This window comes from Candidatus Dedyshia acidiphila (assembly GCF_051025295.1).
Lineage (GTDB): Bacteria > Acidobacteriota > Terriglobia > Terriglobales > Acidobacteriaceae > KBS-83.
Window position 1 is genome coordinate 1 of sequence record NZ_JBMGJV010000033.1, and the last position, 49,916, is coordinate 49,916.

The following is a 49,916-nucleotide window of genomic DNA, read 5'->3' on the forward strand; positions in this document are numbered from 1 at the left end:
TTTTTTTCGTCTTCTTGATGTCGACGGTGCGTGCGACCGCGTCGACGGCGATAACTTCTCCGATCTTCTCGCCGCGCTGGCAAATCGTGTCGCCAGCACATACATCCATTTCCTGCTTATCGAACGAATAGCGATCCGTCGGAATCTTGCGAATCACGCTCACGCGCTTGGCGAAGGTCAGACCGGCAATCGCCGATCGTTCATCGAAGAGGTCCTCATCGGTAAGATCCTTCATTCGGAAGAATTCCCACCACTCGGCTTTCACCTCACGCCGATGCCAGTCCAGGAGGTCGGCGAGGAGCCATGACGCTGCTTGTTCCGTGCTTCTTAGAGCAGGGTCGACGGGTATGTTCTTCTTCAAGGCCGAGGCAAGCGCAGCGCTTCGCCGCTGACGATCACTGACAGCCGGAGTAGCGGCGCCGTCCGTCGCCACAGGACGGGCAATAACATGCCCGGCATTCTCCAACTGCATCCGTTCACGTTCCAGCCAGTCCCGCAATGATTGGGTCGAGAAGCAGTCATCGGCGTTATAAGCGACGATCGCGTCCTTGACCGCATCACTGACCTGCGTGCCGCGTGCTGACTCAAGGTTATGCTGCAAGGTCCGCATGGCTCGTCCCGCTTCGTCCAAGGAAATCTTGCGAGCAAAGCCGTGAAACACTTCCAGTGCTTTGAGGGAATATTGCTCAACACTGGCGCGAACCGACCGTTTGGTGATCGTATGTAGGTCAATAAATACCTTCGCCCGCAGCATCCGGTCTATGTCGTCTTCGCGTATCCCATAGCGCCCCATAAGTCTCTTCAGCGCGGATGGTTCGTAGGGCGCAAAATGATACACGTGCATTCCCGGATGCTCAGCCCACCTCGCCATCACCAAATCCACGAACCAGACGAATGCGTCCCTCTCCTGCTCGGCGGTCAGACCCCAGCGACATTCATAGCTTCTGTCAGGCAAAGCGACGCCGAACAGATACTCCCTGCCGTTCAGGCCGACGAACGGATCTCCTTCGAGGTCGAAAAACACGTCTCCGGCAGAGTGTTCTGGCAGGAGAGAGAGGCCATGCTCATCGGTCATCGCAAGAACTTCGTGTACCGGGCTGCCTGATTCGCGCCCGGCAACCTGCACACGCGCCTGCTCGCGCACACGTACATAGCTCTCGCGCGATCCGTAGACAGGGCGATGCGGAATCGGGAGCGGGTAGGCGGCTAGGGCTGCGACTGTCGTTGTCTCCCATATGCCGAGCTGCTTACGCTGTAGTTTGTTGATGCCAGCGACGAGCGAGAGATGATCGTCGCCGCGGCGTTCCCTATCGCATTCCTGATGCCACCGGCAGATGTCACAGTGCGGCATGGGTTCAGGATAGGTCGCGGGTCCTACTCCGTTCGCGCCGATGACCGCCTCAAGCCGGAACTTCACGTAACGGTAGTAGGCCGCGTAATCCAAGGTCCTGTAGCGTTCCGGCTCGAAGGTCTCGCCGGGCGGAACGACATACATTGCATCAGGGAGCGCAGCCTGAGCCGCTCCGACAAGGTCGGAGTACAGCGACAACTGCAGGATCGTTGCAGCTTTTGTCTCGTGTGCCAGCTTGCAGTCGAAAACTTCATACGACCAGTCGCCGAGCCCAGACGGCTTGGCTGTCTTTCGCAAGACATCGACGCGCCCGAACCAATCCTTGTCACCAAAAGCGGCCTGAACGATGACATCGACGCCCGCCTGCATCGCAAGCAGCGTTTCAGCGACCAGCTTGTCGTCATTGCCGAATGCCCTGAAGCTGACAGCAGCAAGCCGTGTCGACTTCAGGTGCTCTACATATGCTTCTTCATGCGCGACGCCTCGCTCCTGCAGGATCTGAGCGTCCGGCGAATTCCATGCCGGAGCTGTCTTGATGCCAGTCGCCACATCGATATCAAGCGCTGTCAGGTGGCGGCACGATAGGGAATTGCTCAGATCGCTCGCGGAAAGCCGAATGCCCGTCGAACTTTTCTTCATGGCGAGACTCTTAAGGATTCATGATTATCTTAAAAGAACCCTCACCCAAATCAACGAAACGTTCCAGCCGTTCGTTACGCTTCGGCGTGCTCGGCGTAGCAGGAACTGCAAGCCTTGCGCGCGGCTGCTGGACAACGCGACTCGAACCCGCGACTTTTGCGGTGACAGTGGACCCCATGACCGTAACCCGTTGAAATGAGGATCGCCAGCCTCGACGGCGCCTTATGGACGAGCTCGATTGGAGCATACAGGTCAATGCACTCATCGACGACTTCAGACCCTACGCCGTGCAAGTCTCAAGCAAGTACATTCTGGCGTGGCCGAGAACGCCGGCCTCGCTTCCACGTCAGCCGTAGGTTGAATGTGTGGGACTGATCGGGCCCTCCGTGGCTGCTACCGGCAAGGAGACATTCGGTTCCGTGTCTAAGCCCGGAGCCGCTGGCCGCCCACCACAAGCGGCCTGTTCCTGCCGCAACGCGACCCTAAAGTTCCTGTGCGCTGGCGCGCAGAAATCGTTTGACAAGCCTTCGCTAAGGGGCTCTGCCCCGATCGCGCGGCACAAGGGGTGTCCCCAATCTTCCGCGCGTCACCACCCCAGCAGGCAAAGACCTCCTGCTGGGGACCCCGGCTCGCTTGTGCAGACCTCCTCTTCGCTCCGTCCTTTTCGCTCCCGCTCTGCGTCCGCTCCAAGGATGGGGAGACCCCTCCCCCTGCGCCTTGCTACCCCCGCCTTCGCCAGGAGGCGTTCGGCATGTACATGCCGCGACCCACGCGGACGTGCAAACGCCAAAGCCGAGCCAGGGAGCCAACCACCATGACAAGCGCAGCTAGCCTCACCGAACAGCCCACCAAGAAGACACCCACCACCAAACAGGAACTCATCACCGCGAACATCAAGCTCCTGATCGAGCAGTTGGAAGCAGGACACTCCGAAGCCCTCACCGACTACCTCACGGCCATGAGCCGGTTCCATAACTACAGCTTCGGCAATGTGCTCGAGATTGCACGACAGATGCCGACCGCCACCCGCGTTGCCGGGTTTTGGACATGGAAGAACCTTGGTCGCAGTGTGAACGCCGGAGCGAAGGGAATCCGCATCCTTGCCCCGATCGTGGGTGTCCGCCGCAAGAAGGATGCAGAGGCCGAACAGGACATCACGAAGCAGAACACCCGGGCCTTGCTTGGCTTCCGTAACGCGTACGTATTCGACATCTCGCAGACCAACGGCGCGGACCTTCCCGAGGTGCACCAGGTCTCGGGTGATCCCGGCGAGAGCATCGAGCGGCTGACCGCTTTCCTCACAGGGCAGGGCATCGAGCTTGTCTACACCCCAATGATCGCTCCCGCGCTCGGCATGAGCTACGGCGGACGTATCGCCATCCTGCCCGGTCAGACGAAGGCCGAAGAGTTCTCGACGCTGGTCCATGAGACCGCGCACGAGATGTTGCACAAGGCCGAGCGCCGGACAGCCACGACAAAGACCGTCCGCGAAACCGAAGCCGAGGCGGTTGCCTTTGTGGTGGGCAAGGCCGTCGGACTCGTCACCGGCACTGCATCCGCCGACTACATCCAGCTCTACCACGGCAATGCATCGCTGTTGGCCGAGAGCTTGGAAGCGATTCAGCAGACTGCGAGCGTCATCCTCGTTGCCTTGGAGCCGCCCGCACCGGCGATCGAAGAGGACCAGAGCAGGGAAGCGATCGAGGAGGCGGCGTGATGGAGACCGTTCTCCGCATCCTCCGAGCCGCAGGTGGCTGGCAGCACGGCCTCCACCTGCACATCAACAACCCGCCCTATATGGCTTTGGTCATCGAGGCCATCGATGAGGCCGGCCCGTGTGGTCTCCCCTCCATCTCGGTTGCGCACTATGGCGAGCAGAACGGCGACGCCATGCGCGACCCGGAGATGTGCTTCGAGCTGGCGTTTACGCACGGCGTCATCCTCGACCCGTTCTATTACCGCAACGATTACGTCGGTATCGAGCAGTGGAGCCGCTTCCTTCGAGACGGTCAGTACCGCTGTCACCTGCAGCTGTACGCGCAGCACGTAAGGTTCGCCCAGTTGTGGGACAGGAACCTGCAGCAGCAGGGCTTTGCTGAAGCATTCGCGCGGCAGCGACAGCCACACGCCTAACACCCAAGTTCTCCGCCTACGGAGCGGATACAGGGCAGCGTGTGCGCTCCACAACCGCAACGGTCGCGAACCCAAGCCCCAAGGAGGGCCATCATGCAGAACAGCAGTGCATTCCAGTTCATCGCCATCGATCAGATTCACGAGTCGACCACCAACCCGCGCCAAACCTTCGAGCAGAACAAACTAGACGAACTCGCAGAGTCCATCCGGCAGCACGGACTCATTCAGCCGATCACCGTGCGACCGAACGCGAGCGGATACGAGATCGTCGCCGGAGCGAGACGCTTCCGTGCCGCGCAATTGGCCGAGCTGTTCTCGGTCCCAGCCCGCATCGTCGAATTGAACGAAGCTGCTGCGATGGAGTGGCAGCTGGTCGAGAACTCGCAACGTGTGGATGTGCACCCGTACGAGGAGGCGCAAGGCTTTCAGCGTCTTCTGGACCTGCCCGGCTATGACGTGACCGCGCTCGTCGAGAAGTCAGGCAAGAGCGCCAGCCACATCTATGCGCGGCTGAGTCTGTTGCAACTTATCCCGACAGTCGCCGAGGCGTTCGTACAAGAGCGCATTACCGCGAGTCATGCCAACCTCATCGCACGGCTTCCGCGGGAGCACCAGGCAGAAGCTTTCGAGAACTGCTGGCGGAAAGACTGGCAGGACGACGAAGCACATCTGCTGCCGGCCAAGCACCTGAGCGCGTGGATACAAACCAACCTCTACCTCAATCTCGTGGACGCTCCGTTCGACCGCGAGGACTCGACACTCTTGCCCGAAGCCGGAGCTTGCGTCACCTGCTCGCGCCGCAGTGGATTCAACACGAGCCTGTTTGCAGACGTGCAGGGCGACCAATGCCTCGACGCACCCTGTTTCCAAGCGAAGGTGTCGGCCCACATCGAGCGCGAGATGGCCGCAAGACCCGAGCTTGTCGCCATCGAGACGGCATGGCGAGCACCCCAGGAGCAGCGTCCCGGTGCGTTGCAGAAACACCAGTATCGGGAACTCGACACGCCCGACAACCCGGATGCCGAGCCGCCGTGCAGTCACAGCAAAGCCGCCATCATCGTGTTCGGCAAACATGCCGGACACACACTCACGGTCTGCATTGAGCCAGACTGCCCCGTCCACAATCCGCGCGAAGCTGGACGCATCGCTGCTGATCCGCCGCCGGTCATCGCTCCCGCACCAGAACAGGAGACGGAGGAAGAGGCCGCGCAGAGGCGAGCGGAACACCAGCAGCGGATGGAGGAGCATCAGGCCGAGCAGGAGAAAAGGGAATCGGAGCGCCGAGCCGAAATTGAACGCAAGCAGAGAGAGGTCGAAGCCGAACAAAAGCGCCGCGAAGAACTGCGCAAGTCCCGGCTCGCGACCTTCGAGCGCATCGTCGAGCATGCCCCCGCATCGTTCAACGCCTCACAAATGCGCTTCTTCGTTCGTGCGCTGATCCACCTGGACTACAGCTTTCTTGAAGAGGTCGCCACTCACTTCGCCGGTGGGGATGAGAACACGACCCAATCCGATGAGGACATTGTGCTCGCCGCACTGGACAGCAACGCAGATGAGAAGCTAACCCACCTTGCTCTGCGCCTTGTGTTGTCTGAGCACGTTGCCATCCCGCATGAGAGCCAACCTGATCTGCTGGCTGAAGCCGAGCAAGTGTTCAAGCCGAAGGCGGCCTCTACCCACAAAGCCGTCAGAATGAAGGGCAAGTCAGCCTTGAGGGGTACCGCCAAGAAGAAAAGCGCTGCTGCTTAACTGTCCTTGAGCCTTCGGCCCCGGACGATTCCGGGGCCGTCTCGTTCCAATGGCAAGTCTGGTCCAAAACGAGCCCTCAGCCGCAGTGAACCGAGATTGGCTTTGCCGTGCTGACGAGGCTGATCGTAAACAAGACAAGCGAGCGCCGCTGTGTGACGCCGCGAGTCGAGTACGTCGAGGGGACCCCCCGCGGAACATGTTCGCAACATCTAGCGCATCGGTCCTCGGAAAATAAGAGAAGTTCGCCCTTTGGTGCGGAACCAAACACGTTGGTAGCATGGCGTCACAAATGCCTCTGTCGCGAGTAGTTTGCGCGTCAGTCTCGCCGGCGCAGCTTAACGCAACCCCGGACCGGGACTGTCACATTCAGAGTAAGGCAGGCAGTAAGGCTCCTCGCGCGTGCGATCGAGCTGATCGCAAGGACCAGCGGCGGACTGAATCGGTTATGATTCTGCGGCCAGTCATCTTCAGCAATGTTGCGGGCTCCGGGGGCAGGCGTGCGCCTTTCATACCGAATTACTGTGTGTGTCGTGCTTCTGCTCGCCCTGGGCAGGTCGTCCTTTGGGTTCGGCTCGTCTCCTTCCCAGTACTTTTTCAATCGGGCCGACTTCCCGGTGGGCCAGTTTCCGCATGGTGTTGCTCTCGCGGACATGAATGGCGACGGGCGCACCGATCTGGTGGTTGCGAACTCGAATGTGCCTAGCATCTCTGTGCTCCTGGGACAGCCAGACGGAACGCTCGGAGTCAAGACTGATTACCCTACGAGCGCCGCTGCGGGGGCGCTTGTGACGGCAGACTTCAATGGTGACGGCAAGATGGACGTTGCGGTCACGTCGATCAACGGAGTGGATGTCCTGATCGGCAACGGAGACGGCACGCTCGGGTCACCAATAAGTTACGCATCCCAAGCTCGACCCTTTTTGCTGGCGACTGCCGACTTCAATCACGACGGAAAAGCAGACCTGGCCGCTGCTGGGGAATGCGGCACCACGTGCGGCTTCGTGAGCATCCTGCTCGGAAAAGGCGATGGGACCTTCCGCACAGAGGCGGACTATCCGGCAGGTGGCGTGCCCAGCGCGTTCGCAATCGCCGACCTGAATGGTGACGGCGTGCCGGATTTTGCACTTGCGAACCAGGTGACGAACAGTGTCAACGGTGGAACACCCGGCCTGACGTCCGTGCTGCTGGGCGTTGGCGATGGAACTTTTCGGACGGCTGTGAGTTTCGCTTCTGGAAACAATATCGAGGGCATCGCCGTGGGTGACGTCACCGGAGACAAGATCCCCGATCTGATCGTCACACATGTAGAGGGACCGATGCTCACGCTACAGAAGGGAAATGGGGATGGCACATTTCAGGCGGAGCAGCAGTTATCGTTCGACATCGGTCTCATATCTGCGCACATCGTTCTTATCGATCTAAATCGTGACGGGCAGCTCGACCTGCTGCTGTCCAGTGTGTACTACGGCGGGGCAGTTGTATTGATGGGGAATGGCAACGGTACGTTCCAATCGCCGCAAGCCTATGCCACCGGGCCGCAGCCGTACTTCTTTGCAACAGCTGATGTAAACGGAGATCGCGATACCGACATTGCGATGATTGACTCGCAAGGGAACTACGCCACCATCTTGCTCGGCAACGGTGATGGCACGTTTAGCCCACGCAAGACGCTGCCGGTGATAGGTGGATCACCTTACGTCGGGTCTGGAGTTCTGGGTGATTTCAACAGCGACGGAAAGATAGATGTGGCCGTCGATTTGCCTACTCAGGGCGTGATCAGTGTCGCGCCTGGCAACGGGGACGGCTCGTTTGGAAAGCCGGTGTCCACGCCTATGCCACAGAACTTCAATCAGCTTTACCTGAACTCGTCATCCGCAGCAGACTTCAATCGTGATGGTCATCTGGATCTGCTCGTCAGCGGTACCAGCCTGATGCTGGGCAAAGGCGACGGCACCTTCGGGCCGGCAGTCACGATCAACAGTGACACACAGATTGGCAGCTTTGTGGTGGGCGACTTCAACAGGGACGGTAAACCGGATGTCGTGGATCTTGGTAACGGATTCACCGAGTCACAGCCACTGCAAGTCTTGTTAGGGAATGGAGACGGCACGTTTCAGCCGGTCCAACGCTCCTGGAATCTGGCGAGCATTCCGAGAGACATCATTGCTGGAGATCTAAACGGTGACGGCATTCTGGATCTCGCCCTGATCCTGAATCCGACCGGCGTCGCGGTTCTGCTGGGTCACGGTGACGGGACGTTCGCCAACCCGGTCATTTATGCCACCGACGACCTGCCGAATGGAATCAACATTGCTGAATTGAACGGCGACGGCAAACTGGATCTGATGGTGACCGGCGCGAAAGTGGATGTTTTCCTTGGCAAAGGAGATGGCACCTTCCCCAATCGGGTGGACTACGCGGTGCCGGATTTCCCGCAGCGGCTTACCGCTGGAGACTTCGACGGCGATGGTAAGACGGATATCGCGGTTGACTGTGACGGGTCCCAAGAAACCATTCAGATCCTGTTCGGGACAGGCGACGGCACGTTCCAGAAGCCAATCGGATTCATCGATGGTGGCTATCTCTCCGCCCCACTGCTGGTCACTGACTTGAATGGGGATCACGTGGATGATCTCATCGTCGCGGGCGGCGTTGGGTCAACTTTCGTCAGCGCACCCCTCGCCAGTGTTAGTCCTTCTTCGATCGACTTTGGTGCAGTCTTTCCCGGAACATCCTCGGACAGCAAGACGGTGACGGTCACGAACAGTGGCACAGCACTGCTCCATGTGAGCAGCGCGACCGTAGGCACTCCGTTTTCGATTGGGGGATCGGTCTGCGGCGAATCGCTCGGACGATTACAGAACTGCATGATCCCAATTGTCTTCTCACCGACGGCGACAGGTACACAGCAGGGACAGGTGCAGATTGAGGAGGACGCGCCAGACTCGAAGCTGATCGTTCTCGTAGCAGGAACAGGAACGAATGCGATCGCTGCGTTATCGATTGCTCCGATGACGGTCGACTTCAAGGGTCAGGACGTGAATACCCCTTCCGCAGCGCAGACGATCACACTTACGAACCCCTCAACGGTTCCACTCAGCATCGCCTCCATCACGGTGAGCGGCCCGTTCGCCGAAGTTTCGCAGTGCGGATCGACACTCGCAGCATCAACCAGCTGTTCTGTCGCCGTGGTCTACACCCCATCAGCCCTCGGCCAGCAGACTGGCGCCCTGACCATTAAGGACAGCGCCTCTGGAAGTCCTCAGAATGTGCCGCTGAGCGGGACTGGCGTGGCGGCGCTCTCCGTCGCGGCGCAATCAGGCGGTTCGTTGAGCGCTACGGTTACGAGTGGTCAAGCGGCGCTGTACAACCTTGCGCTCACTGCGGGCCCAGATTTTAACGGAAGCGTATCTCTTGCCTGCAGCGGAGCTCCGGCGCATGCGCGCTGTTCGATCACGCCTCTGGCCCTCGACATGACTGCGGGACAAGTCGTGAATTTCACGGTACTGGTTGCGACTGGTCAGCAGGTCGCCATGCATCGCGCTCTCGGATTGGAGCTTCAGCTCGCAGGGCTGGGCCTGGCATCCTGCTTCGTGCTATTTGGATTTTCTGCAAACCTCAGGAGAGATAACAGGGGTCGTCAGCTTTCGATCTTGATTGCACTTCTGGGACTGTCGTTGACTGGTATCGGTTGCGGCGGCAGTTCCTCGGCCGCAACGATGCCTTCACAAGCCAACAGCGTCGCCGTTGGCTCGTACCAACTGACAGTCACCGCAACTGCAGGGAACTCGACCACCACGCAGACATTGACCTTGGTCGTGAACTAGCCGGCGACAAACCTCAGGCCAGAGCCGTTCTCTCGGAGGCTTCACTTCTGCGTCACCGCACTGCCGTGTTCGTCCAAGAACGAGAAGGCCGGCCGAATCCCAAATCACTCGCCTGTCACTACTGCGTTGCGACATCCTGTTATCCGTTGGATCAAAACTACCTGAGGTCTGTATCTCGAAGATCCATCAGCGTGCACATCGAAGTTGCTGATGGATGACGTGAGAACGACAGAAGAAGAGTGGTTGCAGACGCTCGCCGGATTGCCGGGTTGGACGCCTCCCTTGATTCCCACAGTGATCGTGGCACCTCATCCGGACGACGAGACATTAGCGTGCGGCGGTCTGATTGTGTTTCTCAGACGTCGCGGTGTACCGGTCCGCATCGTTGCGGTCACAGACGGAGAAGCGGCTTACCCCGACGGGGCAGGGCTCGCCACGGTACGAACGGAAGAGCAGACAGCCGCACTCGCCGAGCTTGGTGTCACGCCAGACCACATCGTGCGGCTACAGCTGCGAGATAGCAATCTGGCTGACGACGAGTGTGCGCTTGTGCAGCGGCTGCTCAGCATCGTTCAGTCTTCATGGCATGTCGTTGCGCCATGGCAGCACGACTGGCACCCCGACCATGAAGCATGCGGCCGAGCGGCGGCGCAGGTCGCGTCCGCGACTGGCGCTGCCTTGTCTTCGTGGTTCTTCTGGACCTGGCATCGCTTACGTCCGGAAGCACTGGATGGGGTACACCTGCGACGGCTCGCTCTCGATCAAGCAGCACTTACTGCAAAGCAGCGAGCAATCGCAAAGCATGGTTCGCAGCTGCAGCACGATTCAGGTCAGCCCATTCTGCCGCCGCTGCTGCTCGGGCCAGTCAAACGTCCATTCGAGGTATTCGCGACCGCATGACGGACACTGGCAGCGCGGACTTCTTTGAGGCTAAATACAAGCGTGATCTCGATCCCTGGCACTTCGAGACGAGTGCCTACGAGCAGGCCCGGTACGACACGATCATGCGTGCGCTCGGTGGGCGACGTTACGCGCGGGGCTTCGAGCCGGGCTGTTCGGTGGGTGCGCTCACTGTACGGCTGGCCAGACTTTGCGATCACCTCCACGCGATCGACGTCTCGCCGACCGCTGTCGCTCGGGCTCAGCAACGCTGCGCGCCGTGCGCGAACGTGCATCTCGCAGTGGGCTCTCTCGCCGATCCACTCCGCGAAGGCGCGTTCGAACTCGTCGTGCTCAGTGAAGTGGGCTACTACTTTCCGGAGGCAGAGCTCTCGCTCATTGGGCGGCACCTAGTAGCCCACCTGGAGCCGGGTGGCGTTCTGCTTGCCGCGCATTGGCTGGGGCACTCCGCAGATCATCGGCTCAGCGGCGATCGCGTGCACGAGATACTGTCTGCCCTTTCAGGGCTCGAGCACGCCCATGCGGATCGCCTGACCGGGTTTCGCCTTGATTGTTGGAGGCGAGAATGATCGGAGCACCGATACGAGTTGCGCAGGGTGCACAGGTGCCGACGTGGCACGTGGCGATCGTAATCCCGGCGCGCAACGAAGAGGTGCTGTTGCCTCGCTGCCTCGAGTCCATCCGGGCATCGCGGCGCCGGCTGCCCGCTGGGGTGACCAGTGATGTCATAGTGGTGGCAGACAGCTGCAACGACCGAACGAGCGAGATCGCCGCACACATGCTGGGCCGTGAAGGCACCGTTCTCGATCAGCATGTCGCGAGTGCAGGAAGAGCTCGTCGCATTGGTACTGAATGTGCGCTCCTTCGCAAGCGTGGCCCGGCGCATCGCTGCTGGCTGGCTAACACGGATGCAGACACGTTTGTGCCGGAGACCTGGCTCGAAGCGCAGCTCCGGCTCGCGCAGCAGGGCGTGCATGCCGTTGCAGGCATCATCGATATTGACTCGTTCGCTGAGCACGAGCCACACGTTCCGCAGCGCTTTCGGGAGACGTACCTGATCGGCGCCGATGGCACCCACCCCCACGTGCACGGCGCAAACCTCGGTGCGCGCGCTGATTGGTATCTCGCGTCGGGTGGGTGGAGTGAGCTGACCACGGGCGAAGATCATCACCTGTGGCAGCGCCTCGGGCAGGCCGGAGCTCGGCGCATCTCCACCTCTTTGCTGCGTGTGACCACGAGCGGCCGCCGTGACGGCCGCGCTCCCGCCGCCTTCGCGGACACCTTGGCCGCGCACAACCAGGACGCCGCATGAATGCCACGAGCGCCCCGCCGATCTCGATTTCTGATGAGCAGCATCGGCTTTTAACCGAGCTTCGCGAGTTGGCGAGCACCCAAATGCCATGCCCCGGAGGCGGGGACACAGCTGCCCGCCATCACGCGCTGATGGCGATCGGTCGGCGGGACCTCTCGTTGGCTCGTCTGGCCGAGGCGCACTTCGACGCAGTGGCTATCCTGCTCGAAGCAGGACGCACACCTGGCCCGGGTGCGCTGTATGGGGTGTGGGCATCCGAGCGTCGCGGACACGAGCTCTCGCTGGTGCGCCGTGGGCACGGATGGTCACTCAGTGGAAGGAAGCACTTCTGCAGCGGTGCAGGACTGGTGGACCGAGCACTGGTGACCGCTGGCGTCGGACCGCCCCAATTGATCGATGTTGATTTGCGCGACGGTGCCTCCGCGCCGCAAATCGATCTCACGGAGTGGCAGACGCCTGCTTTCGCGTCGACGAATACAGGCACAGTCACGTTTGCAGAGGTGAGCTTGCGTGACGACGATCGGATCGCAACTCCGGGCTGGTACCTGCAGCGGCCCGGCTTTTGGCACGGCGCGTGCGGCCCCGCGGCCTGCTGGGCTGGTGGAGCAGAGGGACTGCTGGATTACGCGAGGCGGCAGACCTCACAGGACGCGCACCAGTCGGCGCACCTCGGGGCGATGTATGCGGCGGTGTGGTCGCTCAAGGCCAGTCTCGAACAGAGTGGGAACGAGATCGACCGGCAGCCCGGAGATACGCTGGCTGCACGTATTCGCGCGCGGATACTCCGTCATCTTGTCGAGCAGTCGGCAACCGAAATTCTGCAGCGACTGCCGCGCGCGTTCGGGCCCCGGCCGCTCGCATTTGATCCGACCATCTCGCGCCGGTACTACGAACTCGATCTGTACCTTCGACAGTCGCACGCCGAGCGGGATCTTGAAGCACTTGGGAGGGATGTCCTGGCGGCCGGCTATGGTGAAATGGAAGATCGCTAGTAGCGCTCACGTCCATAAACGACTTCGAGGGCAAAGGCTCCCCGGCTCCCGGTCACACTTCTGCGCGGCTTCAACCTAGCCGAGCAGGTGTTCGCGTTAAAAAAAAGCAGAAGGCAAGCACTTGCTAAGCGAACGCCTTCCCGATCGAGGAGAGGTCTAAGCATCCGAAGGAAGACGCACGTTGGAGTGTGACAGTTGTTGTCCTGCCGCCTTGCCCCGAGTTTCGCCGCGATGGAGCACCGTTCGTTTTGAGGTGAGTGCCGGTCGGGGTCGGGCATCCATTCGCCGAGAAAGCTCTCCCCGAGACTTGTCCGGCCATGCTAGTGCTTGCGAGAACTTCTTGTTTTGATGGTGGTCACCCTCCACTCATTTAGACTGGCCTGCATCCGGCGTCTTGGGGGCCATCTTTGTCTGAACAGCCTGACACGAGAAACAGAGCGTGGAACCTTACACCGCTCAGCACGTTCAGCCCTGACGCATCACAAGTCCGCCTCTCCACTGGCGACCCCGGGCTCGATGACGTCCTGAATGGTGGTCTCCCGAAGGGTCACTTTACCTGGTCGAGAGAGATCCCGGCACTGGCAAGACCACTCTGGCGCTGCAGTTCCTGATGGAGGGGGGCGCGTCGAGGGGAGAATGGCCTGTATGTGACACTTTCTGAATCGAAGGCCGAGTTGGAGCAGGTCGCTCGCTCTCACGGGTGGGACCTTAAGCCCATCAGCTTGTAGAAATGGTGCCTTCTGACGAAGACCTGAGCCCGGACTCTCAGTACACCCGTGTTCTACCCTTCAGAGGTTGAGTTGGCCGATACCATAACTACAATCCTCGAGCAGATCGAGGCTGCCGAGGCGCAGCGCGTCGTATTTTATTCGCTGTCGGAGTTCCGTATGCTCGCGCGCGACCCGCTGAAGTACCGGCGGCAGATTCTGGCGCTTAAGCGGTACTTCGCCGGCCGCAGTTCTACGGTGCTACTGCTCGATGATCGGACTGCTGAAGGAGACGCGAACGATCTGCAATTGCAAAGTATCGCGCATGGGGTGATCAAGATGCAGAGCCTCGAACGTGAGTTTGGGGTCAAGCGGCGTCGCCTGACAGTTCACAAGCTGAGGGGCTCGCAGTTTCGCGAGGGTTACCACGATTACACCGTCCGCACCGGCGGTGTCGTCACTTACCCTCGTCTCATTGCCTCTGAGCATGTACCCGGCACGGAGCGCAGGCCGATACCGAGTGGCTTATCTGAACTCGACGATCTTCCGCGTGGCGGCATTGACTCAGGAACAAGTTCGCTGCTGATCGGGCCCGCAGGTTGCGGCAAGTCGACGATCGCGCTGCAATACGCGTACACCTCGGCGTTGCGAGGAGAAAAGGCCGTTATTTTCACCTTTGATGAATCGATCGCAACCCTGATTGGCCGCGGTATGCAGCTTGGCATGGACCTCAAAGCCGTTCTTAATGCGAAGACCCTACAGATCCAGCAGATCGACCCCGCTGAGCTTTCGCCCGGAGAGTTCGTCTCTTGCATCCGACGGATGGTGGAAGAGCACGCGTTAAGGATCGTTGTCATTGACAGCATGAACGGGTTCCTGAATGCGATGCCGCACGAACAGTTCCTTGCGATGCAGTTGCACGAGTTGCTGGCTTATCTAGGGCAGCAAGGCGTAGGAACGCTGCTGACCTTAGCGCAGCATGGCTTGGTCGGTGACACAACGTCGACCATAGATGACAGCTACCTTCCTGACACTGTGATCCTTTTCCGCTACTTCGAATCGGGAGGCGCCATTCGTCAAGCCATCTCCGTGGTTAAGAAGCGCAGCGGAAGTCATGAGCGCACGATTCGCGAACTCATTTCAGTGATGGAACGATTCGCATTGGCCCGCCGCTTGTCAGCTTCGAAGGAGTGCTAACCGGTACACCTACATATACGGTAAGGCAGAGAACGGGACGATTCATGAATCCGGAGCCAAATAAGCTGGAACTGGAGAACCGGACTATCATTCTCGCGCCCACCGGGAGAGATGCGGCACTGATTGCGACTTTTCTGGAGAAGCTTGGTAAGCAGTGTGAGGTCGTCAGGTCAGTGTCGGCGCTCTGTCACGAGATCCGCGAAGGCGCCGCTGCGGCGATAGTTGCCGAGGAAGCGTTCCAAGAAAACTCGATTGAATCGGTGAAGGCGGCTCTGTCCCAGCAGCCATCATGGTCAGACTTCCCGCTCTTAATCCTCACTGCGGGTCGAAGTCAGACGGCCGAAGGGGAGAGGTCACGCCAATTGCGATTGCCTCTCGGCAATGCGCTTCTCCTTGAACGTCCACTCCGACCGGAGACGTTGGCGAGTACGCTTGAGATGGCCCTGCGCGGACGTGCTCGACAGTATCAGATTCGTGACCACATCGAGCAGTTCGAGCGCGCTCAGGAAGCTCTTCGCCGCTCGGAGAAGCTCGCCGTTACCGGCCGGCTTGCCGCCAGCATAGCGCACGAGATCAACAATCCCCTCGAATCCGTCACAAACCTACTTTATCTCCTGCAACGCGAACCCATGTCCGACGAGGGAAGACTCTACCTGCAACAAGCTGATCAGGAACTTGCCCGCGTGGCTGAGATCGCGAAGCACACACTACGTTTTTACCGCGAGCCCAACCATCCCGTCCCTGTCGATCTTTTGGCTCATCGATTCGGTGATCAAGCTCTACCATCCGCGTCTGATAGCCGCAAACGTGTCGACAGAAAAAGAGATGCCTCCTTCGTCGATTCTCGTACTAGCAAGTGCGGGTGAACTCCGGCAGGTCATCGCTAACATTGTCGGCAATGCACTCGATGCCATGTGGGGCGGGGGCCGCTTGCGACTACGCGTCACGACGCAGACGGACTCACAACGTGGATTGTGCAACGCGCGTCTCTCGATTGCGGATACGGGCCACGGGATTCCTGCTCAAGTCCGCCATTCCATTCTCGAGCCGTTTGTCACGACGAAAGGTGAAACTGGAACCGGCCTGGGACTCTGGGTAAGCAACGAGATTGTGACGAAGAATGGCTGGTCGATGCGCCTGCACAGCTCGACTCGGCCCAGTTGCTCCGGCACCGTGTTCTCAATCAGGATGCCGGTCCTGCGGTCTGCTTAACGATCTATGGTTTGTATGTATGAGGGTATGGCAGAGTGTCATTGGATTCTGACACACAGGATATCCGCCCTAGCGAGCACAGTACGGCTGGAGTACTCGGCTGCCATGTCAGTGAGGGATGTGGGAGCTGTTCGTCTGCAACTGGATGCATCATGAATAGCTCTGAGTAGAACCAGGCATCGCGTTGAAGACAGGCCTCCACTTCCCGATCGAAAGGTCGGTCAGCCAGAACCCAGCCTTCTTGTACCAATCGCAACGCGTTCTCCTCGGCAGTCCAGACGACTCGGAAGTCTTGCCCACGTCGGATCACATACCAATGACAGCTCTGTCTCATTTTCAGCGAGTGTACAAGCTTCACCATCCCAACAAACAGGGAAGGTGCCTAGGGTTGATCTGAACCGGGCGACCTAAGGCCCAATCGTGCCCATACCGTTTTGAACGAGGACGCTTACCGTGTTCCGCAACATGGCAGCCGAGATCGGGGCCAGCTCCATCGGTTGAGTGCCGACAGATGATTCGTGCTCAGTCGGTGCCTCGTATCCACTTCTGATGGTCATGAACTGCCAAGCGCCGAAGAGCAACGTTGAGGAGGTCGCTAAACGTCGAATGAAGCGTCGAAGGTATTCTCCTCGCCGCTGCACGTGGACTAGTCAAGGCCCGGAGACTTGCTTCCTTCACTTAGAGCTGTGCTTCGAACAGAACATGACAGAAGATCAGGCGAAAAACCAACTAGCCGGTATAGTACGCAGCCTGACGCTGATCACGCAGTCCCCGCATCTTGAGCAGATATCCTTCAACTTGAATCAAGGGTTCGCCACGGCGGTCTCAGCCGATGATCTCTTGCAGATGGTAGATCTTTGGGCGGCTGAGATCGCGCGTAAGCTGCGGTAGTTCGACTGCTAGTCTATTCGCCTCCGGGACCCGCCGCACTCCACGCAATCAGCTTCAAGGCGCGTCCAGGCGTGCATAGTCAATAAGCTCAGACCTAGCTGTGATTGTCGCCGTATACGAGGCGTTGGGCTCGGAAGTCGCTCGATGGTGTAGCTTGACCTGCGTAAAAGGCTCTGCCGCATCGGCTTACGCTGTAGGCGTGCGGTCAAACTCTGGCAAGTGTATTGCACTTAAGGAGGGCGGTAGTCGAAGGGGCGGTCCAAACTCTCCAACAGCGCCGCGGCTCCACATCGCGCAAATGCTCAGGCTGTCGCGACCACCGGGAGTTGAGCAGCCTCCCAAGCGGCGATGCCGCCAGCCCAGATAGAGGTTGGCCTTTGCCATATCTTCCCGAGCGTTGAGGCTAAAGAACAGAGACCGAGTTGCTTGCCGCGAGCTCGACCTTCACAGCTTAGAAGGGCGCAGATCATAGGTATTCAGTTTACGCGAAGCTCATCCTAGTTGAAGCATCACGACCGAAGGCTGTCGCTACGAAGTAGCGGTTTTGAAGGCCGACAGCCCGGAGACTTGGGAGCACCATTCGTTCAATAATTCAGAGCGAGTCTCTATTCTCGCATCGAAGCCGGGCTCGTTGGCCCGGCTTCGACGGTGGCGCATCGTAGCGTTGAGTTAGTGAACCATCGCCGTCACGGTTTTCTCCCACTTCGCTCCGGCAGTGTTCACCGCGTAGATATCAAACCGGTGAGAGCCCGCGCCGAGGGCAATGGACGCGGACAAACTGGTGCTCGTGGTTTCGGTGTACATCTTGACCCCGTCGACCCAGACTTCCATCCGAGCTAGTGTTCCTGTGATGGTGGCCTGTGCGGAGACTGCGACGGGTGAGCTGACCCCGGAGTTCGGAGCCGGGCTGCAGACATTCACACCTGGCGACCCCGGAGCCGCGCATCCGGTGCTGCCACTCGAAACCGTCGCGTAGACCGTTTGCTCCCATTTCACTCCGGCGGTGTTCACCGCATAGACGTCGAAGCGGTGATAGCCGGGGTTCAAAGCCACTGCGGTGACAAGCGTCGTGCTCGTGGTCTCACTGTACTTCTTGACTCCGTCGACCCAGACCTCCATGCGAGCTAATGTGCCCGTGATGGTGGCTGCCGCGGTCACGTTCGCCGGCGAGCTGAGAATATAGCCGTTGATCGGACTACAGACGTGCACACTGGCGCTGGCGGGCGCACTGCAGCTCGACGAACTAGCGCTGCCGGTGAAGCTGAAGTCATAGCGCTCGAGGTGGTTGTCGATGTCGGCGGCATAGACGCTGAGGTTGTGCGTGCCGCTGTCGAAGCTCTCGGTCGAGTAGTAGAACCAGCCGTAGTGGCTCCAGACGTTGTGCTGCTCCGCGACCTTTTTGCCATCGACCCAAAGCTCGATCTTGCGCAGCATGCCCAACGAGCTGGCGGTGATACGGAAGATTACAGGGGATGTGGCGCTGGCGGACGGAGAGCAGACATGGATGCCGTGTTCGGCGGCCGGGTAATCGCAGCCGAAGGTGAAGAATGTCGTGTTGTTGTTGATAGGCGTGCTGTTGACCAGCGTCGTCTCGTAAGACCCAGTCGCTTCGGAACGGGTGGCAACGTAGATATCAGGACGGGTGTCGCGATTGAAATCACCAATCACTGGATCGGTGATGTTGAGCGTAGTTGGCGGAATGCCGGTCAGTGGATACGCGTATGCCGTGAAAACGCCGGTCTGACCCGCGCCGGCGAGCACGATGATCTTTGGGGTGTAGTTCGCGTTGTTCCAGCCAATCAAATCCATTTGCCCATCACCGTTGACGTCGGCCATCGCAAGGCTTGCGTCTGAATCGTATGGATTGGCGGAGGTGTAGAGGGTGAAGCTGCGCGCGCCTGAGGCATACAGCGTGACCACACGGCTGCCGTTCGGCGCATCGACGCCGAAGATGTCGGTCCGGCCGTCTCCGTTCAGGTCGCCGGTCGAAAACGCAAAACGTCCCGCGCTAGTGAATGGCGTAGTGTCTGTGAAGCTGAGATCACCGTTGCCGTACGCCACGTGTACCTGCGACCCGCAAACGTTCGGAGCGCAATTGGTGGTGTCGTAGAAAGCGATATCGGCATTGCCATCGGAATCGAAATCCCCAATGGTCGGATTCGAGGACCCGAAGTTCGCCGCCGGTGTGTGGACGACCCGGGCTGCGCCGAAGCTGCCATCCCCGTTGCCGGGAAGCAGGACAATCTGTCCTGTGTACTCCGTATTCGCTTCGGTGACCAGGTCGACCTTGCCATCGTGATTGAAGTCGGCCAGCGCGAGCTTGTCGATGCCGAAGTGTTCGCTGCCGGGCAGCGCGATCGTCTCAAATCGTGGTGCCTGGAACGTTCCGTCTCCGTTACCGAGGAAAGCAGCAATCTGCTGTGTGCCGTTCACGGTAAGAACCAGGTCCACTTTGCCGTCGCCGTTGACATCACCCGTTTGCATCGAGAAAGGCCCTTGACTGCCAGCCGGAAAGCTATAGCTGTAACCTTCGCGAAAGGTCCCGTCCCCGTTGGCAAGACGCACATGAAGCCCATATTGGTCGGCGCTCGTGAGCTGGGATGTGTCCTGGATGATGTCGGGGAGACCATCATTGTTCACGTCGACCGCGATGGTTCGACCCGGCTGGGGAAGGGTGGTCGCCACGGTGTGGGGGGCGAAAGAGGGCTGGGTCTGTGCTTGACCAGCGATGGGCAGGAGTGCGAGGGGAGCGAGCGAGAGGAGTGAGCGAAGGGCGGGACGGAACACATGGCCTCCAGACACGCCCGGAGACGTCGTAGGCTCCAGGGGTGCCTAGTAGGAAGCAACAGGTACATGCAAAGTTGCGTGAAATTTGCGAGAAGAGCTTCCAATTACTTCCCTGCTGGACCGACTTTGTTGCTCCCTTAGCTAAGCGGTATGAGTGCAAGGACCTGCCTTGCTCTGGACATCTCGCGCTGGCCGTATATGACGATTAAGGTGATCAGTCTCAACTAATTATGTGTCGACAGACCCCAGCCCGGCGTTGTCCAACTATGAACTTGGGCATTTGAAAGCTGTTTTTTCATGCCACTCTTTCCTTGCGTGAGTAGACATTTTCGAGAAAGGAACGCTCCGCACGCCCGGGAGGGTGGTAGAAGTTACGCAAAGTGTGCCGGTCTCGAGTTTCGAGGGGTCGTTCGGATTGTATGAAACTCGCAGGTGCGGAACTTGTCTCCGCCAAGGAGCGCCCGATCGAGATGGCGACGATTCGCAAGGATCGTTGCGCGAAAAATCGCGGAGCACTGGTCGATCGTCGACATCGCGGGGCTGTTGCAGCAACTCGGCTGACCGACGGCCTCGCGCGTGGCAGTTATCTTTGACCCCGGCATTAACTGGACCTGCGATCGGTCTCGAAGCAACATCCTGCTGCGTGTGACAGACTTGAAAAGCTGGCCTCGCTTCCCAGGTCTCAAGCCAACAGGTTTGACTCGGCGCTGGATTCGGTAGTTCAGCCGAGGGTGACCACAATCTTTCCGGTGACATGATGGTCGCGCATGGTGAGGTAGGCTTCACGGGCCTGATCGAAGCCGAAAGCTGCGCCCACATTGGCGCTCAGGTGGCCCGCGACATAGTCCTGCAGGATCGTGTTCAGATCACCAGGCTCCGCCTTCAATCGGCTATAGATGAGCTCGATCCGGCCGCCAAACGCTGACGGATCAGGGCCGAATAGAGTCGATAGCAACTTGCCGCCATCACGAACCGCTACGGCGCTGGCAAGGAGTGCGTCGAACATAGAGACGAGGTCGACGAGCATGTCGACACCGGCCGGGTTACTGCGGCGCACCTCGTCGACGAAGGACGTCTGCCGATAGTCAATTATGTCATTGGCACCGCACGCCTTCACCACCTCGGCATCGTCGGCGGTCGCCGAGGCGATCAGATGCGCGCCTTGCCTCGCCGCATATTGTAGTAGCGCCAAGCCGACGCCGCCCGTCGCGCCCAACACCGCCACGCGCTTGCCCGACACATCGCCGAGACCGCGCAGGATGTTCAATGCGGTCAGCCCCGCCATCGGCAGGGCGGCGAGCTCGGCCCCCAGCGCATCGCGGGGGACGACGACCACGTGCGCGCCCGCCGGAAGCAGCGCGCGCTGCGCCAAGCCGCCGTTCCAGGTGCTTGCGACGATGCGGTCGCCCACGTTCGGCGCTGCGCCCGTGCCTGCGGCCGATACCGTCCCGACCACGTCGCTGCCGGGCACGAACGGCATACGCGCCGGCATCATCTTGTCCATCTGGCCAGTGATGATCTTGAGGTCGAGCGGGTTCAGCGCCGCCGCCTCGACGTCAATCACGATCTCGCCGGGGCCGGGATCGGGAACGGGCAAGTCGATGAGGCCGAGCGTCTCAGCGGGGCCGTAGCTCTGGACGCCCCAAGCTTTTGTCATGCTGCTCAAGATGAAGCTCCTTGCGTCTCCGATGCCCTGGTTAGTTCACTGGCGCCGCAAACAGCGCAGTCCACATCTCGAACGGCTTCAGCGCCACGACCTGCGTGTCAACCAGGCAGCTCCGCTCATCGGCAGCGAGGCGAGCATCTGCTCGACCTCGGCCGCAGTCTCTGCCTCGCAGATCATCACGACTCCGAGGCTGTCCGCGCGCTGGTATATCTCGCGGATCAGGCCCGAACGGTAGCCGCGCCAGACCGTCTCGATCTCTGCGCGCATAAGCGGCTGAAGCCGATCGCGGGTGGTCTCCGGGCGCGGCGAGCCGATGTCGATGAACCGGCTCATCGCAGCTGCGACGAAGCATGGCTGAGCGTTGGGTAGTCGACATAGCCCCTTGGACCTCGCCATAGAAGGTGGCATGATCGGGCACATCATATCCGGCACCGAAGGCGAAGCGCGCGGGCAGTTCCGGGTTGGCGAGGAACAGCTTGCCGAACGACACCATCGCCACCTCGCCGCGCGCGATCGCGGCTTTGGCCCGGTCCCAGCTTAAGCCGCCAATGCCAATGATAGCGCCGGTGTACATTGGCCCGCAGGTATATTGAAGCCCCATAAGAACCCCGTCGCCACTCGCGACTCAGTTTGAAGCAGAAGATAGGCGAAGATGGCCAGTACCGCGATCGCTACGTCTCCCGCCATAATCTGGACTAAATAGCCATGCGAGAACCCGGCTGGAGCAAGATTGAACACGCCGGGAAGTAGCGCTGTCAGGCCGAAATATCGAAAAAGGTGTATCGAGAGCAGCGCCTTCAGGTGGGTAGCCCGACCTTCTCAAGCAGAGCGGACGCACAGACCAGTAGATCAAAGCAAAGGCCGCGAACCCGAAATCGTAACCAACAAGATGGAAGTCTTTCTTAGGTGACACAAATTCCTCCTGTAGATCTGCAGCCAGGCAAAGCAGGCAGGCACGATTGAGCAAGCCGCGTTAAACAACTAGCAACGCCGGCCCTTATGAGCCAGGGACCGCACGAAAAGCGAGCGCAATCCGGTTCCAGGTATTGATTGTTGTGACCGCGAGCGTCAGATTCACCAGTTCGGTTTCGGTGAAGTGCGGACGCACAGCTTCATAGGTCGCGTCTGAGACATGCTCTTCCTGAATATTAGTCAACGTCTCAGCCCATGTGAGCGCAGCTCGCTCGCGCACGGAATAGAAGGGTGCTTCGCGCCATGCGCAGAGCGCGTACAGGCGTTGCTCCGTCTCTCCTTGAACGCGAGCTTCCTTAGTATGCATATCGATGCAGTACGCACAGCCATTCATCTGCGAAACTCGCACCTTGATCAGTTCCAACAGCGAGGATTCGAGTCCGCTGCGTCGCACGTAGTTCTCTACTTGCAGCATCGCCCGAATTCCCTCGGGAGCCGCGCCTTGATAGTCAAATCTCTGTTGCATTGTGTTCTCCATCATCCGAGGCTCTTGTCGGGCGACGGTGTTGGGCGTTGATAGTCTGGCTCAGACTCGCCCGCATTTGCCGCCGCACGGGCATAAGTCTCTCCAGCACATCCACAGAGCCGCTAGCTGGTGATCGTGTAGGTCTGGCGAATCGTGCTCGGTTCGGAAAGCCGGGCCAGGATCCAGGCTGCAACATCTGCGCGTCCGATCTTGCCCACCGTCACACCGCGCAAGTCTGTAAAGGCCTTTACCTGTCCAGTTCGCGCACCATTAGTTAAGGCTGCGGGGCGTACCAGTGTCCAGTCGAGGCCACTCTCAGCAACCACCTCTTCCTGCCGGGTCTTATCCTTATAGATCTCATTCAGCAGCAAGGGTTGGATGATGCTGTCGTAAAAGAATCCGCCATGGCCTTTGCTGTCGCCTGCCCCAATTCCCGTGATGCAAATCAGGCGACGCACGCCGCTCTGCCTCATGGCGCTGACCAGGTTACGCGTTCCACCGGAAAGTAGAGTGGTGGGCTTCCGACTCAGAGCACTGCCAAGCGAACTGATAACAGCGTCTTGGGCAGCAACGGGTGCTATGAGCGAGGTCGGATTCAGAATATCTCCCCGGAACACCTTCACTGCTGCCGGCAATTGAGTTGCCTCTGGCTTCCGAGCAAGCGCAGAAACAGAGTGTCCTAGTGCAACGGCCTGTTTCACTAGCTCATTCCCCGTGGGTCCAGTCGCTCCAACTATAAGGATTTTCATGCAGCTCCATTTGTTCTAGGTTCAAGAAAGTAGCGGATCCCGTAGCGTTCTGCGCTGGCAAGCAGGCGCGCAACCTCTTGGGCCCGATCCACCTCTGGAATTGGCTGACCGGTCCTGATTTCAGTTCCTGCTTCCATGAACATTCTTTCGAGGCCGGCAGGTATGACTGTAACTAAGACGCGGGCAGGATTTTCAGACTCGTTGTGGAAGCGGTGGGGGGTGCCGCGAGGAAGGTAAACGCAGTCACCGGCTTGGGCCTTAAAGCGACTGTCACCGAGCTGGCAGACTACTTCGCCCTCCAGAATGTAGAAGCTCTCATCCTCACGTTCATGAACGTGCAGCGGAGGACCGCCGGCAGGGGGCACGTGTGCCTCCCACTGAGCATAGACACCACCTGTGTGCTCTCCCGTAAGCAGAAAACGGTTGAGGTCGCCGCTGAGAGCGAAGTCACGTGGGATTGACGAATGTTGATCTGATGTTGCCATGGTCTGACTCCTCTGAAGTGGGTCTCTGCCGTCAGAAAAAGACGTTAGCCAATGTAATTGTTTATGTCAACGACATCGTCAACAGTTTTGATGCGCTGGAGGTTCTCGTTGGCGTAAACCATCATGAAGGCTCGCAAGTGCGCGATCGAGTTCACTCGCGAGTGCCGTTTAGGATAGGGACATGTCCGAGGCACGCAAAACGAGACTTCCGAACCCTCAGGCAGCAAGCTTGGGAAGGCTTGTGTTCCGCCTGAACCGAGCCATGTCTACTTCGTTCAATGAACGCCTCGCTGCGTACGGCGTGACAGGGCCAGAGTGGACGGCGCTAAGCCAGATTAGCCGCGGTGAGGTCACGCCAGTCGACTTGGCAGGGTACATGGAAATTGACCGCGCTGCGATCACGCGCATACTGCACCAGCTCGAGGACAAGACTCTGATTCGCCGATATCCGCATCCGAGTGACGGTCGCTCGACAGTCTTAGCACTCACCGCTGGGGGCCGTCGCTTAATGCCGAAGCTGGTCGAAGCGGGACGGATCACGAATGAGACCTTCCTTGCTCTTCTCGATCCCGAAGACCGCCCAGCACTGGTCGCCTTATTAGAGCAATTGGCCGAACGGCTGCCGCGGCGGTCATACGCGATGCCGAGGTCAATCTGCGTCACATCGCAACCGTGAGTCGCCCGTCGAGTGGAAGGCGGAGACGCGCGATACTCTGTTCGACCTGGCCAGCCGCGCTTCCCGTTTGGACTTCAGCGGGATGCTTCCGCCAAAGTAACGGGTCTCGTGGTTCGCTACGAGACGGACGATATTCTCTGGACGTGGGTTCCTTCTAATCGATACGGTGAAATGTCTCCAGCAGTGAATGCCCCGGAGAGCACCGTGAGGCGACGCGCGGGAGCACGCCCTCACAAATCGAACAGGCGGCTTTGTGTAGCAGCGTCAGGACGCAAAAAGGCGACCCGGCATACTCCGCCTGGAGAACAGGAGAGCGGCCAGAAATACGGTTGCGCTCAGCGCGGTACTCAATGGCAGACCGAGTTGCAATCCGTTGTGCAGTCCGGGCTCCTCTCGGAAGGCAAGCCAATCTCCCGCCGTCGTGCCCGCAGTGCGAATCGCTACGACCGCAGCCCAATACATCGCCTTGGTCTTCCAGAGACTCCGCCCGCCAAATAGCACGACGATGACGGCCAGGAAGCCCACCAGCACGGTCGCATAGCCTGTGCTCAGGTGTAACTCTTCGGCAATCCAGTCGCCGGCGGCGGTCCCTAATGTCCCGGCTGTCAGCAGAGACAGCCAATACCCTGTGCTCGTCGCCGGACGTTGCGCGCGATCATGCATGCCCACATCCTGCCGTGGCGCCATCCTCCACACGATTAGACACTGAAGCACAGCCAGGCAAAGAAGGAACCGGATGTATGGGATGGAGAAGGTGTGCGTCGCCAGGTCTGCCAGATTGGTAGCTGCGGTTCTAAGAACAATCACCAGAGACCAGTACCAGCCTTCGCCGGACAGGCGGGTGCGTCGCGCTTCGTAGAGAAGACCAAAGAAGATGAAAGCTAGCGGGGCGAGACCGATCCAATGGTTCCAGTGAACATAGAAGGAGCAGTCATCTCCAGTGTTGCATCCGAGTACGCTGGCCAGCGACATGATCACCCAGTAACGCCCATCGATCCGCGGGACGTTCTCCACACTCATACGGCTGCTCCACAACTCGCCGTGCCAAGACCTTTTGCCTGCTGCGACGCTCGTCTCGCTCACACCTGCCTCCATTCCCAGTCAGCTGCTGCCTGCTGGAGCGAAGGTACTTAGTGCACCTGAATGTTTACTGTAGGGCGTCCACGCTGTCTTACAGCAAACGTTCAGCTTCCGCGTCTACTGTGTCTCCCATCAGGTGCCATGTCCCTTAGGGAGAAAACGCATGAGTCTTCGCCACCCCGCACACGACCACCGAGAGACTGATCTGCACGAACTACCAAATCGGAGACGGTTCCTCTCTGGGCTGATGGCAGCGGCTATGGTGACACCGTTGGCCTTGGGTCAGAGCGGAAGAGAAGATCGAGGCGAACTTGCCGAGAGGTATAGACGCATCTCGGAAGAGAGGGAGCGCGACGGTCTGATCGAGCCGTTCAAAGGAATCACAACCAACGGCGTCATCGTTCCCGGGCTCTACCACCTTGGGCCCTCGGGTCAGTCCACAGATCGTGTACGGAACGCCGCCGTGCACTACCTGTCCAGCCTCAACAATCAACAGCTTGTGCGTACCTCCTTTCCCGTCGACGATCCCCAGTGGCGCAAATGGATGAATCAGGGTTTCTACACGCGCCAAGGAGTCAGCATGCGCGAGATGACGCGGCTGCAGCGCGAAGCCGCGCTGCAGCTCATGCGCGCGTCGCTGAGTAGCAAGGGCTTCGAGTTGGCCAGGAGCATCATGCGTCTCAACGAGACCCTGGCTGAGATGATCGACGACCATCTCGTGGACGGAGAGTGGGGTTATTACCTGACCGTGATGGGGAGGCCTTCAGCAACAGAGCCATGGGGCTGGCAATTCCAAGGTCCGCACGCCATTCTCAATTACTTCGTGCTAGGAGATCAGGTCGTCGCCACCCCACTCTTTTTGGGCTCGGAGCCTACCCATGCGACTTCAGGGAAGTACAAGGGGCTCTCCGTTCTGCAGAAAGAGCAGGATGATGGACTGATGCTGCTTCGCTCTCTGCCTGAGCGACAACAGCAGCAAGCGATACTGAAGTTCTCAAAAAGTGGCAACAACAACTTGACTGAGGCGTTCAAGGATAACGTCATCCTCGACTATGCAGGCCTGCGTACCAACGAACTTCCTGGGGACATACGCCGGAAGCTCCGCGACCTGATCGAACTGTACGTCTCCAACATGGATGAAGGACATGCCATGGTCAAGATGAATGAAGTGGACCAGCATCTGGACAGCACGTGGTTTGCGTGGATCGGCGCTACGGCTTCGGACAGCGTCTACTACTACCGCATCCAGAGTCCGGTGATTGTGATCGAATTCGACCACCAGGCGCCGGCGAACCTCGCGCGCTTCTCCAAGGATCCTGACACGCCTACTCGTCAGCACATCCACACCGTTCTCAGAACCCCAAACGGGAACGACTACGGAAAGGATTTGCTTCGACAGCACTATCTGACCCAGCCTCACATTGCTTAGCCATTGCTGTTTGCAGAAGCAGGTAAAATCCGTACGGTCGGCGTCTGATTCGAAGCGAGGGACAGCTTGCATATTCTTATTGTGGAAGACAAGCAAAGCCTCGCCCACATGCTGAAGACGAGTCTCGAAGAAAAGGGACATACCGTCGTCCTCGCAGGTGACGGAGCCGACGGGTTGGCGCATGCCGAGACTGGGCTGTATGACGCGGTGGTGCTCGACATCATGCTTCCCGGCCTCGATGGCTTGGAGGTGATCCGGCGACTGCGGGGGAAAGGCAGGGAGGGGAAGCAGGTACCGGTTCTGGCGCTTACCGCTCGCGACAGCATTGCGGATATCGTTACTGCTCTCGATCTTGGGGTGGACGACTATCTTACGAAGCCTTTCGCCATGGCGGAGTTCATGGCGCGCCTCCGAGCCGTCGCGCGGAAGGGTCCGACGGTACAGGAAGTGTGTCTTGCCGTGGCGGATCTAGTTCTCGTCCCGCAGAGCGGTATCGTGACTCGAGCAGGAACAGCCCTACAACTGACGCGGACTCAGTTCGCGCTTCTTGAGTTCTTCATGCGGCGGGCCGGTCATGTACTCACTCGCGATGCCATCCTGCAGCGGGTGTGGAACGACAATCAGGACATCGCCCCCAATACTTTGGAGGTCTTTGTTCGGGCATTGCGCTCGAAGATTGACGACGAACACCAGCAAAGCTTGATCCAGACGGTGCGGGGAGTCGGTTATCGCATGGAGACGGAACGCCGGCCATGAGAGCGCCACCCATCCGGCTTCGCATGACCGCCTGGTACGTAACGGTCATAGCCGTCACTCTCGCAGCAGCTGCCGCCTTCATGTACTTCGCTGTTCAGCACGCAGTTGAAGAGACGGTAGACAGGCAGTTGCGCGCACGAAGCGACACAATCAAGCTCTTCCTTTCCACCCATCCACATCACGAGCAAGGCCCCGCCTCTGCTTTACCCACGGCTGTCACCTCGGACAGCCCCGGAGACGACCTTTATCAGATCGCGAATTCGTCCGGCACTCTCGTCTTCCAGTCCCCTGAAATGGCCCGGCTGCAGGTGCCGCTTGCGCCCAATGAACTCCAGCATCATTACCGACACCACCGAGATTCCGGTGAGTTCACGACGTACTATCGCCGCCATGATGATGTACGCGTCCTTGCGACAGAGGTCCAGTCTGGCGCGGAGTTGTGGCACGTTCAGGTTGGGACCGATGTGAACCCGTTCTATGCGGTCCTGGAGACGTTTCGGAAGCTGGTCTGGATCGCCGTTCCTGGCATCGCGTGCATGGCAGGTGCAGCAGGATACTGGCTGAGTGCGAGGGCCATGAAGCCCATCAGAGTTCTGGCAGACGCGACGAGCGGGATTTCGGAGTTCAGCCTGTCGGACCGGGTGCCTCTGCCCAACGCACGGGATGAACTCTACCAGCTTACGGAGACGATCAATGCGATGCTTGCTCGACTTGAGTCAGCGTTCACCCGCGTAACGCGATTCACAGCAGATGCCTCCCATGAGCTGCGAACTCCCATAGCGGTCATTCGTACGACCTCCGAAGTGATGCTGGAGCGCGATCGTACACGCGAAGAAATGCGGGACATGGTGACCACCATTCTTCATGAGTCCGAGTTCACCTCTGCGTTGATTGATCAACTTCTGATCCTTGCCCGCTCTGATGAGCAAACTCAGCAGCTACAACTGGAAAAGACTGATGTGGCGGCTCTCATCCAGGAGACTGTGAGCGCTATGCAAGTGCTGGGGGACAAGCGCAGGCTGCATCTGGAGACGCGCTTGCTCGTTGACTCAGCTCTGGTTGAGGGGGACTACAGGCTTTTGCGTCGGCTGCTGATGATCTTAGTGGACAACGCGTGCCACTACACGGAGGTGGGCGGGAAGATCACAGTCAGCCTGCAGAATGACGAGGACCAGGTCCTGATTCAAGTGAATGACACAGGAATTGGGATACCGGATGATGAGATCGCGCTTATCTCGAATCGTTTCTACCGTGCCTCCAATGGCCGCTTTTTCCACTCGGGCGGCACCGGACTGGGGCTGGCGGTCGCCGAGTGGATCGTCAGTGCTCACCATGGGGCTCTGTCTATCGCAAGTCGTGTCGGACAGGGAACTCGTGTTTCCGTGCGCTTCAGAAGAGCGGCCCCTGTGTAGGACACGGCTTCTAGTGCGTAGACGACCCCCTGAGGACCACTCCATCAAGGAACGGCCAGCTTGCTCCTCTGGGACGCACCGAGATCGTTGTGTCGGTCGTCCATTCACCCGCCCACCATCGAGGCAGAAGTAAATGTCCTCAGACCCAGCTTCGACCCCCAACGCGCGTTAAGATGATGGTGCCTTCCTCAATCTTGTCACCGCTGCGTACTCGCCCATCAGAGCGCGAGTCCGCGCACAGTCGGAAGAGCTCGAGTCGACTAAGCGAAGGCGGATTGTTCCAGCAAAGAGTAACTCGCAGCTTTGCAGTCATCGGCCAGTAGGGCGCCGTCAACAAGAAAGGCTGCTAGTACTCCGATTCACTTTGCCCCGGGATGAGTCCGGAGCCGTATCTTAGGTCGGTAGCCCGGTGTGCCGCTCGAGATTGCATCGCTCCTCGTCACTGACAACGGATGAATGAACCGGGTATCGAAGTGAATGGCGGCGTGATTAAGTCTTGCCTGAATCTGGGTCTGTACCGCAGCGCAGTCACCGACCACTTGTGAGGGGTAATCATCCGGTCGGTGCTAGAGTAAGTCCGGATAGATCATCTGGAGTAAATGCCTCATCCAGATGAACTGTCCAGCGCCTTTAGTCCGTTATCCGTGACAGGTGGAGGACGTAGGGCAGCACTATACTCTTTGAGTCAGTTGCGAGAATTCTTCCTGTTAGCTTTCTTCGATACGGTACCAACTTGATTCTCAGTGTTGTCGCTCCTGCCCGGCGTACTTCGGGAGAGTCAATGCTGCCTTCTGCAGTTCCAGTGAAAGCATCGCCTTCCAACGCCAACTCACGAATTTGAAGTGGCGCTGCGTGATCGATCTGGAGAGCAGCGGAATTTGAGCTGAGGAAAAGACGCACACGCGCCTTGGCACCACCATTGGCAAGTGCTCCCTGCCAAACTCCCTCCAGGCAAGGTGAGGCAACGAAAGAGGATGGAGCAGGGCTGAGCGCTTCATCGGGAGTTCGCCAGTCCGGTACGTTTTGGCCAAGTATTTGATTGCAGACTGCTGAGCACAGCTCGCGGCCATCAGATCGATTGCTCAAGAAGATGCATGCGAGGCCTCTAGACGGCACCATGTACAAAGCGTTTGCAGCCCCCGGTTGGCCGCCTATTTTGAAGATGACGGACGCCCCGGAGCGCAGGTGCGATGTGAACCAGCCGAAACTGGTAGCGACGCCCGACGTGGAGGTGAAGACTGGGCGGTGGATTTCTTCCATGGATTTATCCAGAGCAGTCACACGCTTTCTACTCATGTTGAAGACAGCGAAGCGGGCAAGATCGTGCGCGCTCGCGAAGAGTTCTCCCGATGCCGGCGTTGAGGTGGTGTAGTAAGGAATGCGAGCGCCGCAGGAGTCGTACCGGGCCGCCCCGCTCTTGAGTCTGGCAAGGTCTGTGTCGAAAAAGCTGCCTGTGAGACCGAGTGGGCCCAAGAGTCTCCGGTGAAGGAAGGCACCGAAGTCCATGCCGGTGAGGTCCGACGAAATCGTGCCTAATGCTGCGAAGCCGATGTTGCTGTACTCGTAATAAGAACCGGGTGGATAGGCTAGGCGACCGTACCTGCTGAGGACGTCTTCTTCGTCACGGGTTGCGCAACCCTCCACGACGCATTGCTCGAACATGCTGGGTAGGCCACTGACGTGCGCACCAAGCTCGCGGATGGTGGCTGTGCTTTTCTCTCCGTCCCCAAACCTCAACTTGTTTTTACCCAAGTATGTATTCGCCTGAGCGTCGAGGGAGAGCTTGCCTTCATTCACGAGCGTCATGAATGCCGCGGCTGTGAACGGCTTTGTGAGAGATGCCAGGGTAAATGGCGTATGAGCTGTGGCCGGCACGACGGCCTCACGGTCGGACCATCCAAAACCCTCTGCCCAGACCATCTTTCCGCAATCCACGACAGCTATGGCTACGCCAGTGGCTCGATCCGCCTTAATGGCTGCAAGTATCGTTTCGCGTGCAGGTCCGAAGTGCAGGCGTGTGCTCTCGAACCGGGCCGTCGGAGCCCCTGTGCGCGCACTCGAGACTGGCAACATGCTCCCAAGCGCTGCTGACAGGATTGCGCGTGCGGCTTCACGACGGGTGAGCGGATTCATCGATCACAATCTCGGTGCAGGATCTTAGAAATCATTCCCGTAACGTGCCTTAAACTCTACCGGTTGAACCTGTAGCTCTCTCATTAGATTATGAGGGAGCGTAAGCGAAGAGGATGTGCCGATTCAGTGAAGAGAAGATCAGGTGATTTGGCCTCTTCAAAGCAACATGAGGCCCGGGTATAGACGCGGATCTGTGCCGTGCCGCCGCGCCCGCGTGAACAGTCAAGTCCTGCACCCCGTTCGACTTGAAGGAAGCGCCTTCGTTTCGGAGCGTCCTGAGTGTTTAGGTCGATAATCTGCGCCTTTCGCCGAAGCGCTTGCGGAGGTTCTCCCGTAGAGCCGCAGAAAGGCTCTCCGCATCCGTTCCGGATCCCGAGAGCTGAGGGCCTCCGCGACGGCTTCGACGGGCTCAGTTCCTTCCTCGACCCGATCTCGAGGGACCTCTGCACGCAACCGCTCGACTGCCTCGGCCGGGGTTTCCCCCGTTTCGGCCCGGAAAGCACAACCGAACTGACGCGTGCACAAGTGAGCGGCTGCTGCGAGTCGATCCAGTGGCCTGCGTTAAAGGGAGGAGCGAGCCACTCCATGCACGCAACCTGGGCTGTTGCCTCTTCGGGCGGGCGCGAATATCCTCCAGTCTTCCTCACAAGCTATGCCACCAGCTCACGGGCCTTCGACTCGCAATCAGCGGCGCGGCTGACCCTTGGATGTCTCGAAGATGTCGTTCAGCGGGTGCGTTGTGAGCGACAGTACGACCGGCTATGAGGTAAGAGTGTGCAGTGCCCCGGCCAGCTGGGATGTGCTAACGAAGCGGACATCGCACAACTCCTGCGTCACGGTAAGGTCAGGTGAGATCGATCCGAGCAGTCTGGCATCGATCGTATGGATTCCGTGGCTATGTACTGCCAATCGCGTGCCCAGTTCGTCGTCCTCGGACGGCGTAAGGTGCTGTGGGAGAACCGTACCGACGATGCTCGACTTATGCCCCGCCACGGCAGGATGGTCGCACTCATGTGACACCGCAAACGCAATCACCAAGAGCGAGGGGATAAAGAATCTCAGGTCGCACACGGGAGCATGGAAAATATAACCGCATTTGTCTCAATGTCATGTCAGCATAGCCTCCAAGTCCGAGAGCAGCCTTCGTCTGTTCACTCCCACCTGCCTTTGAGGTTGCGTCAGCAATCAAAGTGCAACGATCAGCGGCGATCGACCCTAGATGATGTCGACCGAATGGCATGTCTACTTTCCGCCCCGATTCGCATACTCCACCGGCACCCAGTCGTATCCGTCTCCTGAAGTACGGATGTGTCCTACCCCCGGAAAAGGCAGGTGGGGCGCGGCGACCAGTGTCCGTTCACGAGCGAATTGCGCGAACGTCTCTTGTCTCGTCTGCGCCGCTCGCTTCTGGTCGACGTCGTAAACGATGGTGATCTCCGGGTGCGGAAACTGGACAGTGGCGGCGTGGACGATATCCCCGAGGAAGACGAGCTCTTGGCCTTGGCTCTGGAGTGTGTAGAACGCACTTCCGGGTGTGTGTCCAGGATGGACGGTTCCGGTGAGCCCCGGAAGGATTTCAGTTGAACCACTGAACGGCTGCAATTTGCCGGCCTCCACATACGGCTTCAGGATCGCTTCAGCTTTGTCGAAGTACTGAACGTCATAATGCGCCTTCTCGGCGTTTGAACGATCTAGGAAGAAATCGAGATCCGGTTTCCCGATGTGCACCGTTGCATTCTTGAATACGATCTGACCGTCGTGGACGAGACCACCGGCATGATCGGGATGCGCGTGGCTGATCAGAACGTCCGTGATCTGGTCGGGCGTGACATGTTCAGAGGCCAAGCTTTGCACTAGCCTGCCGCCAAAACCAGGACCAAACTGCTGTCCAGCGCCCACGTCAACCAGAACTAGCCGCTCACCGACTCGTAGTAAAAACACATTGAGCGATGTCTCGAGAGGGTTGGTCACGTATCCCCTGCTCAGAAGATGATCAGTCGCCGCATCAGTAGTGCCGCGCAAGAGGGTATGCAGATCCTGCGGAACTGTGCCATCGGAGAGTGCCGTAACCTTCACGTTCCCGACCATAAAGGTATACGAGGCGGTGTTCTGGATCGAAATACTTGGTTGTGGTGCGGGCGTCTGGGCCGGAAGAGTGTTGCTCCAACCAGTGAGGATGAGGATAGCTGGTGCCAACTTGATAAATGTGCGGTTCATGTTTGCTTGTCTCCTGAGGTAATAGGTGTGGTCGAATGCTCGAGCCGGATGTGTTGGATCACTTGTTAATCGTCTTGGCACCCGCCGTACAGACGACTTCGTCCTGCGAGCTTGTGCCGCTTGAACAGCCAATCGCGCCGACGAGCTTTCCATCCTCGATGAGTGGAATTCCTCCCCGAGACGCAATAAGGTCGTCCAGTGTGAGCAGGTAGTGATACTCAGGCTTCTGTAGAAGGTCTTCGAAGACTTTGGTCGGTCTACGGTACTTAGCCGACACTCGTGCTTTATGGAGAGCTATCTCAGTAGAGGCGAGTGCGGCGTTGTCCATGCGGCGAAAGATCACCAGATTGCCGCTGCTGTCGACTACGGCGATAGCCATCGACCAGCCACGCCTTTCTGCTTCTGCCTGTGCCGCCTGCGCGATGGCCCCGGCGCGCCCCAGCGTTACCGGCGATCCGTACGGAGTCGCATACGGCATCACTGCTGGAACCTTGTCCAAAGGATTTGCGCTCTGGTCGGTGGGAAGTTGTTTGTTCGCTGCCTGCCCATGAACGGTGATCCCTGTCAAAGCGGTGAGACCGTAGAGAAGGTTCCTGAAGCCGCGTGCCATGCTGAATCTCATTTGGGGTCCTCCCTGCTGCTGTAATCTGATTACGCTTCAGTGAAGACGTGGCGGACGTTTATCCCTCGGAAACGGACATGACGCGGACGATCGGTTTCCTCCTGTATCCAGGATTCCAGCTGCTCGACATGGCAGGCCCCCAGTGCGCCTTTGAATGGGCTTCCAGGATCCGGGGAGAGCAGCTCTATCAGCTCGAAATGATCTCCGTGCGCGGTGGGCGCGTGATGAGCAGTTCAGGGCTTACGTGCAAGACGCTCCCCATGGAACAGTTCTGTCCGGAAACGCTGATCGCGGTGGGTGGAGCGCCGTGGCGGCTAACACGAAAGGAAGTGCAGAGAGTACGTACAGTTGCGCTGCGTGCCAAGCGGGCTGCAAGCGTCTGCACAGGTGCCTTTGTGCTTGCGCAGTGCGGGCTTCTCGACGGCCTCCGTGTCACGACACATTGGCACCATGCGGCAGAGTTGCAGCGAGACTTCCCGGCTTTGCGGGTGGAGAGTAACTCCATCTACATCAATGAGGGTCGCATCTGGACTTCCGCAGGCATCACCGCAGGCATCGATCTTTCACTCGCCCTCATTCAAGAAGATCACGGTGCGGAGCTCTCGCGCGAGGTGGCGCGGGAATTGGTGGTGTACTACCGCCGGCCCGGCGGACAGTCGCAATTTTCTGAAATGTCCGAGATCGCTCCGGAGTCTGACCGCATACGCAACTCGCTTAGCTACGCGCGCGAACACCTGACTCAAGACCTTACGGTCAAGCAGCTGGCAGCCGTCGCGCATTTGAGCGATCGGCAATTTGGACGAGTCTTCAGAAGTCAAACGGGAGAGAGCCCGGCAAGAGCGGTGGAACGGCTCAGGGCCGAGCTAGCACGCGAGCGGGTAGAACATAGCGCGGAGCCGGTTGAGGTAATCGCAGCCGCTGTGGGCTTCTCGGATCCCGAACGCATGCGTCGCGCGTTCCTACGCCTTTATGGTGAACCGCCGCAAGCTTTGCGCCGGAAAGCGAGATCCCTGAAATGAAGGGAAGTCCGTCAGAGCGAACTTAGCGGGCGGGAGCAGAGGGGCGATGAAACAAGCCCTGGACGCGGAGGCAACATCAAAGAAACGCAAGTCGCCCCGAAATCTAAATGACGGCCATTTATTTACCTCAGTGCCGTAGACGGAAAGATCTGAAGCTTTGTCGGCATCTGCCCACCTCTCCAAGGGGGATCAAGCCTGCGCTCGCCGGGCCCATGCACGATCGAGCGACTTCATCACAAAGCGCGCGACCGGTCGTGTACCGACGTCGGACGCAGCGTTAGATTACCCGCTAGGTAATTGCCGCTCGTCTCAACTTGTCCGATGTTAGGCATGTGAAGCATGGATCTTGCCAGCTTCTCAGTCGGAAAGCAGACTATGTGCCCAACAACGACAAAGGTGGTGGAAGAACTTGAGACATCCCGACGATCGAGAAAGAGTCGCAGGCAGTCGTGTGACCAAAGTGGGTTCAGGTGAAGGACAGGATGTTCAGCTTGGCGGAGTTGGATTTACTTGGAAAGCCCGCGGCGCCGATACCGGCTTTCAGATTTCGATGTACGAAATGACTCTGGAACCCGGCAAGCGCGTTCCTCTGCACGAGCATCCCTATCCGGAGATCTACTACGTCCTGAGTGGAGATCTCGACGTCGCTCGTCTCACTGCAGAGTGCAAGCTCGAATGGGTGTCTTGCCGCGCCGGGGACACCGTCGTGATTTCTCCCAACGCGGCGCATACGTTCTTCAATAATTCCACTGGCTCTGCGAAGTTCCTCTCTGTTTCTACCTATCAACACGAGTTGATCTTTAGAGACTTCGAAGTCCCTGAGCTGACCGACACCTCGGGCGATCCTAGCTCAAAGCGTCTTTCACATTTCACTGCGGTAGCTCTGCAAAATCACGGGCATACAGTTGAAATGTAGGAGAGTCCAGAAGGCGAACGGACCCCTTTCTGTCACGACTCGCTCGTTCTGCAGCATTCCAGTGAGAAGGTTTCTGACCCTAGGGGTAGTCATATGAAGCACAGTTCTGTCCTGCAGGCTTTGGCAAACGCGTTCGGCAAACGACTGAAGACTGCCGAGGAGGCAGCCCAGGCCGCACACGCGGCGCTCTGGAATCCGGCCTGTCTCAACAGGCCTCTAGCGATCGTTAGCTGCACGAGCACCGCAGATGTTCAACGCGCGGTTCAGATTGCGACCCATCATGCGGTTCCGTTGTCCGTTCTCGGCGGCGGCAGTCATTGGGCCGGCTTGGCTGTGGTCCCAGACGGGATCGTAGTGGACTTACGTCGAATGTCGCACGTTCATGTCGACGGCGAAAAACGAAGTGTTACCTTCGGCGGCGGCAGTCGCATCAATGATGTGCTGCTGGAACTCCCTCAAGATCTGGCGTGCGTCACGGGAGCGGTGACAAGTGTCGGATATGCAGGGCTGACACTTGGCGGCGGCTATGGCCCACTCAACAGCCGCTTCGGCCTGGCGTGTGACACCTTATTAAGTGCGGAGATTGTACTGGCAGGCGGCAGTGTGGTCACGGCAAACGCGCACGAACATCCTGAGTTGCTATGGGCGCTTCGCGGAGGAGGTGGAAACTACGGCGTGGTGACAGCCATGGAGCTGGAGCTCTTCGCTGTATCGAAGGTCCAGTCAGCGACCATCCTGTTTCCAATATCTGTTGCAAAGGCCGTCTATCTCAACCTTGACGAGATCATTGCAGCGGCTCCCGCAGAACTGAGCGTGCTCTCCGGTCTCGTCACGCTGCATGACGGGAGTAAAGGTGTGTTTGTTCAGCCCCTGCTCAGTGGCGAGTCACACATGGGGGAGGACCTCTTTGAGAGGCTCTGCACATTGGATGGCGCGAGGGTGGTAAGACGTCGGTGGTCTCCCTACAAGGACATCTTCGACCGGGAAGCGGAGAAGGCGTGGTCCTCCAGCCAGAACTATCGCGTGAGCGCACGCTTTTGCGAGACTCTGAGCGAAGAAGCGATCGTCCTTCTCGTGCAAGGTGCACATGCCGCTCCAACCCGTGGCTGTGTTCTACTGCTGCACGACTTCCACGGAAAGGCCAGCGATCTCCCGCTCGAAAGCGCGGCCTACCCGCTCCGCAAGCCACATTACTTGGTGGAAGTCATTGCGGGTTGGAACGGCGAGACTGAAGGAATGCGGGCACGAGAATGGTTCGACGACATTCTAGAGAGGCTGTCTCCACTTGCGCTGCCCGGCGGCTACACCAACGTGCTCGGTCCTGAAGAAAGGGCGAGGGCATCAGATTTCTACGAGCCTTCTCGTGTGCGACTGCAGGCAGTGAAGAAGAAGTACGACCCAAAGAACGTCTTCTTCTCGAACGTCTACCAGCTTGGCTCTTAGAAGCGCCAACAGAGACAAGAGACTATCCACGCCCGCAATCGCGAGCGGTTCATTTGCAGCGCATGTAGGCGCACTCTTCGCGGCGCAGTGTCAAAATGCGCAACGCACAGCTGCGGCGTGTGCTACGACGGAGCGCTTACTGAGGCTCCCTCTAGAGGCGCAGGCGCGCTGCATGCGTCCTCCATTGCGACAAAGCAATTGCGTCCGCGATGCTCTCGGCGGAATCTGTCCCGTTCTCGATCTGTTCTCGCCGCGTTTCGTCTCGCTGCCGATTGACGCCTTGGCCGGCATTCTCACCGGCTCAGCCTAAAGAGCCTCCCTAACTCACGTGTGCTCACGTGAGCGACTTCTGCAAGATGCTGGACGGACAACGGCTCGTTCAGGCGCTCTCGCGCTGGTCAAGCGCGGAACAATTGCGATCAGATTCCGGCGCTACCTGCGGCAGATCACGGGGACCGGGACCGCCTGCCAGGCGGTCAGTAGTACAGACGAGTTCCTATAGGCCTGAAGAGCAGGAGGGAGTTCGTAGTTCTCCTCATTTTGGCGGAAAGCGAGGGATATACGTCCTTTACGACACAACACGAAGGGTTCATGCTCAAGGCAGATAGAAGAGCAAAGCGCACGAGCTGCTGAGGCAGCAAACGTGGCTCTGCAGAGGAGGGATTGGTCAAGCCAATGAGCAACAGACAATCACATCAGGATAGTTTCCGCAGCGTCCCGAATCCTCTTCGCCCACCCGAACATGCCAGGATACCGGTCGCGTTTCCAATCTCTGCTGATGCAGTGATCATGGATTTCGGCGGTCCCTGGGAGGTCTTCCGCTCTGCGGACCTCTTCGGGCGCAACGGAGCAATCTTCCAGACCTATACGGTCGCTGAGACTCTGGAAGCGATCACGGCCCGCGGAGGCATGACGATCGTCCCTAGCTATACGTTCGACAACGCACCCGCTCCGAAAGTAGTCGTCATTCCCGCGCAGAGTGAACCGAGCGCCGTGATGTTGGACTGGATACGGGCGGTCACCCGTACGACTGACGTGACCATGTCGGTTTGCACCGGGGCCTTTCTGCTCGCCGAAACAGGTCTGCTATCCGGCCGGTCGGCCACGACCTTCCATGACGCGTATGACAGGTTTGAATCACGATTTCCGGACATACGTCTGAAGCGCGGCGCTCGGTATGTGGAGGACGGCAACCTGGCCACCGCGGGGGGTCTGTCATCAGGTATCGATCTTGCGATCAGGGTGGTCGAGCGCTACTTCGGCAGGGAGGCGGCCGAACGCACTGCCTACAGGTTGGAGTACCAGGGCCGGGGCTGGCAAGAGCCAGACTCGAACGCTATCTATGCTCGTTAGCTGCACACATTTCCGTCTTCGCGAGATAAGCGACGCGGTTGGAAGGGCGAGCTGTTTGCTGCGTTCTGAATCGGGTCGGGCTCGCATCACCGATCAACTCGTACCAACAAGAAGGAGACACAATGTTCGCCATCATGGGGATTACCGGCAAGGTAGGTGGAGCCGTCGCACAGACTCTGCTTGAGCGTGGCAAGAAGGTCCGTGGCATCGTGCGTGACGCGGCAAAGGCACGGGATTGGCAGGCGAAGGGAGTAGAGATCGTCACATCCGAGTGGGACGCCGATCTGAGCAGCGCCTTCTCCGGAGTTGAGGGCGTCTTTGTGATGATCCCGCCAAATATGCTCCCAGAACCAGGCTTTCCGGATAGTGTGGCCCGCGCGGCGGCGATTCGGAAGGGGCTAGTTGCCGCTCAGCCGCCCAAAGTCGTAGCGCTCTCCTCCTGGGGCAGCGAACAGAGCGAGGGCCTTGGTCTGATCACTCCCAATCGCATCCTCGAGCAGCAGCTGGCGGGCACCGGCATTCCGACTGCGGTGTTGCGTCCGGCTTGGTTCATTGAAAATATCATCTACAGTCTTTCCACCGCCCAAGCCACCGGCAACTACTATTCCTTCTACCAGCCGCTCGAGCGTCCGTATGACATGGTAGCCACGAAGGACGTGGGCAGAGTCGGTGGCGAGACACTGGTTCAGCACTGGCAAGGAACGCGCATCATTGAGATCGCCGGTCCCTCGACGTACTCAAGCCTCGATGCCGCTGCCGCGCTTGAAGTAGGCCTAGGTCGTCCCATTCAGGCGGTCGCCGTTCCCCGAGACCAGTGGGTGCAGACTCTCGAGCAGAACGGAATGCCGGCGAATCGATCGGGCGCCTATCTGGAGATGGTGGACGGCCTGAACTGCGGCTGGATCCACTTCGGAGTTGCAGGAACGGAAACCGCGAAGGGAACGACCGAATTGGTCACTGCGGTTAAGGCTCTGGTCGCCAGCTCGCACAAGGATTGACGGCTCGGCAGTCGTCTCTATCTCGACTGGAGGGCTGGGCAGGAGTGGCGTTCTCTTGGGGCTATCCTTCCCAGCCGGCCATCGCTTCACTGATGAGGTAATCAATGGACGTACATTTCATACGGAATGCCACCATGCTCGTGAACTACGGTGGCGTTCGCTTGCTCATCGACCCGTATCTGGCCGAGAAGGAGGCCTACCCTGGCTTCGGAAGCGATCGAGAGATCCGCAATCCCAGGGTTGCTCTCCAGACACCCATAGAACAGATTGTTTCCGTAGACGCCGTGATCGTCACCCACACGCACTCCGATCATTGGGACGTTGCCGCCACTCAACTCCTTCCTAAGCATCTGCCCATCTTCGTGCAGCACGAAACGGATGCCGCACTCATCCGCTCGCAAAACTTTGCGGATGTTCGTGTCCTGACGGGTGCGGCGCCTTTTCTAGGTATCTCGATGACCAAGGTGCCAGGCCAGCACGGTAGTGATGCAGCACTTGCGGCCGCTCACAATGTCCTGGGCGATGTCTGCGGCGTGGTCTTCCGCCATGCTGGAGAAAAGACCCTATACGTCGCCGGAGACACGGTGTGGAATGAACAGGTGGCCAGCAATCTCGCGTCTTATATGCCGGAGGTGGTGGTCCTGAACACGGGAGATGCGCGACTGCCGGGCTTAGGTTCCATCCTGATGGGTAAGGGTGATGTGAAGAAGGTCCACGAGGCCGTGCCCGGTGCCTCGCTGATTGCGGTGCATATGGAGGCTCTGAATCACTGCGTGTTGAAGCGCGATGAGTTGCGGGCCTTCGCCGACGCCAACGGCATCGACGAGTGCCTGACGATCCCGGTCGAGGACGAGGCGTTCTCGTACTAGGGCGCATCCTCTGCGAGTATGCACAGACGGAGCAGGATATTACCTCGCGCGTAATTGTAGGTGTTGAACCAGCGGCGCATATTGATCCTAGAAGTTCCGCAATAAAGGAGGAAAGGATGTCCAACTATCCGGTCCAAACCATCACCTCGGCACCAGAAGGCTCAAAGCACGCACTCGAAGAGTTGCAGAAGGCGTTCGGAGTGATTCCGAACATAGCTGGCGTCATCGCGAACTCGCCGAAGCTGATCAGCGCGCTCGTCGGAGTGTTCCAGCAGGTGCATAGCAGCAGCCTGAAGGAGCCTGAAATCCAGATCGTTCTTCTGACAGATGCAGTCACAAACAAGAGCGAATATGCGGTAGCCTTCCACACGGCTCTGGCGCACGGCCGGGGTGTCGACGCCAGCGAGACAGATGCCATTCGCGCAGGCCGCAAACCGGCGGACAAGCGCTTCGCCGCGCTCGCAACTGTTGCCGAGAGCCTGATCGAAAAGAGAGGTCACCTGAGCGAGGACGAGTTGAAGCAGTTCCTTGCGGCAGGCTTCACTCATGAACAGGTGTTGGAGGTGATCGCCATCGTGTCGGCCTCGACCATTACGAATTACGCCGCCACGTTGGCGAGCCCCCCGCTAGAGGCACCCTTCCAGCCTTACGCATGGGAGAACAGAAGCAACCGGTTGGTGTCCGTCGCTTGAATATGCCGGTGAGTGAGGCTCGGCTGCTGCAGAAGGGAGCTCGCAGTCTAGCCCGCTCATTCCGCTCGGTTCTTCGCTGTGGCTTGCTGGCCGGACTCGCCGTCCTTGCTGCGGTCCCGCGAGCGTCTGCTCAGACAGCGGTTCAGGATGCGGCCCTCGCGGCCGACCTCGAGAAGAAGGATGTGGTCCTTCTGAGAGCCGTTCACACAGCGGACCGCCAAGCGTGGCGCGATCTCGCTGCGTCTGACTTCTTTTACCTCGACGAAGAAGGTGGCGTGACCCCACTTCCCGAGTTCCTGCGGGATTTGGCGCCCATGAGCACTAAACCGCTGACGATTCAGACCTACGGGATCAAGCGCATAGGCGACACCACGATTGTGCGGCATGAAGACACTGACGAAAGCAATGTGAGGTACGTTTTCAGCGAAACATGGCAAAAGCTTGCGGGAAGATGGAAGATCCGCTCACTCACTATCACCAACAAGCTGAGTGACCCGCCTGCCGTTTCGCTGAGCACGGGACAAATAGACGAGTTCGTTGGCACTTACCGGCATGGCCCTACGCTGCGTAGCCTTCGGCGCGAGGGAAGTCGCATCGTGTCACAGCAGGAAGGCGGGTCTCCCATTGAGTGGAAGGCCGAGACACGTGACACGCTCTTTACGCCCGGGAGACCTCGCGTACGGATCGTTCTTCAGCGAGATGGTGAGGCCAGAGTGACGGGATTCGTCGTGCGTTATGTAACCAGCGACACGCTCTGGACCAAGCTGCCGTAGTCAGACAAATCCGCAGTGGTGTCAGGGGCTGCAGCTGGACGGTGATGAGGTCAAGCGTCCGGTGGGGATGTTCGCTTCTGGACACCGCCTTGGGAAAGCGGACACCTTGAACGGGCTCACAAGTGCTTGAACTCTCGCAGAATGAGCGAGCTGCTGGCTGGGTTGGACTTGGCTGTCGTCGTGCATAAGGACAGGAGAGAGTGGACAGCGGACGAGTTTCGTCGAAAGCGTCCTGAACTCACCTCGGAGAGAAGCGGAACCCCGGTATGCAAATTAACTCTGATCTCCGATTCGCATTGCGGCAGTTCAAGAAGCAGCGTGTGTCGAGCCTGATCGCTCTGTTGACGCTTGGCATCGGCATCGCCGCCAGCATTGTGATCTTCGCACTGGTGGACGCGGTTCTTCTGCGCCCGCTGCCGTACGATCACCCTGAGCGGGTCTATTCGGTGAACACAATGATTCGCGGAAGCCATCCCTCCGGCGACCACTTCGCGTCATGGCCAGACTTCTTCGACATACGCAGTTCGGACCAGAAGCTAAGTGCGATCTCCGCGTACAAGACGAAGAACGTAACGTTTGGCAGAGCAGGGCAGGCTCTGCGTCGGATCAGCGGGACGATGCTCTCCTCCGGGATGGCCAACGTGCTCGGCATTCCTATGCAGCTCGGTAGAGACTTCACACGCACCGACGAGCTTGCGGGGAATCGTTCGGTCATTCTTACGGACAAGCTTTGGCGGAGCGAGCTGAACCGCGATCCGCATTGTCTCGGCCGCACTGTGCAGATGGACAACGAGAGCTACACGGTCATTGGTGTGTTGCCGGCCGGGTTCGTCTTCCCGGGTCAGGACGAGTCCCAATTCTGGGTCACGGAAGCGACGGATGCTGAGGGGAAGAATCCGCTCACCCTGCGCCGCGGCGAGCATACGCTCCAAGCTATAGCTCGCCTCGCTCCCGGAGTTAGTGCGCAGTCGGCGGCCGCAGAGCTCACGCGTATCCAGCTATCGCTGAACGCTCAGTTCCCGAACACGGACGCGCAGAACGAAGGCATCGCTCTCGTTCCTCTCGCCCAGAGCCTCACCGGCGACGTCAAAGCGCCGCTTCGCATGCTGCTCGCAGCTGTCGGATTGCTGCTGTTGATCGCTTGTGTCAACGTCGCAGGACTGATGCTGACGCGCTCGGTCGCCCGGGGCGGGGAACTGGCTATACGTGCGGCGCTTGGTGCCGGACGCTGGGCGCTGATGCGGCAACTTGTGTATGAGGCGCTCTCCCTCTCGCTCGCATCGGGTTTGGTGGGCCTCACCCTTGCGGCGCTTGCTCTCGCGGTAGCTCCTCACTACCTGCCTGCGTCGCTGTCACGCGCCTCAGCCCTTTCCCTCGACTGGCGTGTGCTGTTGTTTGGGCTGACCGTCTCCCTAATCACGGGATTGCTCTTCGGCGTCTACCCGGCCTGGAGAGCGTCGGAACAGGAGCCGGCGACCGTTCTGAGCGGGACCCGAGGCGGCAGCACTGTGGGCAAGGCGCGGCATCGGTTGCACGGTGCGCTCATCGTGGGCGAAACCGCGCTGAGCTTGCTCCTGTTGATTGGCTGCGGACTGTTGCTGCGGAGTTTCGAGCGCGTGCTGCACACCGACCCGGGCTTCCAGCCGCAAGGTGTGCTCACCTTCCGCGTGGCAGTACCCACCGCTCATTTCACCCCAGAGCACGTGGCCCGATTTAGCGAGCAACTCCGGATGCAACTTCGCACCCTGCCCGGGGTGACGGACGCAACGTTCGGCTATCCGCTGCCTCTCGTAGGCGGGAACATGCGCACAGGTTTCGATATACCGGGGCGGCCGCTGCCGCCGGGAGAGGCGTCGGTCGCACGACTGAGCATCGTGGGTCCCGATTACTTCAGCACCATGCGCATCCCTCTCAAGAAGGGGCGCCTGTTTACTGGACCTGAGGAGCAACCTACCGGGCCCAAGGCGGTCCTGCTGAACGAAGCCTTCGTTCGGCAGTACTTCCCGGGACAAGACGTGCTGGGCAAGAGGATCGGTTCGCTCTACGTCTCCACCAGCGATGAACGGCTGGAATGGCAGGTGGTTGGGGTTGTCGGCGATGTGAAGCGGCGGGATCTGACCGAAGCTGCCACCCCTGAGTACTACATTTCGCTCGCGCAAAACGATATCGGTGCGCCAATCTTTGCGATCCGCACGAGTGGGGATGCGGCGAGCCTCGAGGATACGATTCGGCGCGCCGTGGCGCAGCTTGATCCCGCCGTTCCGGTCTTTGACCTGCTTACCTATGACGGTTTGGTCGAGAGAAGTAACGCCCTCCGACGCTTCCAAGCGATCCTGATGACTGGATTCGCCATCCTCGCCGTGCTGCTGGCGGCCATGGGCCTGTACGCGTCCTTGAGTCACCAAGTCGTCGAGCGCACGACTGAACTGGGGCTGCGTTTCGCGCTCGGCGCACAGCGCAACCAGATCCTTGGCCTCGTTCTGCGGCGTGGGCTTACGCTCGCAGGAGGCGGCCTACTCGTGGGCGTCGCGGCGGCCCCGGCACTCACCCACCTTGCCCGCGGGCTGCTGTACGAAACAGCGCCCGTGGACACGATCACGTATGTCGTAGCCGCAGCGGTGCTGCTCGCGATTGCAACGATAGCAAGCGTGTTGCCGGCGGTGCGTGCCACGAGCATTGAGCCGACAGAAGCACTGCGCTCCGAGTGAGGTTTTCTCAGTACATCCCTGAGGTTCCTCGCAGCCCTTGTCTTTCGTGAGCCTACTTCAACCCTAGTCAGCGATCTCCGGAGCGGACGCTGCATTGCGTCTCTCCTCGTTCTGCACATGAGCGCACATACGCCATGTGCGCTCACCTGTCACCGCCATTGGAGGCTTTTGAATGACCCACAAGCGAAGCACGATCTCATCCGAACCGGTCCCCACTCGACCAGCACGATTCGATGGTTCAAAAGGACCTCGCATTATTTCACCCAAAGATGGTAAGACCATCGACCTGCGATCCCTCGGCGTGCGGTTCATGGTCTGGGGTGAGGAATCCGGCCGGACGTTCTCACTGGTCGAACATCCCATTCCGCCACGCACCCTCGTCGCTCCCCTGCATCGACACACGCATGAGGACGAGTACAGCTACATCCTGGAAGGTCGTATGGGCGCGCAGCTAGGCGAAGACGTCGTCATCGCCGAAGCCGGCGACTTCGTGTTCAAACCACGGCACCAATGGCATACCTTTTGGAATGCGGGTGACACACCATGCCGCGTGCTCGAGATCATCTCTCCAGGCGGCTTTGAACGGTTCTTTGACGAGCTTGGTGAGCGGATGCTGACTCTGGGCGCGTCCAACCCGGGAGTTGTTCTTGCAGACTCCGACCTGCCGCAGCGCTTCAGCATCGAGTTCCAGCCCGAGAGCATTTGGGTGCTCTGTCAGAAGCACGGGCTCGTCTATCCGACGTAGTTCGAGCGCTCTGCTTCTGTTCCTGACCGCAGAACCAGCAGCACCGCCGAATCTGGCCCGACTCTGCACCGAGACTGACTAGCAACAGAGCAACACAAGTGATGAGAGGCCCCTGTGATTTTGCAGACATGTGAAGAGAGCCAGAAAGAGCACCACTTCCGACTCCATACCTTTCACCATCTCAAGCGGCGAGACCACAGGTACCAGGTTGTGGTCTTGTTCGCCATGCTTGGAATCATCGCGTACTCGCTCAGCCTGGTTGGTCTGCCGCTCCTCCTGCTCGAGATGAAGACACGCGAAAATTGACATCACGTCTGCGCGGGCAAACTACCCTGAACTAGGATGGCCGCGCTACCCGCGAGCTGGACTTTTCGAGGAGTTGTTCTACCGCCTCGAATTCGTCGCCGGCGCTGCATCTGCAAGTCGTCACCGTCGGACGCCACGACGCCGGAACAGTGGCGTCTTGCCTGAAGATCGCCTGCGCTTGTGGGAAGCGGAACCAGATCGAGCAGACAGCACATTACCTTTCTAGCGAAGCTTACACAAAGTATCGGGCAAATCAAGGGACCATGGGCCGCAAGTACAACTTCTTTTCCACCTGGCATATTCCGGCGACGCCGATAGAAGTTCTGACCATCCTGAGCGACGAAGCCCTGCTGCCGATGTGGTGGCCGAGCGCTTTCATCTGGATCAAACGCACCAGCCTCGGCGATGACAGAGGAGTGGGGCGGACCGCCGATGTGCTTGCGCGAGGCTTCCTGCCGTACACGCTCCGCTGGCGCATCGCCGTGACGGACATCCTGCCCGAACAGCACGGCTTCATGGTCCAAGTCTGCGGCGATCTGAACGGCACCGGCGTGTGGACGGCCTACCCGGAGAAGGGAGGCTGCGCCGTCTCGCTTGGCAGGTGGAGGTCGGCCGACAGATCTTGAAACGCTGCGAATGGATCGTCTGGCCGCTCTTCCATGCAAATCACCACTGGGCGATGCATCTGGGCGAGCGCAGCATGTCTCTCGAGGTACGCCGCCGGCGCGGCGAGACTCACGTTCATCAGCCTCCGGTTCCGCTTACATGGAACGTTCTTTGGCGCCGTCTAACAAGAGCCAGGTTACCCGCCGTGCAGAAGTAGTTCGATCCTGAGACGCGTCGAGACGTGCAGGTTGACGATGTTGCTCGCGCCCCAAAGGGAGAGGTCGCGCGAGTGTGCTCCAACCTATGGTGCCCACTCCGAGATCATGCTGTACTACCAGGCGACGAGATGTGCGAACGGGGCCATTGCTGGCGCCTGCAGAGATGGCGAGGAACTGTTTGGGCTCATGCACTCGAACGTCGGCATACGCATTCCAGCGACGTCTGCAAGCTTATCTCACTGCTCAGTTCACCGCCTCCGGCGAAAGGGGAACCGCAAACGAGGGGTTGTGGGCCGCGGACACTCGCACGGTGAGGCGAAGAGGGTGGCTGCTGGACCAGACTCTGGCTCGAGCGAGGACAGTCGACCGCTCCTCCAGCGAAAGTTGCGACTCGACGAGAGGCAACGAGGCTCGCAGCAGCTTGTCGGCCTTCTCCGAAGCTTCGAAATGTGCGACTTCGAACCAGAAGTATGCCAGCGACACATCTCGGGGCGTGCCCGTGCCGTCCTGATACAAGGAGCCGAGCGCCAGCGCTGATTTCCAGTACCCGAGCTCCGCAGAACTCTGGAGAAGCTCGCGTCCTTCGGAGGGATAGTTTGCAAGCTCAGGATGGTTCAGCAGAAGCAGACCGAGCGAGTGAGCGGCGGGACTGTAACCCTCGCGTATAGATGTGCGGAATAGTTTGGCTGCCTTCACGAGGTGGTGGGAATCACCGGGCTGCGAAGCCGCGAGCCATCCCAGATTATGCGTAGCAATGCTGTTGTGTGCTCGCGCGGCAATCTTAAAGAGGCGTTCGGCCATCTTCTCGTCTTTCTGCACTCCAGTGCCGCAGAGATACATGTCGCCAAGATACACAGTGGCGAATGAAGAGCCCTTTTTCGCGGCACCAGCAATGAGAGACCGTCCAATCAACAAGTCCTGGCTGACACCAGTCCCGTTCATGTAAAGGACCCCTAGATTGAACTCGCCGGTCACCGATCCGGAAGCAGTCGCACGCGTGTACCACTTCACCGCTTCGTCGAGGCTCGGTTGCATCCCGAGCCCTCGCTGCGCCATGTAGCCCAATTGAGATTGAGCTTCCGGATCGCCGCTTTGGGCAGCTTTCAGGTACCAGCTGAACGCCGCCACAAGGTCACGGCTCGCTCCTTCACCGTGGAAGTAGAGGTCACCGAGTCTGCGCTGGGCGTGTCGATCGCCAACTGTGCCTTTCGCCAGCAGCGTCTTCTCTGGCAAACTCTGGGCGTGTAGCATCACCGTGCTGCAAAGGAAAAGGAATCCAGGCATCCACTTAGGACTTCTCATCGCGACTTGGCTCCGGAACAGCAAGGGTTCGGACTACGATCGGCAGGAACTGAGTCACAGATTCCGAAGCCCTACTGATAGTAGCTTCGCTTCGCAGCCAGTCTCTGCATGCGAGAAGCCTACTGATGGAGGCTGTATGTCTCCTGAAGAGGTCGGCGTGTGTCGCTTGGTGCGGCAAAGCCTTTGCGTGCGATTCCGAGCCATGTTTCAAGTTGGTGCCAAGGGTGAGACACTATTCAACCGGTCGGGATGCGATGTCCCGGTGGACTCGCTGCTTCAAGCCGTCCGATTTACGAGGATCCATGGGAACCTCTGCTTCGCATCGTCCCCCAAGCCGCAAGTGCGTCTGGATCGCAACTTCAACTTGCCCGATTTCGAATACTGATCGAACGAGATCAGTCGGTTGGCTCGGTGTGTGCAACGTGTGGACGACCGCTTCCACCGGGGGAGACGTCTGTCGCGCGGCTCAGCATCGTCGGCCCGGACTTCTTCCACGTCATGCGTATTACGATCCTCAAAGGTCGTCTCTTCACGTAATCCGAGCAGTTGCCGAACGGACCAAAGGCCGTCACCGTCAACGAGGCGTTCGCTCGCCAGTTCTTCCCGAGCCAGGAAGTCTTGGGCAAGCAAATCGGCTCGCTGTTCTTGAGAGGGGAAGACAAGCAGCCCGTGTGGCAGATCGTCGGGGTCGTCGGCAATGTCAAGCGGCGGGATCTTACCGAGAGCGCGTCGCCCGAGTACTACATCTCTCTGCTGCAGAAGGATATCGGGGCGCCGGTATTCGCGGTGCGGGTCAGTGGAGATCCGTTGACGCTGGATGGAAGCGTTCGACGGATTGTGTCCCAACTCGATCCTGCTGTTCCGGTGTTCAATTTCTTGGCTTACGACGGCCTGATCGAACGCACGAATGCTCTTAGGCGTTTCCAGGTCATCCTGATCACCGGCTTCGCGATCGTTGCGGTGCTGTTGACAGCCATGGGTCTTTATGCGTCCTTGAGCTACCAGGTCTTTGAGCGCACTTCGGAACTGGGACTGCGATTTGCGCTTGGCGCGCAGCGTGGGCAGATACTCTGGCTGGTCCTGCGACGCGGGCTGAGTCTCGCAGCTATCGGGCTAGCCACCGGCCTGCTTTCCGCTCCAGCACTGACTCATTCTGTTCAGAGTCTTCTCTGTTCGAGACCAGGCCGGTGGATGAGATTACATTTTTGGCTGGAGGTCTGTTGCTGCTGGCAATGGCAGCGGTGGCCAGCTTGCCGCCAGCGGTGCGTGCATCGAGCATTGAGCCGATCGAGGCATTGCGCTCCGAATAGACCGAGGCGCGTCATATGCGCTCAACGTCGGTCTCGGAACGTTTGGTCGGCGCCGAGGCTGACCCTACTCACAATCCTGGCAAGCGAGCGACATTATGCTGACAGAGCTTTACCGTTTCGCGAGTGTCGCCACTTTGCTTCTGGGCATTCTCTCGTGCCACGCAACGGAGCCTGGCCGGAAAAGCGAACGCGAACCTGTCTGCGACCGACCGTTGCAGACGTATCGCGACAAGTTGGAAGGACTTCGGTTCGAGTACCCGTCGACATGGGTGCAGGGCTCGCCGCCGGCGTACCTCGG

General features: G+C 59.2%; 44 protein-coding genes and 2 pseudogenes. 32 read left to right on the top strand and 14 right to left on the bottom strand.

The genetic code is table 11. The annotated features are described in order from the left end of the window. A partial coding sequence (locus tag AC5IJH_RS13390; RefSeq protein ID WP_491903328.1) for a TM0106 family RecB-like putative nuclease occupies positions 1 to 1,990 on the bottom strand: 1,990 nt, incomplete at its 3' end. Between the two features lie 814 nt (positions 1,991 to 2,804). On the opposite strand from AC5IJH_RS13390, the gene AC5IJH_RS13395 reads away from it, so the two are divergent. The 14 genes and pseudogenes from AC5IJH_RS13395 (at position 2,805) to AC5IJH_RS13460 (ending at position 16,910) form a co-directional block, all read left to right on the top strand. Next, the gene (locus AC5IJH_RS13395) at positions 2,805 to 3,707 is read left to right on the top strand and encodes an ArdC family protein (RefSeq protein ID WP_491903329.1); all 903 of its coding nucleotides are present in this window, start codon (positions 2,805 to 2,807) and stop codon (positions 3,705 to 3,707) included. Then, a complete protein-coding gene (locus AC5IJH_RS13400) occupies positions 3,707 to 4,123 on the top strand; it encodes a DUF6908 domain-containing protein (RefSeq protein WP_491903330.1) in 417 nt (138 codons plus the stop codon). Before AC5IJH_RS13395 ends, AC5IJH_RS13400 begins: the two co-directional genes overlap by 1 nt. A gap of 93 nt (positions 4,124 to 4,216) precedes the next feature. Beyond that, a complete protein-coding gene (locus AC5IJH_RS13405) occupies positions 4,217 to 5,872 on the top strand; it encodes a ParB/RepB/Spo0J family partition protein (RefSeq protein WP_491903331.1) in 1,656 nt (551 codons plus the stop codon). Between the two features lie 530 nt (positions 5,873 to 6,402). Continuing rightward, on the top strand, positions 6,403 to 9,699 hold the full coding sequence (locus tag AC5IJH_RS13410; protein WP_491903332.1) for an FG-GAP-like repeat-containing protein: 3,297 nt from the start codon (positions 6,403 to 6,405) through the stop codon (positions 9,697 to 9,699). A gap of 219 nt (positions 9,700 to 9,918) precedes the next feature. Continuing rightward, positions 9,919 to 10,599, top strand: coding sequence for a PIG-L deacetylase family protein (locus AC5IJH_RS13415; RefSeq protein WP_491903333.1), 681 nt, complete (start codon positions 9,919 to 9,921; stop codon positions 10,597 to 10,599). After that, complete coding sequence (locus AC5IJH_RS13420) at positions 10,596 to 11,168, top strand: SAM-dependent methyltransferase (protein ID WP_491903334.1); 573 nt, start codon at positions 10,596 to 10,598, stop codon at positions 11,166 to 11,168. The genes AC5IJH_RS13415 and AC5IJH_RS13420 overlap by 4 nt, the downstream gene beginning before the upstream one ends. Further along, positions 11,165 to 11,911: a glycosyltransferase family 2 protein gene (locus AC5IJH_RS13425; protein WP_491903335.1), complete on the top strand. Its 747-nt coding sequence runs from the start codon at positions 11,165 to 11,167 to the stop codon at positions 11,909 to 11,911. The genes AC5IJH_RS13420 and AC5IJH_RS13425 overlap by 4 nt, the downstream gene beginning before the upstream one ends. A gap of 131 nt (positions 11,912 to 12,042) precedes the next feature. Next, positions 12,043 to 12,903 (top strand): acyl-CoA dehydrogenase family protein, encoded by an 861-nt coding sequence (locus AC5IJH_RS13430; protein WP_491903336.1) that lies wholly within the window; start codon positions 12,043 to 12,045, stop codon positions 12,901 to 12,903. Positions 12,904 to 13,459: 556 nt separating this feature from the next. Then, positions 13,460 to 13,564: a hypothetical protein gene (locus AC5IJH_RS13435; RefSeq protein ID WP_491903362.1), complete on the top strand. Its 105-nt coding sequence runs from the start codon at positions 13,460 to 13,462 to the stop codon at positions 13,562 to 13,564. Next, a pseudogene (locus AC5IJH_RS13440) lies at positions 13,551 to 14,021 on the top strand (ATPase domain-containing protein); the annotation flags it as partial. The gene AC5IJH_RS13435 and the pseudogene AC5IJH_RS13440, both read left to right, overlap by 14 nt. 147 nt (positions 14,022 to 14,168) lie before the next feature. Beyond that, a complete protein-coding gene (locus tag AC5IJH_RS13445) occupies positions 14,169 to 14,807 on the top strand; it encodes an ATPase domain-containing protein (protein ID WP_491903363.1) in 639 nt (212 codons plus the stop codon). Between the two features lie 44 nt (positions 14,808 to 14,851). After that, on the top strand, positions 14,852 to 15,673 hold the full coding sequence (locus AC5IJH_RS13450; RefSeq protein WP_491903337.1) for a histidine kinase dimerization/phospho-acceptor domain-containing protein: 822 nt from the start codon (positions 14,852 to 14,854) through the stop codon (positions 15,671 to 15,673). A 46-nt stretch (positions 15,674 to 15,719) separates the two neighbouring features. Then, positions 15,720 to 16,019 (top strand): ATP-binding protein, encoded by a 300-nt coding sequence (locus AC5IJH_RS13455; RefSeq protein WP_491903338.1) that lies wholly within the window; start codon positions 15,720 to 15,722, stop codon positions 16,017 to 16,019. Between the two features lie 702 nt (positions 16,020 to 16,721). Continuing rightward, the gene (locus AC5IJH_RS13460; protein WP_491903339.1) at positions 16,722 to 16,910 is read left to right on the top strand and encodes a hypothetical protein; all 189 of its coding nucleotides are present in this window, start codon (positions 16,722 to 16,724) and stop codon (positions 16,908 to 16,910) included. A 669-nt stretch (positions 16,911 to 17,579) separates the two neighbouring features. On the opposite strand, the gene AC5IJH_RS13465 is transcribed toward AC5IJH_RS13460, so the two are convergent. Continuing rightward, positions 17,580 to 19,697, bottom strand: a complete 2,118-nt coding sequence (locus tag AC5IJH_RS13465) for an FG-GAP-like repeat-containing protein (protein ID WP_491903340.1) — start codon at positions 19,695 to 19,697, stop codon at positions 17,580 to 17,582. 419 nt (positions 19,698 to 20,116) lie between these two features. Between AC5IJH_RS13465 and AC5IJH_RS13470 the strand changes: the two genes are divergently transcribed. Continuing rightward, positions 20,117 to 20,290 (top strand): hypothetical protein, encoded by a 174-nt coding sequence (locus AC5IJH_RS13470; RefSeq protein WP_491903341.1) that lies wholly within the window; start codon positions 20,117 to 20,119, stop codon positions 20,288 to 20,290. A gap of 128 nt (positions 20,291 to 20,418) precedes the next feature. Here the strand turns inward: AC5IJH_RS13470 and AC5IJH_RS13475 are convergent, their stop codons facing one another. Beyond that, entirely contained in the window at positions 20,419 to 21,354 is a 936-nt protein-coding gene (locus AC5IJH_RS13475) for an NADP-dependent oxidoreductase (RefSeq protein WP_491903364.1), read from the bottom strand. Positions 21,355 to 21,441: 87 nt separating this feature from the next. Next, positions 21,442 to 21,696 (bottom strand): hypothetical protein, encoded by a 255-nt coding sequence (locus AC5IJH_RS13480; RefSeq protein WP_491903342.1) that lies wholly within the window; start codon positions 21,694 to 21,696, stop codon positions 21,442 to 21,444. A gap of 73 nt (positions 21,697 to 21,769) precedes the next feature. Between AC5IJH_RS13480 and AC5IJH_RS13485 the strand changes: the two genes are divergently transcribed. After that, entirely contained in the window at positions 21,770 to 21,904 is a 135-nt protein-coding gene (locus AC5IJH_RS13485; protein WP_491903343.1) for a hypothetical protein, read from the top strand. Here the strand turns inward: AC5IJH_RS13485 and AC5IJH_RS13490 are convergent. From AC5IJH_RS13490 to AC5IJH_RS13505, 4 genes are all read right to left on the bottom strand, one after another. Beyond that, positions 21,901 to 22,164, bottom strand: coding sequence for a DUF8737 domain-containing protein (locus AC5IJH_RS13490; RefSeq protein ID WP_491903365.1), 264 nt, complete (start codon positions 22,162 to 22,164; stop codon positions 21,901 to 21,903). The genes AC5IJH_RS13485 and AC5IJH_RS13490 overlap by 4 nt on opposite strands. A gap of 196 nt (positions 22,165 to 22,360) precedes the next feature. Further along, positions 22,361 to 22,801: a carboxymuconolactone decarboxylase family protein gene (locus AC5IJH_RS13495; RefSeq protein WP_491903366.1), complete on the bottom strand. Its 441-nt coding sequence runs from the start codon at positions 22,799 to 22,801 to the stop codon at positions 22,361 to 22,363. Positions 22,802 to 22,923: 122 nt separating this feature from the next. Continuing rightward, complete coding sequence (locus AC5IJH_RS13500; protein ID WP_491903344.1) at positions 22,924 to 23,550, bottom strand: NAD(P)-dependent oxidoreductase; 627 nt, start codon at positions 23,548 to 23,550, stop codon at positions 22,924 to 22,926. After that, positions 23,547 to 24,035, bottom strand: coding sequence for a cupin domain-containing protein (locus AC5IJH_RS13505; protein WP_491903345.1), 489 nt, complete (start codon positions 24,033 to 24,035; stop codon positions 23,547 to 23,549). The genes AC5IJH_RS13500 and AC5IJH_RS13505 overlap by 4 nt, the downstream gene beginning before the upstream one ends. A gap of 262 nt (positions 24,036 to 24,297) precedes the next feature. Here AC5IJH_RS13505 and AC5IJH_RS13510 point away from each other — a divergent pair, with 262 nt between their 5' ends. After that, the gene (locus AC5IJH_RS13510) at positions 24,298 to 24,711 is read left to right on the top strand and encodes a MarR family winged helix-turn-helix transcriptional regulator (protein ID WP_491903367.1); all 414 of its coding nucleotides are present in this window, start codon (positions 24,298 to 24,300) and stop codon (positions 24,709 to 24,711) included. A 264-nt stretch (positions 24,712 to 24,975) separates the two neighbouring features. Here the strand turns inward: AC5IJH_RS13510 and AC5IJH_RS13515 are convergent, their stop codons facing one another. Next, positions 24,976 to 25,731 (bottom strand): COG4705 family protein, encoded by a 756-nt coding sequence (locus tag AC5IJH_RS13515; protein ID WP_491903346.1) that lies wholly within the window; start codon positions 25,729 to 25,731, stop codon positions 24,976 to 24,978. 307 nt (positions 25,732 to 26,038) lie between these two features. Here AC5IJH_RS13515 and AC5IJH_RS13520 point away from each other — a divergent pair, with 307 nt between their 5' ends. The 3 genes from AC5IJH_RS13520 to AC5IJH_RS13530 all read left to right on the top strand — a co-directional run bounded on the left by AC5IJH_RS13520 (position 26,039) and on the right by AC5IJH_RS13530 (position 29,388). Beyond that, positions 26,039 to 27,220, top strand: a complete 1,182-nt coding sequence (locus tag AC5IJH_RS13520) for a DUF3500 domain-containing protein (protein ID WP_491903347.1) — start codon at positions 26,039 to 26,041, stop codon at positions 27,218 to 27,220. 66 nt (positions 27,221 to 27,286) lie between these two features. Beyond that, complete coding sequence (locus AC5IJH_RS13525; protein ID WP_491903348.1) at positions 27,287 to 27,976, top strand: response regulator transcription factor; 690 nt, start codon at positions 27,287 to 27,289, stop codon at positions 27,974 to 27,976. A gap of 23 nt (positions 27,977 to 27,999) precedes the next feature. Next, on the top strand, positions 28,000 to 29,388 hold the full coding sequence (locus tag AC5IJH_RS13530; protein WP_491903349.1) for a sensor histidine kinase: 1,389 nt from the start codon (positions 28,000 to 28,002) through the stop codon (positions 29,386 to 29,388). A gap of 630 nt (positions 29,389 to 30,018) precedes the next feature. Here the strand turns inward: AC5IJH_RS13530 and AC5IJH_RS13535 are convergent. The 4 genes and pseudogenes from AC5IJH_RS13535 to AC5IJH_RS13550 form a co-directional block, all read right to left on the bottom strand. Continuing rightward, entirely contained in the window at positions 30,019 to 31,521 is a 1,503-nt protein-coding gene (locus tag AC5IJH_RS13535; protein WP_491903350.1) for a serine hydrolase domain-containing protein, read from the bottom strand. Between the two features lie 296 nt (positions 31,522 to 31,817). Then, a pseudogene (locus tag AC5IJH_RS13540) lies at positions 31,818 to 32,076 on the bottom strand (helix-turn-helix domain-containing protein); the annotation flags it as partial. 687 nt (positions 32,077 to 32,763) lie between these two features. Next, positions 32,764 to 33,738: an MBL fold metallo-hydrolase gene (locus tag AC5IJH_RS13545; protein WP_491903351.1), complete on the bottom strand. Its 975-nt coding sequence runs from the start codon at positions 33,736 to 33,738 to the stop codon at positions 32,764 to 32,766. 58 nt (positions 33,739 to 33,796) lie between these two features. After that, a complete protein-coding gene (locus AC5IJH_RS13550) occupies positions 33,797 to 34,348 on the bottom strand; it encodes a GlcG/HbpS family heme-binding protein (RefSeq protein ID WP_491903352.1) in 552 nt (183 codons plus the stop codon). Between the two features lie 89 nt (positions 34,349 to 34,437). Between AC5IJH_RS13550 and AC5IJH_RS13555 the strand changes: the two genes are divergently transcribed. From AC5IJH_RS13555 to AC5IJH_RS13605, 11 genes are all read left to right on the top strand, one after another. Continuing rightward, positions 34,438 to 35,379 (top strand): GlxA family transcriptional regulator, encoded by a 942-nt coding sequence (locus AC5IJH_RS13555; RefSeq protein ID WP_491903368.1) that lies wholly within the window; start codon positions 34,438 to 34,440, stop codon positions 35,377 to 35,379. Positions 35,380 to 35,830: 451 nt separating this feature from the next. Continuing rightward, a complete protein-coding gene (locus tag AC5IJH_RS13560; protein ID WP_491903353.1) occupies positions 35,831 to 36,295 on the top strand; it encodes a cupin domain-containing protein in 465 nt (154 codons plus the stop codon). Positions 36,296 to 36,388: 93 nt separating this feature from the next. After that, complete coding sequence (locus AC5IJH_RS13565) at positions 36,389 to 37,738, top strand: FAD-binding oxidoreductase (protein ID WP_491903354.1); 1,350 nt, start codon at positions 36,389 to 36,391, stop codon at positions 37,736 to 37,738. Between the two features lie 675 nt (positions 37,739 to 38,413). Further along, positions 38,414 to 39,091 carry a DJ-1/PfpI family protein gene (locus AC5IJH_RS13570; protein WP_491903355.1) on the top strand — a complete coding sequence of 226 codons (678 nt, stop codon included), beginning with the start codon at positions 38,414 to 38,416 and terminating at the stop codon, positions 39,089 to 39,091. Between the two features lie 122 nt (positions 39,092 to 39,213). Then, positions 39,214 to 40,089, top strand: coding sequence for an NmrA family NAD(P)-binding protein (locus AC5IJH_RS13575; RefSeq protein WP_491903356.1), 876 nt, complete (start codon positions 39,214 to 39,216; stop codon positions 40,087 to 40,089). Between the two features lie 104 nt (positions 40,090 to 40,193). Beyond that, a complete protein-coding gene (locus AC5IJH_RS13580) occupies positions 40,194 to 40,958 on the top strand; it encodes an MBL fold metallo-hydrolase (RefSeq protein ID WP_491903357.1) in 765 nt (254 codons plus the stop codon). A gap of 116 nt (positions 40,959 to 41,074) precedes the next feature. Beyond that, the gene (locus AC5IJH_RS13585; protein WP_491903358.1) at positions 41,075 to 41,650 is read left to right on the top strand and encodes a carboxymuconolactone decarboxylase family protein; all 576 of its coding nucleotides are present in this window, start codon (positions 41,075 to 41,077) and stop codon (positions 41,648 to 41,650) included. 8 nt (positions 41,651 to 41,658) lie between these two features. Then, positions 41,659 to 42,423, top strand: coding sequence for a nuclear transport factor 2 family protein (locus tag AC5IJH_RS13590; protein ID WP_491903359.1), 765 nt, complete (start codon positions 41,659 to 41,661; stop codon positions 42,421 to 42,423). 266 nt (positions 42,424 to 42,689) lie between these two features. Then, positions 42,690 to 45,131: an ABC transporter permease gene (locus tag AC5IJH_RS13595; RefSeq protein ID WP_491903360.1), complete on the top strand. Its 2,442-nt coding sequence runs from the start codon at positions 42,690 to 42,692 to the stop codon at positions 45,129 to 45,131. Positions 45,132 to 45,441: 310 nt separating this feature from the next. After that, positions 45,442 to 45,876 carry a cupin domain-containing protein gene (locus tag AC5IJH_RS13600; protein ID WP_491903369.1) on the top strand — a complete coding sequence of 145 codons (435 nt, stop codon included), beginning with the start codon at positions 45,442 to 45,444 and terminating at the stop codon, positions 45,874 to 45,876. 569 nt (positions 45,877 to 46,445) lie between these two features. Next, positions 46,446 to 46,808, top strand: a complete 363-nt coding sequence (locus AC5IJH_RS13605) for an SRPBCC family protein (protein WP_491903361.1) — start codon at positions 46,446 to 46,448, stop codon at positions 46,806 to 46,808. 441 nt (positions 46,809 to 47,249) lie between these two features. Here AC5IJH_RS13605 and AC5IJH_RS13610 read toward each other — a convergent pair whose 3' ends face one another. Next, positions 47,250 to 48,257, bottom strand: coding sequence for a tetratricopeptide repeat protein (locus tag AC5IJH_RS13610; RefSeq protein WP_491903370.1), 1,008 nt, complete (start codon positions 48,255 to 48,257; stop codon positions 47,250 to 47,252). A gap of 915 nt (positions 48,258 to 49,172) precedes the next feature. On the opposite strand from AC5IJH_RS13610, the gene AC5IJH_RS13615 reads away from it, so the two are divergent. Next, positions 49,173 to 49,916: FtsX-like permease family protein (locus AC5IJH_RS13615; protein WP_491903371.1), on the top strand; the 744-nt coding region annotated here is incomplete at its 3' end.

What these genes read in the sequence shown, in the direction of transcription:
- AC5IJH_RS13605 (WP_491903361.1), top strand. Translation starts at nt 46,446, where the DNA reads ATGGGCCGCAAGTACAACTTCTTTTCCACCTGGCATATTCCGGCGACG.
- AC5IJH_RS13480 (WP_491903342.1), bottom strand. Translation starts at nt 21,696, where the DNA reads ATGAGCCGGTTCATCGACATCGGCTCGCCGCGCCCGGAGACCACCCGC.
- AC5IJH_RS13485 (WP_491903343.1), top strand. Translation starts at nt 21,770, where the DNA reads ATGATCGGGCACATCATATCCGGCACCGAAGGCGAAGCGCGCGGGCAG.
- AC5IJH_RS13405 (WP_491903331.1), top strand. Translation starts at nt 4,217, where the DNA reads ATGCAGAACAGCAGTGCATTCCAGTTCATCGCCATCGATCAGATTCAC.
- AC5IJH_RS13460 (WP_491903339.1), top strand. Translation starts at nt 16,722, where the DNA reads ATGACAGAAGATCAGGCGAAAAACCAACTAGCCGGTATAGTACGCAGC.
- AC5IJH_RS13520 (WP_491903347.1), top strand. Translation starts at nt 26,039, where the DNA reads ATGGCAGCGGCTATGGTGACACCGTTGGCCTTGGGTCAGAGCGGAAGA.
- AC5IJH_RS13495 (WP_491903366.1), bottom strand. Translation starts at nt 22,801, where the DNA reads ATGCAACAGAGATTTGACTATCAAGGCGCGGCTCCCGAGGGAATTCGG.
- AC5IJH_RS13555 (WP_491903368.1), top strand. Translation starts at nt 34,438, where the DNA reads ATGACGCGGACGATCGGTTTCCTCCTGTATCCAGGATTCCAGCTGCTC.
- AC5IJH_RS13530 (WP_491903349.1), top strand. Translation starts at nt 28,000, where the DNA reads ATGACCGCCTGGTACGTAACGGTCATAGCCGTCACTCTCGCAGCAGCT.
- AC5IJH_RS13395 (WP_491903329.1), top strand. Translation starts at nt 2,805, where the DNA reads ATGACAAGCGCAGCTAGCCTCACCGAACAGCCCACCAAGAAGACACCC.
- AC5IJH_RS13400 (WP_491903330.1), top strand. Translation starts at nt 3,707, where the DNA reads ATGGAGACCGTTCTCCGCATCCTCCGAGCCGCAGGTGGCTGGCAGCAC.
- AC5IJH_RS13550 (WP_491903352.1), bottom strand. Translation starts at nt 34,348, where the DNA reads ATGGCACGCGGCTTCAGGAACCTTCTCTACGGTCTCACCGCTTTGACA.
- AC5IJH_RS13545 (WP_491903351.1), bottom strand. Translation starts at nt 33,738, where the DNA reads ATGAACCGCACATTTATCAAGTTGGCACCAGCTATCCTCATCCTCACT.
- AC5IJH_RS13595 (WP_491903360.1), top strand. Translation starts at nt 42,690, where the DNA reads ATGCAAATTAACTCTGATCTCCGATTCGCATTGCGGCAGTTCAAGAAG.
- AC5IJH_RS13470 (WP_491903341.1), top strand. Translation starts at nt 20,117, where the DNA reads ATGAAACTCGCAGGTGCGGAACTTGTCTCCGCCAAGGAGCGCCCGATC.
- AC5IJH_RS13505 (WP_491903345.1), bottom strand. Translation starts at nt 24,035, where the DNA reads ATGGCAACATCAGATCAACATTCGTCAATCCCACGTGACTTCGCTCTC.
- AC5IJH_RS13475 (WP_491903364.1), bottom strand. Translation starts at nt 21,354, where the DNA reads ATGACAAAAGCTTGGGGCGTCCAGAGCTACGGCCCCGCTGAGACGCTC.
- AC5IJH_RS13610 (WP_491903370.1), bottom strand. Translation starts at nt 48,257, where the DNA reads ATGCTACACGCCCAGAGTTTGCCAGAGAAGACGCTGCTGGCGAAAGGC.
- AC5IJH_RS13455 (WP_491903338.1), top strand. Translation starts at nt 15,720, where the DNA reads ATGTGGGGCGGGGGCCGCTTGCGACTACGCGTCACGACGCAGACGGAC.
- AC5IJH_RS13450 (WP_491903337.1), top strand. Translation starts at nt 14,852, where the DNA reads ATGAATCCGGAGCCAAATAAGCTGGAACTGGAGAACCGGACTATCATT.
- AC5IJH_RS13500 (WP_491903344.1), bottom strand. Translation starts at nt 23,550, where the DNA reads ATGAAAATCCTTATAGTTGGAGCGACTGGACCCACGGGGAATGAGCTA.
- AC5IJH_RS13420 (WP_491903334.1), top strand. Translation starts at nt 10,596, where the DNA reads ATGACGGACACTGGCAGCGCGGACTTCTTTGAGGCTAAATACAAGCGT.
- AC5IJH_RS13600 (WP_491903369.1), top strand. Translation starts at nt 45,442, where the DNA reads ATGGTCTGGGGTGAGGAATCCGGCCGGACGTTCTCACTGGTCGAACAT.
- AC5IJH_RS13580 (WP_491903357.1), top strand. Translation starts at nt 40,194, where the DNA reads ATGGACGTACATTTCATACGGAATGCCACCATGCTCGTGAACTACGGT.
- AC5IJH_RS13425 (WP_491903335.1), top strand. Translation starts at nt 11,165, where the DNA reads ATGATCGGAGCACCGATACGAGTTGCGCAGGGTGCACAGGTGCCGACG.
- AC5IJH_RS13570 (WP_491903355.1), top strand. Translation starts at nt 38,414, where the DNA reads ATGAGCAACAGACAATCACATCAGGATAGTTTCCGCAGCGTCCCGAAT.
- AC5IJH_RS13585 (WP_491903358.1), top strand. Translation starts at nt 41,075, where the DNA reads ATGTCCAACTATCCGGTCCAAACCATCACCTCGGCACCAGAAGGCTCA.
- AC5IJH_RS13515 (WP_491903346.1), bottom strand. Translation starts at nt 25,731, where the DNA reads ATGAGTGTGGAGAACGTCCCGCGGATCGATGGGCGTTACTGGGTGATC.
- AC5IJH_RS13510 (WP_491903367.1), top strand. Translation starts at nt 24,298, where the DNA reads ATGTCTACTTCGTTCAATGAACGCCTCGCTGCGTACGGCGTGACAGGG.
- AC5IJH_RS13430 (WP_491903336.1), top strand. Translation starts at nt 12,043, where the DNA reads ATGGCGATCGGTCGGCGGGACCTCTCGTTGGCTCGTCTGGCCGAGGCG.
- AC5IJH_RS13535 (WP_491903350.1), bottom strand. Translation starts at nt 31,521, where the DNA reads ATGAATCCGCTCACCCGTCGTGAAGCCGCACGCGCAATCCTGTCAGCA.
- AC5IJH_RS13565 (WP_491903354.1), top strand. Translation starts at nt 36,389, where the DNA reads ATGAAGCACAGTTCTGTCCTGCAGGCTTTGGCAAACGCGTTCGGCAAA.
- AC5IJH_RS13575 (WP_491903356.1), top strand. Translation starts at nt 39,214, where the DNA reads ATGTTCGCCATCATGGGGATTACCGGCAAGGTAGGTGGAGCCGTCGCA.